The sequence below is a fragment of the Stenotrophomonas sp. VV52 genome (genome assembly GCF_002893095.1).
Classification (GTDB): domain Bacteria; phylum Pseudomonadota; class Gammaproteobacteria; order Xanthomonadales; family Xanthomonadaceae; genus Stenotrophomonas; species Stenotrophomonas aracearum.
In genome coordinates, this window is record NZ_PKQQ01000009.1 from 1 (window position 1) to 57,204 (window position 57,204).

General features: G+C 64.7%; 47 protein-coding genes, 1 pseudogene and 1 riboswitch. Of the genes and pseudogenes, 18 read left to right on the forward strand and 30 right to left on the reverse strand.

The genetic code is table 11. From position 1 onward, the window contains the following. The 6 genes and pseudogenes from C2U58_RS14490 to rfbB form a co-directional block, all read right to left on the reverse strand. Positions 1-613, reverse strand: a pseudogene (locus C2U58_RS14490) (glutamine--fructose-6-phosphate aminotransferase); the annotation flags it as partial. Positions 614-745: 132 nt separating this feature from the next. After that, a complete protein-coding gene (locus C2U58_RS14495) occupies positions 746-2,752 on the reverse strand; it encodes an acyltransferase family protein (protein ID WP_102946491.1) in 2,007 nt (668 codons plus the stop codon). Between the two features lie 180 nt (positions 2,753-2,932). Further along, entirely contained in the window at positions 2,933-3,862 is a 930-nt protein-coding gene (rfbD, locus tag C2U58_RS14500) for a dTDP-4-dehydrorhamnose reductase (protein ID WP_253256755.1), read from the reverse strand. A 5-nt stretch (positions 3,863-3,867) separates the two neighbouring features. After that, positions 3,868-4,425 (reverse strand): dTDP-4-dehydrorhamnose 3,5-epimerase, encoded by a 558-nt coding sequence (gene rfbC, locus C2U58_RS14505; protein WP_102946493.1) that lies wholly within the window; start codon positions 4,423-4,425, stop codon positions 3,868-3,870. After that, positions 4,422-5,309 (reverse strand): glucose-1-phosphate thymidylyltransferase RfbA, encoded by an 888-nt coding sequence (gene rfbA / locus C2U58_RS14510; RefSeq protein WP_102946494.1) that lies wholly within the window; start codon positions 5,307-5,309, stop codon positions 4,422-4,424. The genes rfbC and rfbA overlap by 4 nt, the downstream gene beginning before the upstream one ends. Positions 5,310-5,324: 15 nt before the next feature. After that, positions 5,325-6,380 carry a dTDP-glucose 4,6-dehydratase gene (rfbB, locus tag C2U58_RS14515; protein ID WP_102946495.1) on the reverse strand — a complete coding sequence of 352 codons (1,056 nt, stop codon included), beginning with the start codon at positions 6,378-6,380 and terminating at the stop codon, positions 5,325-5,327. Between the two features lie 255 nt (positions 6,381-6,635). On the opposite strand from rfbB, the gene C2U58_RS14520 reads away from it, so the two are divergent. From C2U58_RS14520 to C2U58_RS14555, 8 genes are all read left to right on the forward strand, one after another. Continuing rightward, entirely contained in the window at positions 6,636-7,382 is a 747-nt protein-coding gene (locus tag C2U58_RS14520; RefSeq protein WP_102946496.1) for an electron transfer flavoprotein subunit beta/FixA family protein, read from the forward strand. Next, positions 7,382-8,323, forward strand: coding sequence for an electron transfer flavoprotein subunit alpha/FixB family protein (locus C2U58_RS14525; protein WP_102946497.1), 942 nt, complete (start codon positions 7,382-7,384; stop codon positions 8,321-8,323). The genes C2U58_RS14520 and C2U58_RS14525 overlap by 1 nt, the downstream gene beginning before the upstream one ends. A gap of 79 nt (positions 8,324-8,402) precedes the next feature. Further along, complete coding sequence (locus tag C2U58_RS14530; RefSeq protein ID WP_102946498.1) at positions 8,403-8,795, forward strand: GtrA family protein; 393 nt, start codon at positions 8,403-8,405, stop codon at positions 8,793-8,795. A gap of 5 nt (positions 8,796-8,800) precedes the next feature. After that, on the forward strand, positions 8,801-9,490 hold the full coding sequence (locus C2U58_RS14535) for a glycosyltransferase family 2 protein (RefSeq protein ID WP_102946499.1): 690 nt from the start codon (positions 8,801-8,803) through the stop codon (positions 9,488-9,490). After that, positions 9,490-9,852: a DUF2304 domain-containing protein gene (locus tag C2U58_RS14540; RefSeq protein ID WP_102946500.1), complete on the forward strand. Its 363-nt coding sequence runs from the start codon at positions 9,490-9,492 to the stop codon at positions 9,850-9,852. Before C2U58_RS14535 ends, C2U58_RS14540 begins: the two co-directional genes overlap by 1 nt. Before the next feature lie 48 nt (positions 9,853-9,900). Further along, positions 9,901-10,911, forward strand: a complete 1,011-nt coding sequence (gene galE, locus C2U58_RS14545; RefSeq protein ID WP_102946501.1) for a UDP-glucose 4-epimerase GalE — start codon at positions 9,901-9,903, stop codon at positions 10,909-10,911. 35 nt (positions 10,912-10,946) lie between these two features. Next, positions 10,947-13,124: a hypothetical protein gene (locus C2U58_RS14550; RefSeq protein ID WP_102946502.1), complete on the forward strand. Its 2,178-nt coding sequence runs from the start codon at positions 10,947-10,949 to the stop codon at positions 13,122-13,124. Further along, positions 13,121-15,307: a hypothetical protein gene (locus C2U58_RS14555; protein ID WP_146033474.1), complete on the forward strand. Its 2,187-nt coding sequence runs from the start codon at positions 13,121-13,123 to the stop codon at positions 15,305-15,307. Before C2U58_RS14550 ends, C2U58_RS14555 begins: the two co-directional genes overlap by 4 nt. On the opposite strand, the gene C2U58_RS14560 is transcribed toward C2U58_RS14555, so the two are convergent. The 11 genes from C2U58_RS14560 to C2U58_RS14610 all read right to left on the reverse strand — a co-directional run bounded on the left by C2U58_RS14560 (position 15,274) and on the right by C2U58_RS14610 (position 29,151). Further along, on the reverse strand, positions 15,274-16,266 hold the full coding sequence (locus tag C2U58_RS14560) for a glycosyltransferase family 2 protein (protein WP_102946504.1): 993 nt from the start codon (positions 16,264-16,266) through the stop codon (positions 15,274-15,276). The genes C2U58_RS14555 and C2U58_RS14560 overlap by 34 nt on opposite strands. 34 nt (positions 16,267-16,300) lie before the next feature. Then, the gene (locus C2U58_RS14565) at positions 16,301-18,286 is read right to left on the reverse strand and encodes a glycosyltransferase family 2 protein (RefSeq protein WP_172448150.1); all 1,986 of its coding nucleotides are present in this window, start codon (positions 18,284-18,286) and stop codon (positions 16,301-16,303) included. A gap of 142 nt (positions 18,287-18,428) precedes the next feature. Continuing rightward, entirely contained in the window at positions 18,429-20,606 is a 2,178-nt protein-coding gene (locus C2U58_RS14570) for a glycosyltransferase (RefSeq protein ID WP_102946506.1), read from the reverse strand. Next, the gene (locus C2U58_RS14575) at positions 20,607-22,706 is read right to left on the reverse strand and encodes a methyltransferase domain-containing protein (RefSeq protein ID WP_172448151.1); all 2,100 of its coding nucleotides are present in this window, start codon (positions 22,704-22,706) and stop codon (positions 20,607-20,609) included. A 117-nt stretch (positions 22,707-22,823) separates the two neighbouring features. Next, complete coding sequence (locus C2U58_RS14580) at positions 22,824-23,549, reverse strand: ABC transporter ATP-binding protein (RefSeq protein ID WP_102946508.1); 726 nt, start codon at positions 23,547-23,549, stop codon at positions 22,824-22,826. A 1-nt stretch (position 23,550) separates the two neighbouring features. Then, positions 23,551-24,408, reverse strand: a complete 858-nt coding sequence (locus C2U58_RS14585; RefSeq protein WP_102946509.1) for an ABC transporter permease — start codon at positions 24,406-24,408, stop codon at positions 23,551-23,553. Then, entirely contained in the window at positions 24,405-25,586 is a 1,182-nt protein-coding gene (locus tag C2U58_RS14590) for a cystathionine gamma-synthase (RefSeq protein WP_102946510.1), read from the reverse strand. Before C2U58_RS14590 ends, C2U58_RS14585 begins: the two co-directional genes overlap by 4 nt. Before the next feature lie 131 nt (positions 25,587-25,717). After that, a complete protein-coding gene (locus tag C2U58_RS14595) occupies positions 25,718-27,088 on the reverse strand; it encodes a pyridoxal-phosphate dependent enzyme (RefSeq protein WP_102946511.1) in 1,371 nt (456 codons plus the stop codon). 219 nt (positions 27,089-27,307) lie between these two features. Further along, positions 27,308-27,532: a YdcH family protein gene (locus tag C2U58_RS14600; protein ID WP_070207049.1), complete on the reverse strand. Its 225-nt coding sequence runs from the start codon at positions 27,530-27,532 to the stop codon at positions 27,308-27,310. 342 nt (positions 27,533-27,874) lie between these two features. Next, positions 27,875-28,768 carry a hypothetical protein gene (locus tag C2U58_RS14605; RefSeq protein ID WP_102946512.1) on the reverse strand — a complete coding sequence of 298 codons (894 nt, stop codon included), beginning with the start codon at positions 28,766-28,768 and terminating at the stop codon, positions 27,875-27,877. Beyond that, positions 28,765-29,151 (reverse strand): DUF4398 domain-containing protein, encoded by a 387-nt coding sequence (locus tag C2U58_RS14610; protein WP_102946513.1) that lies wholly within the window; start codon positions 29,149-29,151, stop codon positions 28,765-28,767. Before C2U58_RS14610 ends, C2U58_RS14605 begins: the two co-directional genes overlap by 4 nt. A 98-nt stretch (positions 29,152-29,249) precedes the next feature. Between C2U58_RS14610 and C2U58_RS14615 the strand changes: the two genes are divergently transcribed. Beyond that, complete coding sequence (locus tag C2U58_RS14615; RefSeq protein WP_102946514.1) at positions 29,250-30,377, forward strand: PilT/PilU family type 4a pilus ATPase; 1,128 nt, start codon at positions 29,250-29,252, stop codon at positions 30,375-30,377. Positions 30,378-30,382: 5 nt separating this feature from the next. Here C2U58_RS14615 and maiA read toward each other — a convergent pair whose 3' ends face one another. Both maiA and C2U58_RS14625 read right to left on the reverse strand, forming a co-directional pair. Then, positions 30,383-31,051 (reverse strand): maleylacetoacetate isomerase, encoded by a 669-nt coding sequence (maiA, locus tag C2U58_RS14620; protein ID WP_102946515.1) that lies wholly within the window; start codon positions 31,049-31,051, stop codon positions 30,383-30,385. Continuing rightward, complete coding sequence (locus C2U58_RS14625; protein ID WP_102946516.1) at positions 31,048-32,037, reverse strand: fumarylacetoacetate hydrolase family protein; 990 nt, start codon at positions 32,035-32,037, stop codon at positions 31,048-31,050. The genes maiA and C2U58_RS14625 overlap by 4 nt, the downstream gene beginning before the upstream one ends. A 407-nt stretch (positions 32,038-32,444) precedes the next feature. Here C2U58_RS14625 and C2U58_RS14630 point away from each other — a divergent pair, with 407 nt between their 5' ends. Further along, positions 32,445-33,854 carry a DEAD/DEAH box helicase gene (locus tag C2U58_RS14630; RefSeq protein WP_102946517.1) on the forward strand — a complete coding sequence of 470 codons (1,410 nt, stop codon included), beginning with the start codon at positions 32,445-32,447 and terminating at the stop codon, positions 33,852-33,854. Positions 33,855-33,980: 126 nt separating this feature from the next. Here C2U58_RS14630 and C2U58_RS14635 read toward each other — a convergent pair whose 3' ends face one another. The 5 genes from C2U58_RS14635 to C2U58_RS14655 form a co-directional block, all read right to left on the reverse strand. Then, positions 33,981-36,284: a TonB-dependent hemoglobin/transferrin/lactoferrin family receptor gene (locus C2U58_RS14635; protein ID WP_102946518.1), complete on the reverse strand. Its 2,304-nt coding sequence runs from the start codon at positions 36,282-36,284 to the stop codon at positions 33,981-33,983. A 336-nt stretch (positions 36,285-36,620) separates the two neighbouring features. Next, positions 36,621-37,484 carry an EF-hand domain-containing protein gene (locus C2U58_RS14640; protein WP_102946519.1) on the reverse strand — a complete coding sequence of 288 codons (864 nt, stop codon included), beginning with the start codon at positions 37,482-37,484 and terminating at the stop codon, positions 36,621-36,623. A 25-nt stretch (positions 37,485-37,509) separates the two neighbouring features. Next, entirely contained in the window at positions 37,510-38,304 is a 795-nt protein-coding gene (locus C2U58_RS14645; protein WP_102946520.1) for a DUF4198 domain-containing protein, read from the reverse strand. Positions 38,305-38,398: 94 nt separating this feature from the next. Then, positions 38,399-40,963 carry a M14 family zinc carboxypeptidase gene (locus C2U58_RS14650; protein ID WP_253256743.1) on the reverse strand — a complete coding sequence of 855 codons (2,565 nt, stop codon included), beginning with the start codon at positions 40,961-40,963 and terminating at the stop codon, positions 38,399-38,401. A gap of 30 nt (positions 40,964-40,993) precedes the next feature. Then, positions 40,994-43,636 carry a TonB-dependent receptor gene (locus tag C2U58_RS14655; protein ID WP_102946522.1) on the reverse strand — a complete coding sequence of 881 codons (2,643 nt, stop codon included), beginning with the start codon at positions 43,634-43,636 and terminating at the stop codon, positions 40,994-40,996. 152 nt (positions 43,637-43,788) lie between these two features. On the opposite strand from C2U58_RS14655, the gene queD reads away from it, so the two are divergent. Continuing rightward, a complete protein-coding gene (gene queD / locus C2U58_RS14660; RefSeq protein ID WP_070207058.1) occupies positions 43,789-44,142 on the forward strand; it encodes a 6-carboxytetrahydropterin synthase QueD in 354 nt (117 codons plus the stop codon). A 187-nt stretch (positions 44,143-44,329) separates the two neighbouring features. On the opposite strand, the gene C2U58_RS14665 is transcribed toward queD, so the two are convergent. From C2U58_RS14665 to C2U58_RS14675, 3 genes are all read right to left on the reverse strand, one after another. Further along, the gene (locus C2U58_RS14665; protein ID WP_102946523.1) at positions 44,330-45,433 is read right to left on the reverse strand and encodes an alpha/beta hydrolase; all 1,104 of its coding nucleotides are present in this window, start codon (positions 45,431-45,433) and stop codon (positions 44,330-44,332) included. 150 nt (positions 45,434-45,583) lie between these two features. Further along, positions 45,584-47,053, reverse strand: coding sequence for a HAMP domain-containing sensor histidine kinase (locus C2U58_RS14670; RefSeq protein ID WP_102946524.1), 1,470 nt, complete (start codon positions 47,051-47,053; stop codon positions 45,584-45,586). Next, the gene (locus tag C2U58_RS14675) at positions 47,050-47,772 is read right to left on the reverse strand and encodes a response regulator transcription factor (RefSeq protein ID WP_102946525.1); all 723 of its coding nucleotides are present in this window, start codon (positions 47,770-47,772) and stop codon (positions 47,050-47,052) included. Before C2U58_RS14675 ends, C2U58_RS14670 begins: the two co-directional genes overlap by 4 nt. A 147-nt stretch (positions 47,773-47,919) precedes the next feature. Between C2U58_RS14675 and msrB the strand changes: the two genes are divergently transcribed. The 3 genes from msrB (at position 47,920) to msrA (ending at position 51,065) form a co-directional block, all read left to right on the forward strand. Beyond that, positions 47,920-48,459 (forward strand): peptide-methionine (R)-S-oxide reductase MsrB, encoded by a 540-nt coding sequence (gene msrB / locus C2U58_RS14680; protein WP_102946526.1) that lies wholly within the window; start codon positions 47,920-47,922, stop codon positions 48,457-48,459. A 75-nt stretch (positions 48,460-48,534) separates the two neighbouring features. Then, entirely contained in the window at positions 48,535-50,313 is a 1,779-nt protein-coding gene (locus tag C2U58_RS14685) for a cytochrome c biogenesis protein DipZ (RefSeq protein ID WP_102946527.1), read from the forward strand. Positions 50,314-50,327: 14 nt separating this feature from the next. After that, entirely contained in the window at positions 50,328-51,065 is a 738-nt protein-coding gene (msrA, locus tag C2U58_RS14690; protein WP_102946528.1) for a peptide-methionine (S)-S-oxide reductase MsrA, read from the forward strand. Positions 51,066-51,072: 7 nt separating this feature from the next. Here the strand turns inward: msrA and bioD are convergent, their stop codons facing one another. Continuing rightward, the gene (gene bioD, locus C2U58_RS14695; RefSeq protein ID WP_102946529.1) at positions 51,073-51,756 is read right to left on the reverse strand and encodes a dethiobiotin synthase; all 684 of its coding nucleotides are present in this window, start codon (positions 51,754-51,756) and stop codon (positions 51,073-51,075) included. Between the two features lie 96 nt (positions 51,757-51,852). Here bioD and C2U58_RS14700 point away from each other — a divergent pair, with 96 nt between their 5' ends. Together C2U58_RS14700 and C2U58_RS14705 are read left to right on the forward strand one after the other, a co-directional pair. Continuing rightward, positions 51,853-52,335, forward strand: a complete 483-nt coding sequence (locus C2U58_RS14700; protein WP_102946530.1) for a GAF domain-containing protein — start codon at positions 51,853-51,855, stop codon at positions 52,333-52,335. After that, complete coding sequence (locus tag C2U58_RS14705) at positions 52,332-52,697, forward strand: TfoX/Sxy family protein (RefSeq protein WP_102946531.1); 366 nt, start codon at positions 52,332-52,334, stop codon at positions 52,695-52,697. The genes C2U58_RS14700 and C2U58_RS14705 overlap by 4 nt, the downstream gene beginning before the upstream one ends. A 28-nt stretch (positions 52,698-52,725) precedes the next feature. Here C2U58_RS14705 and C2U58_RS14710 read toward each other — a convergent pair whose 3' ends face one another. Beyond that, positions 52,726-53,304, reverse strand: a complete 579-nt coding sequence (locus C2U58_RS14710) for a histidine phosphatase family protein (protein ID WP_102946532.1) — start codon at positions 53,302-53,304, stop codon at positions 52,726-52,728. 82 nt (positions 53,305-53,386) lie between these two features. Continuing rightward, positions 53,387-53,612: riboswitch (cobalamin riboswitch) on the forward strand. A 119-nt stretch (positions 53,613-53,731) separates the two neighbouring features. Between C2U58_RS14710 and btuB the strand changes: the two genes are divergently transcribed. Beyond that, the gene (btuB, locus tag C2U58_RS14715; protein WP_102946533.1) at positions 53,732-55,573 is read left to right on the forward strand and encodes a TonB-dependent vitamin B12 receptor; all 1,842 of its coding nucleotides are present in this window, start codon (positions 53,732-53,734) and stop codon (positions 55,571-55,573) included. A 69-nt stretch (positions 55,574-55,642) separates the two neighbouring features. Here btuB and gph read toward each other — a convergent pair whose 3' ends face one another. Then, positions 55,643-56,293 (reverse strand): phosphoglycolate phosphatase, encoded by a 651-nt coding sequence (gene gph, locus C2U58_RS14720; RefSeq protein ID WP_102946534.1) that lies wholly within the window; start codon positions 56,291-56,293, stop codon positions 55,643-55,645. Positions 56,294-56,422: 129 nt separating this feature from the next. Between gph and C2U58_RS14725 the strand changes: the two genes are divergently transcribed. Continuing rightward, the gene (locus C2U58_RS14725) at positions 56,423-57,061 is read left to right on the forward strand and encodes an NAD(P)H-binding protein (protein ID WP_102946535.1); all 639 of its coding nucleotides are present in this window, start codon (positions 56,423-56,425) and stop codon (positions 57,059-57,061) included. Positions 57,062-57,204: the final 143 nt, after the last annotated feature.

A 57,204-nucleotide genomic window follows, 5' to 3' on the forward strand; every position in this document is an offset into this window, starting at 1 on the left:
GGGTGGCCGAGATCACCGCCGACACGTCGGATGCCACGAAGTTCTCGCCCTCGCCCAGACCGACCAGCAGCGGGCAGCCCATGCGCGCGCAGACGAAGTGGTCCGGTTCGGCACGGCTCATCACCGCCAGCGCGTACGCGCCGGTCAGTTCCTTCACCGTGCGCTGCAATGCCGAGAGCAGGCTGTCGCCGCTCTTCAGGTTGTAATGCATGAGGTGGGCGATGACTTCGGTGTCGGTCTGCGACTCGAACACATAGCCCAGTCCACGCAGGCGCTCGCGCTGCTCTTCGTGGTTCTCGATGATGCCGTTGTGCACCAGCGCCACGCCATCGCTAATGTGCGGATGCGCATTGGCTTCGGTGACCCCACCATGGGTCGCCCAGCGGGTGTGGCCGATGCCCAGGGTGGCGTCGAAGCCTTCAGCCAGGGCGGCCTTCTCCATCTCCGCCACGCGGCCGGTGCGGCGCACGCGGCGCACGTCCGGCTCCGCATGGGTCCGGTCGAGCACGGCAATACCGGAGGAGTCGTAACCCCGGTATTCCAACCGCTTCAGTCCTTCGATGAGTACCGGTACCACGTCGCGATCGGCGATCGCCCCAACTATTCCACACATTCCAGCGTGCCCGTAAAGATCCAATCGTCCATGATACAACTGATCAACGTCGCAATCAGCGGTCAGAGGACAACGGAATCCCCGAGGCCTCCGACCTATTCAGCAATTTGCGTTCAGGAACCCTGCGCCCCGTCACTCTGCCGATCGTGGGACCATACTATCTACAGCAGCGGGTCCATGCCTTGAAAGGTGGTTCCGACTGATGAACGATGGCGTTGCGCCGAGCGAGAGGGCCTTGTAGCCCAACGCCTGTGATCCAGCCATGCTCAGATGACCTGCATCATAGTAAACCGGCCTTCCCTCGGACATGGCCCTGCAGGATTGCTGATCGCACAACAAGGGGTGGAGGTCCAACAAAGTTACATTCTGGTACTTTCCTGCCAGTTCCGTCAGGTATCTGTTGACGTCATTCTCAAGGCCCTGAGAAAGGGGCCGCTCAGTCTTGCAGTGAAGCCCCGGGAACATCAACGACTTTCTCTCGCATTCACGGTCATAGTCCGGGAACAGTGGGACCGAAAGCGCAATCACGACATGTGGGACCTTCGCACTGAGTGTTGCGATGGTGCGGGCAATATCCTCCCTGGAATTGCCCCGGTCGAAACCGACCCACGCGCTCCCCACTACGACCGTAGAGTATTTTTCGACTTCCTGCTCCATGCGATCGTTGAACTTGGAACACGAATCTACGATTGATGGATGAGCATAGGCCGCCGAAGTCTTGAAGATCGGCATGCAGCCCGACATCGAAACATTTCTAACTGCGAGTCTATGATGCTCCGCCATGACCTTTATATAACCGACGTGGTGCGCCGCGTGGGAATCGCCCCAGAGCAGTATCCCGGCAGGCTTAGACGTATCGCCGAGCAGGCATCTAGGATCACTGAAGACCGCCTCATCGAAACCACCAACCTGACAGTTGTAAGGGTATTCACTGGCCGGCTTCGTCTCGCCATCCAGTTTGGCCAGATTGCTTGCATATGCGGTCGGCTTGAACACCGACACGGCTCCACCCGAGGCGAGGACAAAGTACCCCAAGCCCGCGATCATCATGCTCGCAGCAGGGTAGCCAAGAACGGCAAGCTTGCTCGACTTCCCGGATCCAGTCCGGAACCTGCGCTCGACCGCGAAGTATGAGAACAGCGTCATTGCCATCATCACGGCAACGCACACGACATAACCGCCGGTAGAAGGCGTTCCGTAGGCATACCTGTAGAATGCCATGACCGGCCAATGCCAGAGATAAAGCGAGAAGGAGACCCGCCCTATCCCTACCAGCGCGGGGAAGGCGAGCACCTTGGCAACCAGGGTGCGATCTACGCTACCCGTGTATAGCAGGATCGCCGTTCCCAGCGTAGGAAGAAGGGCTGCGTAACCGGGGAAGCCACTGGACTCGTCGAGGGAAACGATAGACAGCCCTACCAACGCGATACCGACCAGACTTGCGAGGAGCCCTAGCACCGAAGGAATCCTTCTGATGTCGGTAGTCAGCCAGTAGGCAATACCTCCGACCATCAACTCACCGGCACGCGTGGGCAACATGTAGTACGCAAACGACGGGTGCGAGTGGATCAGCACCTGTCCGAGCTGGAAGCTTCCAATCGCAAGTCCGCCAACAAGTATGTACCTCGCTGATTTAGGCAACCATCGGTACGCTGCTGCCAGCAACGGGGGCCAGAACAGGTAAAACTGCTCCTCAACGGCCAAAGACCACAGATGGAGTAGGGGCACAAGCTCCGACGATGTAGCAAAGTAGCCCGTATCCAAGGCTCGCCAGAAATATACATTGGCCGCCCAAATAGAACTTGCCGCTGCCGAGGCCCCAAGACTGGCTGCATCTTGTGGAAGCATCACTATGCTTGCCACAACTAGAGTAATTGCTATGCAGAAGATGGTGGCAGGCAGAATCCGCCGCGCCCGTGCCAAATAGAATCCTGAGTAGGAGAACGCCCCTGATTGCAATCCTCGGCTCAGAATGCCTGTAATAAGAAACCCAGAGATAACGAAGAAGACATCAACGCCGGTGAAGCCACCCGGTAGCCAGGTCTTGTTGAGATGAAACACAACAACTGCGAGCACCGCAATAGCGCGCAACCCATCGATATCCCGGCGATATCCCGGTCGATCCTGTGGCAATGACATCCCATTTATCCCTTAAGGTGCTGACACTCTATCCACTACGGACTGGCGTCGCTGCGCGCGCGACTGCAGCGCTCATCCGGCCAGTCGCGTTAAGGTTACCCACAGCTTGCCGAAAATGCCACGCAAATGTTCAAAGATCAGAGCTTCTGCAGTATGGCGTCTTTCCGGCGCACCCCTGCATCAGCGAAAATCTGGCCGAATTCTCGCCTCGCCTTGGACCATTTCATCGATGACATGGTTCAGGCCCTCCTCCCACTCGGGTAGCGCCATCCCCAGTTCCGTCTCCAGCTTGGAGGTATCCAGACGTGAGAATGATGGGCGCCTTACCCTCGTCGGGTACTGGTCCGAACTGATGGCGTTTACGAACGGCTGCCGGGAAATCAAGCCGGACGTTTCCGCTCTCGCAAAAATCGCACGGGCGAATCCGTACCAGGACGTTTCGCCTCGCGCGGTCAGGTGCCAAGTGCCCGTCAGTCCGTCCCCCCGCTTAATCAATTGGACGGTTACGTCAGCGATCAGCGCAGCCGAGGTAGGCGTGCCAACCTGGTCGGAGACAACATCCAGCGAATCGCGCGTGTCTGCAAGGCGCAGCATGGTGCGGAGGAAGTTTGAACCGTGCGAGGCGAACACCCAGGCGGTTCGAAGTATGAGGTGGGTACCTCCCGCGGCGCGCACCGCCATTTCTCCCGCTGCCTTGCTCCTCCCGTAAACACTCAGCGGCGAGGTTGCGTCTTCCTCTCGGTACGGCGTCGCTCCGTTTCCATCGAAGACATAGTCGGTCGAAAAGTGAACGAAAGGCACGCGCTTAGCCGCGCACCAGCGCGCGATTACACCGGGTGCCTCGGCATTGATCCGCCAAGCAGCATCGCCCTCGACTTCTGCAAGGTCCACGGCGGTGTATGCCGCCGCGTTAACCACCCAATCAGGGCGCAGGCGCTCCAACAGCGGAGTCAAGGACTCAGGAGCATTGAGATCGGCATTTTCGCACTTCCAACCGTCGGCAACGTGACCCGAACGGGTGGCCGCCACCACATCTGCCACCGGTTCGAGCGCACGCAGAAGCTCTCTTCCGACCTGGCCACTGGCGCCCAGCACAAGCACTCTGCCCAAGCTAGTCAAGGCCGGTATTCCGGCAGGCGTTCCTTGGAGATATCCCGCAGGAAGGGAGCCGATTCATCCTTCGCTGACAGGGTCGGAAGGTTGATCGGCCAGTCCACGCCGATCTTGGCATCATTCCATCTCACGCCGGCGTCGTGTTCCGCGCAGTACAGTTCGGTGCATAGGTAGCTGAACACTGCACGATCCGAAAGAACAGCGAAACCGTGCGCGAATCCCTCCGGAATCCAGAATTGCCTCCTGTTTTGCTCGGAAAGCACGACAGCTTCCCAGCAACCAAACGTCGGCGAGCCGCGCCGGACGTCCACGGCCACGTCATACACCTCCCCAGCCAGTACAGTCACCAGCTTGCCCTGTGGCCGAGGCCATTGGTAATGCAACCCACGCAGCACACCTTTCACGGAGGTAGAAACGTTGCTCTGAACGAAACGGCTTGGCAGGCCGTGGGCCGCGAATCGCTCGGCGTTCCATGTTTCGAAGAAGGATCCGCGGGCATCGCCGAACACGGCCGGCTCAATCACAACGCATCCAGGCAGCTCTGTCTCAATGATTTTCATGGGACCATTCCACGCAAAGCCAACTTCTGCAGATACTGACCGTAGTCATTCTTCAGCAAAGGCGCGGCCAATGCCTCCAGTTGCCCTACATCGATCCACCCTTGGCCGAAGGCGATCTCCTCGGGACAGCAGACTTGAAGCCCCTGGCGGGTCTGGATGGTTTCGATAAAATTGGACGCTTCAAGGAGCGATTGATGGGTGCCGGTGTCCAGCCAGGCAAACCCACGACCCAAAGGCTCCAGATTCAACTGACCATCGCGCAGATAATGATGGTTGAGATCGGTGATTTCGAGCTCACCTCGCGCGGAAGGCCGCAGTTCCGCCGCATACCTGCTTGCGTTTCCATCATAGAAATAGAGACCGGTGACGGCGTAGTTGGAGCGTGGTTCTGCCGGCTTTTCAACCAGATCGACGACTTTCCCATCCTTGTCGAACTCGGCTACACCATAACGCTGAGGGTCGTTGACCCAGTAGCCAAACACCGTGGCGCCTTCGTCCCTCGCGTCTGCGTTGCGCAACACATCCCTCAACCCGTGACCATGGAAGATGTTGTCGCCCAGCACCAGACAGCTTGGCTTGTCATCAACGAATTCCTTTCCGATCAGGTAGGCCTGTGCAAGGCCTTCCGGACTTGGCTGAACGGCATATCCGATGTTCATGCCCCACTGCGAGCCATCACCCAACAGCTCCCGGAAAAGCACCTGCTCATGCGGGGTGTTGATGATCAGCACCTCACGGATACCCGCCAGCATCAGCACGCTGAGCGGGTAATAGATCATCGGCTTGTCGTACACCGGCAGCAGCTGCTTGCTGATGCCCTTGGTGATCGGATACAGCCGGGTACCCGAACCACCGGCGAGGATGATGCCTTTACGCTGGGTCATATGTGTTTTCCTGATTCAGGCCGTGGTGCCGATACGCTGCAGCCGGTAGCTGCCGTCGAGCACGCCGTTGACCCATTCCTGGTTGTCCAGGTACCAATCAACCGTGAAGCCGATGCCCTGCTCGAAGGTGTACTTGGGCTCCCAGCCCAGCTGGTCCTTCAACTTCGATGCGTCAATGGCATAACGACGGTCATGGCCCGGGCGGTCCGCCACGTAGGTGATCTGGCTGCTGCGCGGCTGGCCATCCTCACGCGGACGGCGGGCGTCGAGCAGCGCGCAGATGGCGTGCACCACCTCAATGTTCTCCTTCTCGGAGTTGCCTCCCACGTTGTAGGTCTCGCCGACCTGGCCCTTGGCCAACACGGTGCGGATCGCCTCGCAGTGGTCGGAGACGAACAACCAGTCGCGCACCTGCTTGCCGTCGCCGTAGACCGGCAGCGGCTCGCCGGCCAGCGCCTTGGCAATCACCAGCGGGATGAGCTTTTCCGGGAAGTGGTACGGGCCGTAGTTGTTCGAGCAGTTGGTGGTCAGCACCGGCAGCCCGTAGGTGTGGTGGAACGCGCGCACCAAGTGGTCGGAAGCTGCCTTGGACGCCGAGTACGGCGAGTTGGGCGCATAAGGGGTGGTTTCGCTGAACTTGCCGGTTTCACCCAAGGTGCCGTACACCTCGTCGGTGGAAACATGCAGAAAGCGGAATGCCGGACCCCGGTCGCCGCCCAGCGTCTTCCAGTAGTCGCGCACCGACTCCAGCAACCCCAGCGTGGCCACCACGTTGGTCTGGATGAAAGCGCCCGGACCATCAATGGAGCGGTCCACGTGGCTTTCCGCCGCAAAGTTCACCACGGCGTCAGGCTGGTACTGGTCCAGCAGCCGCCGAACCAGGACGGGGTCGCCGATGTCGCCCTTCACAAAGATATGGCTGGGGTTCCCGTCCAGCGAGGCCAGCGTGGCGAGGTTTCCGGCGTAGGTCAGGGCGTCCAGGTTGATGACGCGCACGCCCCGGACTGCGGCCTCCAGCACGAAATTACCGCCAATGAATCCGGCGCCGCCGGTGACAAGCCAAGTGGGCACTACCCGTACTCCTATTGAAAGCCGTGTGGGGCGGTTCACGGCCCCGGTTCAGCATCAAAGGATACAACCGAGGACCGCAAGTTAAGTCGCCCGCGGGTGAACGGTCGCCACGGCGTGTGGCAGCGCAGCACGCGGCAGGAGACCATACGCATTCGCATGGTAGTCCCAACCCAGTTAGAATCGCGATCCCACCCCCGAACCGGTTGCCGCGTCCTGCAGCCGGACGTTCCCCGTTATTGAAGGATCCCGCACCAGATGAAAATCCTCGTCGCGTACAAGCGCGTGGTGGACTACAACGTCCGCATTCAGGTCAAGCCGGACGGTTCCGGCGTGGTCACCGACGGCGTCAAGCTGTCCCCCAACCCCTTTGACGAAATCGCCCTGGAAGAAGCCCTGCGCCTGCGCGACAAGGGCATCGCCACCGAGGTCGTGGTCGCCACCATCGCACCGGCCGATGCCCAGGCCCACCTGCGCAACGGCTTGGCCATGGGTGCCAACCGCGCCATCCACGTGGTCACCGATCAGGCCATCCAGCCGCTGACCGCCGCCCGCACCCTGCTCAAACTGGTCGAGAAGGAACAGCCGGACCTGGTGATCCTGGGCAAGCAGGCGATCGACGACGACGCCAACCAGACCGGCCAGATGCTGGCCACTCTTTGGGGCCGCCCGCAGGCGACCTTCGCAAGCAAGCTGGAGATTGCCGACGGCAAGGCCACCGTGACCCGCGAGGTCGACGCCGGCCTGGAAACGCTGGAAGTGGACCTGCCGGCCGTGGTCACTACCGACCTGCGCCTGAACGAGCCGCGCTTCATCAAGCTGCCGGACATCATGAAGGCCAAGGCCAAGCCGCTGGAGAGCCTGCAGCTGGCCGACCTGGGCGTTGAAGCCGCCGACACCTTCAACACCACACACTACGCCGCGCCGTCCAAGCGCAGCAAGGGTGTGATGGTCAAGGACGCAGCCGAACTGGTTGCCGCACTCAAGCAGAAGGGGTTGCTCTAATGACCAAGATCCTCGTAGTTGCCGAACACCATGACGGCAAGCTCAACGCCGCCACCGCCAAGACCGTGAGCGCGGCCGCCGCCATCAGCGGCGCCAGCATCGACGTGCTGGTGCTGGCTGCCGATCCGGCCGCCGTGGCCACCCAGGCCTCCCAGCTGGCTGGCGTGGCCAAGGTGCTGACCGTTGCCAACGCCGCCAACGGCCAGGCCTTGGCCCAGGTGCTGGCCCCCCAGATCGCACAGCTGGCCAAGGGCTACACGCACGTGTTCGGCCCGTCGACCACCTTCGGCAAGGACCTGATGCCGTGCGTGGCCGCCCTGCTGGGCGTGAACCAGGTCTCCGACCTGATGAGCGTCGAAGGCAGCCACAGCTTCAAGCGTCCGATCTACGCGGGCAACGCCATCATCACCGTGGACGTGCCGTCCGACCAGATCGTGGTCGCCACGGTGCGCGCCGCCTCCTGGCCGGAAGCGGCCCAAAGCGGCAGCGCCCCGGTTGAAGCGGCCAACGTGGACGCGGCCCTGCCGACCCATACCCGCTTCATCGGCCTGGCCGCCGGCGCCAGCGACCGCCCGGACCTGCAGAGCGCCAAGCGCGTGGTGTCCGGTGGCCGTGGCGTCGGTTCGGAAGAGAACTTCAAGGTGATCTTCCAGCTGGCCGACAAGCTCGGTGCGGCCGTGGGCGCCTCGCGCGCGGCGGTGGATGCCGGCTACGTGCCCAGCGACCTGCAGGTCGGCCAGACCGGCAAGATCATTGCCCCGGAGCTGTATGTGGCCGTGGGCATCAGCGGTGCCATCCAGCACCTGACCGGGATCAAGGACGCCGGCACCATCGTGGCGATCAACAAGGACCCGGACTCGCCGATCTTCGAGATTGCCGATATCGGGCTGGTGGGGGATCTGTTTACCCTGCTGCCGGAGCTGGAATCCGCCTTGGGCTGATGCCCGCCGGATTGCAGGCTGAAGAAAGGGGCGCTCAGGGTGCCCCTTTCGTTCTTTTCATTCCACACCGTGGTGGTCCATGTCAGCAAGACTCTTTCGCTTTCTTGTCTCGGGAGGCTCCGCCGCAGCGGTAGAGTACGCTGCATTCGTAGCGTTACACTGGCTGCTGGGCGCTGCTTGGTTGTTCGCAAGTCAATCACTGAGCTTTTTCTGCGGATTCGTGGTCAGCTTCCTTCTCAACCGAGGCTGGGTGTTCCAAAGCAGCGGCGCATTTTCCGGGGAGCTGCTAAAGTACGGAGTGGTCGCAGCCGTAAATCTGGTTGCCGGCAATCTTGCTATTGGACTGCTGGTGGGGCCGCTTCAGGTGAATCACTACGTCGCCAAACTGGTGGTGATGGTGGTCATTGCCGCCTGGAACTACCTGATTTTCTCCAAGCTCGTATTCAGGCAACGGATCGACAAGAACACATGAGTCCCATGGCGCAACACTATTCAAACGTAGCAATCGTCATTCCTGCCTACAACGAGGGCAGCGCCATTCTGGGGACCATCAAAGGCATACCCGAGGACTTCCCGCACATCATCGTCGTCGACGATGGCAGCCGCGATGACACCCGCGAGCAGGTTGCCGCCACTCGTGCGGCGCTGGTGAAGCACCCGATCAACCTCGGTCAAGGCGCAGCCCTGCAGACCGGCATTGACATGGCGCTGCTGGATCCCGGCATTGATTATGTAGTTACGTTCGATGCTGACGGCCAACATCGTATTGAAGACGTTCGCGCCATGATCGACTACGCCGAACGACACAACGTGCAGGTAGTGCTGGGCTCCCGATTCCTGGGCAAAGCGATCAACATGCCCGGCATGAAGCGGGTCATCCTGAAAGCGGCCGTCTGGTTCTCCAACATCACCTCCGGGGTGCGCCTCACTGACACCCACAATGGGCTCAGGGTCATCCATCGTTCCGCTGCCGAACGCCTGAAGCTCGAGCTGCCAGACTTCTCCCATGCCTCCGAGATCGTCGAGAGGATCGGGCAACAGCGCCTCAGCTACGCGGAAGTACCGGTGACCATCATTTACAGTGAGTATTCGCGCAGCAAGGGACAGTCAATGATCAACGCAGTCAACATCGCTTTTGACGCACTTCTGCGCAAGGTGATCAAATAATGATCATCAGAGTTCTACTCATCGTCTCGACCGTCTGGATTGCGTGGTATTTCCTTTCTTCACGCGGCACCAGCAGGTCGAACGCTTTCAAGAAGGTTCTGCTGGTTGGGTTTGTGGTCGCTGCAGTGGTGGCCGTGCTCATTCCCGACAGCCTGACTGCCTTGGCAAACCTTGTGGGCGTGGGACGCGGCACCGACCTGCTGGTCTACGCCTTGGTGCAGGTGGTTGCATTCCAGCTTTTCAACACGTACGCCAAGGATAAGCAGATCCAGAAGCAGATCGTCCATCTGGCACGTCGCATCGCGATTCTTGAAGCAACGTCAGGCAAGCCGCCCACGGATGGCGAAGCGCCCCGCGGCTGAACTGCAGCAGCGCTGGCAACACCCACTGAAAGGAATTGGAGGAAAACGTTGAACAACAGGATTCTAGTGACAGGCGGGGCCGGCTACATTGGCTCGCATACCACTATCGCACTGCTGCAGGCAGGCTACGACGTCGTGATCGCCGACAACTTCAGCAATAGCGAGCGCTGGATTCCTGACCGGATTTCGACGTTGTCCGGACATGTCGTGCAGTGCCATGAGCTGGACCTGCGGAACCACGCTGCAACTTTGGAGTGCCTGCATCAGGTCCGACCCGACGGTGTGATTCATTTCGGTGCGCTTAAATCGGTAGGCGAGAGCATCGCCAACCCGTTGCACTACTATCAGAACAACGTCACCGGCACGCTGAACCTGCTGGATGCCATGCAGCACATTGGCTGCAATAACTTGGTGTTCAGCTCCTCGGCCACCGTCTACGGCTACCCGGACCGTTGCCCCATCAGCGAAGACGCTGCCCTTCACGCGATCAACCCGTACGGGCGCACCAAGTTGATGATGGAGCAGGCGATCGAGGACATCGGCACCTCCAGCCCCGGGTTCCATGCCGCGGTTCTGCGCTACTTTAACCCCGCCGGTGCGCACGACAGTGGCCAGCTTGGCGAGCTCCCACGTGGCGCCCCCAACAACCTTGTACCATTCGTGGCTCAGGTAGCCGCCGGGCTCCGTCCGGAAGTCAAGGTGTTTGGCGGAGACTACAAAACACCCGATGGCACCGGAATCCGGGATTACATCCACGTGATGGATCTTGCCCAGGCCCATGTCCACGCACTGGAGTACCTGCGCGATCGCAAGCAGGGACTTGTGGTCAACCTCGGCACCGGCAGCGGGTACTCGGTGATCGAAATCATCGATGCCTTCAGCCGGGCAAGCGGCCGCCAGATTGCCTACCAGATCACCGACCGGCGCCCGGGTGACGCCGACGCCTGCTATGCCGATCCATCGCTGGCTGAGAAGCTGCTGGGGTGGCGGGCTTCGCGGGGGTTGGACACTATCTGCGCCGACGCATGGCGCTGGCAGATACACCTGCAGCAGAACTGATCACTCCATCCGACCGCCCGCCGTTGGACCTTTCAATGAACACGACTTCGTGGGGCTCGCACAGCAAGCCCTGGCCGGCCGCTAGCCTCGCGGCCCTGCTGGCTGTCTGCGGCGCCTTTTCAATCCTGTCGCGCGTACCTGGCGCGGAATTCCTCGATGTGCCCCAGGCGCTGGTGCCAGTGCTGTTCTGCGCCGCAGTCCTGTGGTTCATCCTGCTGCCGGCATCGCGCAGGCTGCTGGAACGGGCCTGCACCTTGTCCACGCGCATCTGCGTGATCGCAATCGCCTGCGCACTGGTCACGGGCACGATCCTGCTCTTCGCACTGCCGATCAAGCCCGCGCCGATCAGCGTTGCGGACGTCTCGGTAAGCGTATTGGACGGAAAGTCGGCGAGCTCACAAGGTCGGGAAGTATGGCTGCGGGTGGAACGTGACGGGAAGGATGTCCCCTTCAGTGAACTCAGGCAAACGGGCGAATGGGTGGACAAGGCGCCCTTCCTGGTTGCAGTGGCTCCTTCCGTACCGACGTCGATCGCATGGCGAGGCTCGTACGAGGACAGCCTGCGGTTGATCTTCGTTGCCCATGGCTGGTCAGGGCGTGCGCGCGTGACCTGGAATGGCATGCAGCGCGACCTGGACCTTTACCGTTCGGAAGGGGGCAGCTTGACCCTCGATCTCGGAGGAATTGAGGTCACCCAGAATCGGCTTGCCATTCCCGTCCGCAGCGCGCGCCAGTGGGCAACTGCCACCGCAGACATCATCCTGATGGGCGCCCTTGGACTGTGGCTGTTTGGCTGGCTTACTACCCGGCCCTATCCATCGACCGAGGTAGCCAATCCCGGCCCAGCGTGGCGGGAAGCGCTGTTGTTCTCCATCCCGCTGTTGGCATCCAGTGTCGCGTGCCTGATCATCTTCTACCCCGGGATGATGACGTCCGACTCCCTGGATCAATGGCGACAGGCTGGGTCGCTGTCCTTCAACGACGCCCATCCATTGCTTTACGGCCTGATGATGGTCGCGGCCCGGTGGTTCTGGGATAGCCCCGCGGCCGTTGCGACGGTCCAGTTGGTCCTATTCTCGGCCAGCAGCGGTTGGCTGGTGGCCTCGGTGCGCCGCACTACCGGCGCTCCCACCTTGATCGCGTGGTTCTCCGCGTGTCTGCTGGCGACTTTCCCCTTGCTTCCACTGACCGCGGTCACCCTGTGGAAGGATGTACCCTACTCTGCGGCTGTCATCGCACTGACCGCGTTCGTAGTGGCGCGCGCGCCTCGTACGGTGAGCCATGGGATGAGTGTTGGTGCCACCATCGCGTTCTCCATGTTGATGTTCTGTGCAATGGCGCTACGTCACAACGGGCCGCCTGTCGCCATTGCAGCCGCACTGGTGCTGTTCTTCATTGCCCGGCATGCGCGTCTCCGCGTCGCACTGGCCACCGTGACTGCGATCATCTTGATGGTGCTGCTGAAAGGGCCGATCTCTGACGCGGCGGGTATTGAGCGTAAGCCAGTCAGTTACGTGCTGTACTCCCACCACATCGCCGCACACTTAGCCGCCGGTAATCTTCCGGTAGCCGCTGCAGACCAAGCGCTGTTGCGGCGGATCAATTCAAAGGATGCAGACTGGGCCTACAACTGTGCTACGGTGAATCCCGTCGTCTTCAACCCCCAATTTGACGCCCGCCTGGCCATGGCGCACGACAGTGACCTTTTGCGAATCCTGCTGGAGCAGGCCCGTAAACAACCTGATGTCGAGTTCCAGCACGGCATGTGCTCCAGCGGCCTGATCTGGCGGATCAAGGATTTCGAAAACGACCCGCTGTATCTCTCAAGCGTGGGCCTGTGGGCACCCTACGGCAAGGTCAAGTGGATCACGGGCGAGCGAGGGGACCCCGTCCAAGATTCCATATCTCCTGCGCTGGCCGAGTTTGTTGGCAAAATGTCCCTTCTTCCGATAATGGAAGCTGTGTTCCGTCCGGCCGCCTACATGTACCTGCTCATCTTCGCCTGCGGCGTCGCAGTTTCACGGCGGCGTGACAATCGCATCTGGTTGCTGCTGGTACTGCCCGCTGTGCACACCGCGTTCTTGGCAATTTCCATCGTTGCGCAGGATGCAAGGTACCAGCTTCCCCTGTATGTAATTACCTTCGCCGCCGTACCGCTCCTCGTGTCAGCCCATCGCCGCCTGCCGCAGTCCAGTTCGCAGGCTGGATCATGACGTTGAGGCGCCCCACAGCGCGAATACTGGTCATCGTCATATCCGCAGGACTGATGCTGGCAGCGGCGTCCCTTTGTCCACGGACGGCGTTTGCACAATTATCAGCGCTGCTCCGCATCACGCTGCTGATCGCAGCGGCTGGCGTGGCTGCGGCAGCCTCATTTCTGGTTCTGGAGTGTACAAGGCCGCAATGGAGCGTGATTCCAGTGCGTTCCCGCATCGCGTGGCTGGGCGGCGCCGTAGTGGCCGGGTGGTTGCTGACGTGGATGATTCCGCTGGATCCTGCGCCTGCCCCCGGCAAGCCATTTTCGGTCGAAATCAGTTCGCTGGGCACGCATTCCAAGGCGTCCCAAGGCGCGGAGGTGTGGGCCAAGCTGGTCGTCGACGGCAGGTCAGTTGAACTCGGCGAAACGGATGCGGGTCCGACTTGGATTGCCGAACACGGCTATCTGATCACGCCAATCAACAGCCCTCCTGACCGGATCGAATGGAACGGCCATTATCGCCGCAGCGTGCAGCTGCAGCTGTATACGCATCCGTGGTCTGGACAAGCGCGCGTACGTTGGCCAGGTAACGAGCGCACGTTGGACCTGTACAGCCCCGCTGGCGGTAACGTCGATCTTGCTCTCGCACATGGTTTCAATGCGACGTCGACGCAGTTCCTGTTGTTTCCATCGCGAACGCCGCTGCAGTACCTGGTGCAGGCCTGCCAAGCAGTCTCGCTGGGGTTGTTGATCCTCGCTGGTCTTGCATTCTTTTCGCGCTGGCCCTTACCCGCTGCCGCCGCAACATCGGCAGCGGAACGAAGCTTGGCGTGCGAGATACTGATCGCGGCCCTGCCCCTGCTCGTAGTGGGCAGCGTAGTGCTGGTGATCTTCTCGCCCGCGATCCTGACCACGGACTCACTTGGCCAGTGGAACCAGGCCAGCACCGGGCGTTACTCGGACGCGCATCCCGTGATGTACGCGTTCTACCTATGGGGGATCCAGCGGCTCAACGGCGGCCCGGCCCTCGCTGCCTGGCTGCAGATGGCCGCGATGGCGCTGGCCGGCGGCTGGCTGGCCGTCACGGTCCGACGCGCCTGCAACGCTCCCCGATGGAGCTCACTGGCCGGCGGCATGCTGGTAGCTGCATATCCGTTGACCGCACTAACGTCGATCACTCTCTGGAAAGATGTACCCTACGCCAGCAGTGTGACTGCCCTCACCGCATTCGTAATCGGCAACGTGTTCCTTGGCACTCCAGACCTCCGGCGCTTCCGCAATGGACTTGGCTTGGCAGTGCTGGCGGCGGCATGCATCGGCCTTCGCCACAACGGCCCACCGGTGGCCGCTGCTGCGTTCCTGATCCTGCTGCTGCGTCCCGGTGCCCGGCTGCACACGGTGGCTTACCTAATTGTGGCGTTTGCGCTGGCTTGGGGCGTAAAGGGGCCGTTGGCCAATGCGGTTGGCACCGAGCGCACCAGTGCCGCCTACATGGCCTACACGCACCATCTGTCTGCGCACCTTGCATCCGGCCAACAGCCGACGTCGGCAGCGGACACTGCGATTCTCGACGCCATCGACAAGGGTGCCGATGACTGGCGCTATCGCTGCTCAATGGTCAATACGACCATCTTCGACAACGCGTATGACATCCCCACAGCGGTGAAATACCAGGACGACCTGTTCCGGATATGGCTGCGGATGGCGCTGGACCGTCCTGACGTAGAGTTCGACCACATGCTGTGCGCAAGCAGCATGGTCTGGCGTTACCGTATCGCTGACAATGGCCCCCTGTACCTGTACACATTCGGATTTCTCGACAAGGGTGAGGGCGGCCTGCAATGGGTTGAGCCAGGCTTGAGCGGTTTCGTCGAGACGTCGCCCTTCCCCGACGTTGCTGCCTGGATCGGACGCGCGGTGCTGGACGTCCGCCTGACCCGATTCTGGCGTCCCGCAGCGTTCCTTTGCGCGCTGACGCTGCTGACCGTGCTGGCATGGCGCCGCACCGGGGATCGACGGGTACTGTTGATACCCGTACTGGTACTGGTGCACACCATGGTGCTGATGGTGGCCATCATCGCGCAGGACGCTCGATACCAGCTCCCGATCTACATCATCCTGTTGGCCGTTGCCCCCGCACTGGCGCTCTCCCGGCGCGCCGGCGTTCAGGCAACCGGGGGCAGCGCCCCAGAGGGATAACGCGTCAGCAGAGGGTGCAAGGCATGGCGTGGCATTGCCGAGGTTTCATGCGATAGGAACGCCAGCAGCAGTTGCAGGCCGAGCATCATCGGCAGCGCAGCCAGCATGATGGTCCCAAGTGGCGTGAACAACCCTTCTTCGGCGGCGTGCAGCCAGTGGAAGAAGCCAAACAGCGCGCCAAATACAAGCATGGGCAGACCCACCAGCAGCTCGATCGAGGCCATGTTCAGGTCGCGCAGGTAGTAGTTGTAGATTACCCGCTTGCAGGCGTTGCGCATGTGCTTGGCTAGAAACTCCCCGATGATCTTCGACACCTTAAGACCGCTGACCTCATCGGCGTAGCGTGAATCCATGGGAATGTCCACCACCTTGGCCCGCATGACGTTCAAGCGGAACAGGATGTCGCTTTCGAAAAAGTAGCGCTTACTGATGGCCTCCAGCGGAAGCCGACGCGCGATCGCGGCGTGGATGGCAGTGTAACCATTGGTAGGGTCGAACACGTCCCAGTACCCCGTCGACGCCTTTGCCATGAAGGACAGGCCCAGGTTGCCAATCCGTCGCAGCAATGGCATCGCGCTGATCCCGCGCAGGTCGAAGAAGCGATTGCCCTTGGTGTAGTCAGCGTCTCCTGCCAGGATCGGCGCGACAAAAACATCGATCAGCGATGGATCCATTTGACCGTCGCCATCCAGCTTGACCATGACGGTTGCACCGTCGGCGATCGCGCGCTCATAGCCGTGCATGACTGCCCCGCCGACTCCTAGGTTTACTGCATTGCGCACAACGACCACCCTCGGATCGCCGCAGGCGCGCTCAACCAGGTCACCGCTGCCGTCCGGGCAACAGTCATCCACGCAATAGATCCTGTCTACTAGGGGACCGATGCACTCCAACAACGGCAGGATATGCTTGGTCACCTTATGACAGGGAATTACTACTGCGACGCCGCTACTCCACATGAATGGGCCTCTCCAAGCGTTTGTTGACGAATTTCTAGCTGCGCAGCGCAGCCAGTCGCCTGCGCAGCAGGCCAATGACTGCAGACAAGCGGTAGGCGGTGCCGACGATCCGGCTCCTGCGCAGATTACGAATGTCCTGCAGTGTTGCCCCGACGTCCGCGAGCAAAAGTCCGTGCAGGGCATCGCCATCCACGCCGAGTGGAGCACACACCACCTGCAGCGATTGACGCGCGACCTTGATGCGCTTGCGCGAGAGCAATCCCCTTCCGCTCATTTCCGCCATCAACTGCGCATGGCGGCTGCGCATTTCAGGCGCGTGAATCATCGAGTCCGGGCGACGACGATACAGGAAGTTGACATCGGACGTCACAAGAAAACGGCTGCCCCGGTCCAATGCACGCTGGTAGAACTCCCAATCTTCATAGGCGCGAAGACTTTCGTCGTAGCAGAGCTCACGCATTATCCCGAGTCGCCCCAAGCACGTAGCCGTGGAGTAGCGGTTCGCGAACATGCCTGACTGCCAGGCTTCGCCGACCAGGGGAATGCATTGCTGGAAGGCCACTTCCTTGAACTCACTCACTTGGTGGGCGTCGTCAAAGTAGGCGGCCTGGGGCACAACAAAGTCGAAGTCAGCCAATCGCTCAAGCGCGGAGACGGCTTCGCCGACGAATTGGGGGGCAATCAGGTCATCCGCATCCAGGGTCAGGACATACTTCCCCCGCGCAGCACTCAGCCCGGCGTTGCGCGCCGCGGCCAGGCCTTGGTTGAATGGCAGGCGCAGCACGCTCACAGATGAGTCGGAGGCTGCTGCCAGCCCCTCGATCAGATTGATTGACGACGGGTCCGTGGAGCCGTCATCGATCACTATGATTTCCAACGACGTGTAGGAGCATTCACGCAGGTTAGCCAGCGTCGTCGGCAGATAGGCGCCAAGATTGAAGTGCGGCACCAACACGCTGACCAGGGGCTGTTCCACGCGGGGAGATGCGACCGGCTCTCGAGCTCGAACAGCAGACAGCTGGCGCCCCGCCGACCATTCCAGCATCAACTGCGACTGCGGCCTCCACTCGGCCGCCTTTGCCAGCACCCGCACGAGCGATGCGGCAGTCCCATCGTAGCGAAGTACATTGCGGCCATCATCCCATCCGGCACCCGCCGGATACGCAGGGTTTCGCGCATCCACGATCACCTGCCGTCCCTGCCCGAGCGCAGCCCTCGCCAGATCTGCGCTGGCACTCCAGCTATCAGCGAAGACCACCGCTCCAGGCGCGTCCACGCCCGCAAGCTGATCCCGGGAAATGAGCTCGAAACGGTTACGCCATGCTGGTGGAACTGCGGCCAAGCCGTCCGTGGAGACCCTGCCGACAAGATGGAGCTTGATGCAGGCTGTGGCACCCGCAGTGCTTCCGATGAAGCCGATTGAGGCCCGCACGAATTGACGCAGCGCGGCGGGTTCCGAAATGACACCTGCGATGTGCGCAGATGATGGGCCGGGCCGCGCGGCCAATGGCTCCTCTGAGTAAGTCGGCAGCGCCAGTCGGTCCTTCCAGCTACCTCCATCGATTCCCGATGCCGCGATGATGGACGCAGCCACCTCGACCTTCTCGCACCGGAGCTCATCGCAGTCTGTAAGGCACCGCCGTTCCATGTCCGCCGTGAGTAGATCGGACGTTGAGAGTGCACGCCCCTCTCTGGCGGCTTCCAGAACCGTGAGACCCGTCAAACGGACCGAGACTGTAGTGGCCGCAAACGCTTGATGTACAAATCGTTCCTGAAGCAGCCAGAAACCGGAAGCTCCAAGGCAGGGAAGCGAAACATGCGCGACCGACCCGCGTTCGGACTCGATCTGTTTGAGGCAGTACAGCACCTGTCGTGCGGCCCAGTCTTCCTTCAGGCCTGATATGCCAGGCGCGGCCGGCCAACGCCGGTCAGCCTCCGTTGGGGTCCGAGCGTAGTCATTCCCCAAGGCAATGCACTGGGTTCCATCCGGAATGAAACCGCTCCAGTCAGCCGGGTCCATGTCGGCTCCGAGGATTACGGCGATGGCGTCGCTGCCACCTCCTCGAAGCAATTGGCAGACCGCTCGACCGTCCGTGTCTAACGTGGACAAGGACGACGCGTAACCAACGACCACGTGCATACTACACTCCGGAATGAGTGGCTCAGCGGAAACGGCGATACAGGGGAAGCAAGCGTTCAATGAGTCGTTTGCCCATCCGGAGCACCCACGGAGCTCGACGCTGCAGCAGGTTCGCAAGGGCCAAGGTGTACCTGACGGTCTCGCTGTCCAGAAGCTCCTGCAGACGATAGGAAGACTCATCCAGACTGAGCAATGTCACTGCACCGCCGCTGCCTTGAATTGCCGCTACGTACGCGGGAACTTTGATCGATCCGAGCTGCGCTCGCTTGCCGTGAAGCAGACGTCGCTGCGCTTCCAGCACGGCACCACTCACGTCGCCGTGCATCTTAGATACCAGGGGGTACGCGGGGCGGGACGTGATGTCAATGGAGGACGAGGCAATGAAGCGCACCTCCTGTTGACACGCCCGCAGCAGCATTTCCCAGGTTTCATTGGCTGGGACTGCCTCATCGAAACCAAGCGCGCGCGCGCGGTCGGTTCGAATGACGAAGCTGTCCGGACCGAGACGGTTCTCATAGAGACCTGCGAGTCGAGCCTCACCGTAGTGCACATGACACACATCGAAGCTCGGCGCAGGATCGCCAACTGCCGGCAAGGCCGTCGCCACTCCATGGTGGGAAACAACAACGTCGAAGTCGGAATGGCGGGAGAGACCCCTTACCGCCGCGCCGAGATAATGGGGGGCAAGCTGCTCACCGGCACGAAGGAACACCACGTAATCGCAACTGACGGCCTCGAGTCCCGCGTTTCGCGCGGCAGCAGCACCAGACCGCACCGGGAACCGAACAACGCGAACGCGCGGATCGATAACTTCCAGACGATTCAGCACCTCGCGGCTGATGGGGTCGGGGGAGGCGTCATCGACAATGATGATTTCCTCGATCAGGCAAGCGGACGCAAGCAGGCTGTCGATGCTGGGCATCAGCGCTCGACCCTCTCCCTGATTGATCACCACCGCGCCAAGCCGGGGCTGCGCGGATTCGGCCCACTCGGTACTTTCGGCCCCGAGGGCCCATGGAGCGGCAGTCGACGCCTGGGTCACAGGCAGCAGCTCCCCGGTGCTGCCTGAGAACAACGCAGTCAACGCCTTTGCCAGATCAGCCGGCACGCCATTGAACTTGATGCAGTTGATGCCATCCTGCCAAGGCGTGTCGTCACCGAATGCAGGATTGCGATCATTGAGTACGCATATTGCGCCGGACAATGATGCCTCGTAGGCCGCCAGGCAGAATGACTCCCATGGCGACGGGAAGATGCAGACGGATTCAGCAATCATTTTTTCGCGCGGCGCGCCATTCACCCCCTTGGCGAACACAACCCGGCCCACCAGGTCTGCCGGAATCATGTCGACGATGGTCTGCTGGTAGGCGGCATCGAAGGAGTGGGCAAGGAAGACCACGTTGCCTTGGTATGCAGGGTTGTCGCGCATGAACTGCACGCAGCCGCGGATGAAAACGTCCGGTCGCTTGATATCCTGCAGCTTCGATGTAAACAGCAGCGGGGTATCCGGGCCAATATCGACGGACCTGCTTGCGAACGGAAGCGAGTCCAGCAACACTGGAGGCGAATGAACGCAGCTTCGAGCCGCCCAGTCATGGTCTTCGAAACCGTAGAACGCCCTGAAAGCTTCGGACACCGGCGCGAGCTGTGCGACGATCAGGTCGCAGTCGGCCAGTGCCTTGCGCTCCAGGTCATACAGGCTCAGGCCGTGGATGCTCTGCGCACGCGGCTCGAAGTCCGCAAGAATACTGTCGGTCGTGTGCAGGCGCACCGCCAACGTCGTCTGGAGGAAGTCGTTGCCGAGCAGCTTCTCCTGGGTTGCGGCGAACGCGGCTGCCCCCCAGTCGACAAACTCGACGTAACCCAGCGCGCCTTCGCTCTCCTGTAGCGCCCGAAGCCCCTGCAGAATGAGGACGGACTCCCAATGCAGCACAGTGTTGTTGAAGGAGCCGTACGCGGGGTAGCGTCGACCACGGGCATCAACGGTCTGGTACGTACCCATATGGGAGACGTGAAGACGAACGCCGGGATAGACCGCCGCGAAGGCGCTGGGGTCAAGACCGTCGCCAACGTAGAGAATTGCGGTGTTATCGCGCTCCTGCTGCGTGGAAGTGGCCAGAATGTTTGCAACGACGCGACCGATGCCGCCGGCGGTGAAGGGGTACAGCTCGCGCGTTACGAATACTCTCAAAGCGGTCATCTACAGCTCCATGAATTCAATATACCGGGCGCTCGACAGCTCGATGAGTTGGCGTGAATAAGAGGCCATCATCTGCTCCAGTTCCATGTCAGGCGTGCTCAGTACGCGTGAAATCGTACGAGCTATGTCCCTAACGTTCAATGCATCACCAACCTGCGTAAGGCCCACGTACTCGTGGTCCTCCAACGCATCCATTCCCAACCTGCCGCGTACGCTTGGCGTTCCAACAGCCAACGCTTCCAACTCTACCATCGGATGGCAATCCACCACCGATGCATTCAGCACCACGTCCGCCAGCGACATGGTGTCCATGATCTGAGCCTGGTCGAGCTTGGGCAGAACCTCGATCTTCTTCTCGGTCGGGTATGGAAGCTGGAAATCGTTCGCAAGCACCCAGATCGTATCGACCTGGTCGCTGGCCACTGCACCTGCCACGTTGCTGGCAAGGTTCTTGTGCACCAGATTCCACGACGGCGAGAACGCGATGGCCCCCTCGTGCCGACGCTGATGCCGGGGCATGCCCTGCGGGTAATTGGGCGGCATGTTGTAAATCTGCTGCGGCCAACCCAGCGGGCCAATCGCCGCATGGCTGCCACCGCGCATGCCCTGGATGCGTTTGATATAGCCCTGCCTGGCCAGGTCGAGCGCGAGAGCGAAGAATCGCCGCTCATCGTGGTGCACCCACATGACAGGAGCACCATGCCACACCAGGTAAATGTGCTCGAATCCTGCCCCGGCGAAACCCTTGATCCAAGCTGCCATTGCCGTTGAGAAGCCGTGGATGGCAATTCGGTCAACACCGGCCAGTCTGAACAGCTTGGCGACGGCCTCGATATCGAGAGCAGATGGCCGATCCGATGCGGATACCGCCAGCTTGTGCCCCGGCAGCGCGCCTGCTGCTGCCCGGATTCCAAACCACTCCTGATGCATTACGTGGCAGACCCGCTCATGCCCACTCAACTGTTGGGCAAACCGTGTATCGCGAGCTGCGTCGAACTGGAACAGCTGCGACGCCAAGACCGGAATGTTCGGTTCCGCGCCACGGTGGTCAGCGTTCGCATACGAAGGCTCCTCGTGATCCGTCGACATCAATGCGCTCAAACGCTCCCGCAGTCCAAGCTGCCATTGATAGCGTTCGACCTGCTCGGCGTGATCTGCCCTGATGCGGATTTCATCCTGCGCCACCGCATTGCGGTGCTCAGCCAGGCGATGCTCGAACTCGTTGCGAAGCTGCTCGGCCTGCACCCGATTGGCCAAGTCGCTCTCACGCAACTGCGCTGCTAGCGCCGGAACCAGCTCGAGCACATCGATCAGGTGACCGGGACCGACTTTCTCGCGCAGGGCAGCGGGAAGACCATCGGCAACGCCAGTGAACGCCTTGGTTGCATGCTCCTCCGCCCGCTTGTACAGCTCCACTGCATCCCGAAGCTCTGCCAACTGGCTGCCACCGACATTGATTTCATTCTCTAGGCCCCTCACCGCTGCGACGGTGTTCTCGTGCGAGCGAACCAGGTAGCCGGGGCGATCAATGATCTCAAAGCCATTGCTTCCCGGTACGCGCACGCTGCGAGGTGCGCCGGGCCGTGGCTCCCGGAGGAAATAGATACCATGGTCGGCGAGAATGCCGTCATCGACATCCACGTCCATGTCGCTCGCGGTCGTGTTGGCGAAGTCATGGCTCCAGCAACCGGCATGCCACAGATTGCCCAGCATGCTTATCCCAACCTGGCGGTTCTCGATCAGGCATATACAACCGCCGGGCGCAAGAACCGCGCGCATTCCTTCGATCACCTCACGAGCCTGCTCGGGGGAGTTGTGGATCATCACCGACACGGTGAAGATCACGTCGAACTGCCTGGAGCCTGCCAAGCCGGGGAGATCAGACCCGACCATGATGCGATCGCGGATATCCGAGGCGTATCTGGAAGGCGGTGCAGAAAACAGCGGCTCGACCATCGGTGCCGAGATATCGAATCCGTAGTAGTCAACGAAATCATGGTCAGCCAGGAGCCGGGTCATGCGGCCGAAGCCAACCCCGTAGTCCAGAACCCTGACCGGCGCCCCACGCTCCGCCGCTGCCGTGCGCAGAAATTCAACCAACCACGACTCCTGGAGTCCGTAGTTGGAGTTACCTGCGTCACGCCGAACCTTCTGTTGGTCAGCGTAAAGTCCACCGTCCCTAGACAGCCAGTAATCCCGGTTCTCTGTGCTCATGGCTCAGGCCACCCCGCCGCACGCTTCGTCGCTGATCACCCTGCCATGCTCCAGATGCATGATTCGATTGCAGTTGGCCGCAATGATGTCCTTGTTGTGGCTGGCCAGAACAAGGATGCTCGCCTTCTGGACGATTTCTGAAAGCCGCTGCTGCGCTCTCGCGTTGAAATCCGCGTCGCCCACGCCCAGCCATTCGTCCATCAACAGGATATCTGCATCAAAGCTGGTGGCGATGGAGAAAGCAAGGCGGACGAGCATGCCGCTTGAGTAGACACGCACGGGCATGTCAACGTAAGGACCCAGTCCGGAAAATTCGCAGATCGACGGCATTTTTGCTGCAATCTCCGCGCGAGAGAGGCCATGCAGCAAACCCTTGAGGCGGATGTTTTCCACGCCGGTGGCCTCGAAGTCCATTCCCATGGTGACATCAAGGAGGTTCGCGATCCGCCCGCGGCTGCGCACGTAACCGGACGTTGGCTCATACACTCCGGCCAACGTCTTCAGCAAGGTGGTCTTCCCCGCCCCGTTGTGTCCGACCAGACCAAGCTTATCGCCTTCGCGCAGCTCGAATGAAACGTCCTGGAGCGAGTCGACCACAGTTACGTTTCGGCTGGACGGCGCTACACGACCGCCAGTCACGGCAGACATGATGGCGCCCTTCATGGAGCGGTTGTTGGTTCCGTAAACAGGCAACTGCACGCTGCAGTTGACGACACTGATGTTCGTCATGTCACACCCAGAAGGAAATTTTGTGGCGACTGCGCGCCAACACCGGAATGGCAACGAGATATGCCAGCAGGATGAAAGTGCCCACGACCCAGTAAGAGTGATCGGGCGGCACGTTTCCCATCAAGGGATCCCGAACGAGCTGGATGAAATGATAGAGGGGATTGAAATCAGCCACCCACCGATGCGGCCCCAGCATGTCGGCCTTCCAGATGATCGGCGTCATGAAGAAGCCGAGCTGCATGAAGTTCGCAATGGCAGGCTGCAGGTCGCGGAATCGTGCTGCCATCACACCGAAGAGTGCCGTGATTGGAATGGTGGCCAGCAGAATCGCGAAAATGCCCGGGATGGCCAGGAACCACACCAGCTCCGGCTGGATCTTCAGATAGATCGCGAACGGAATGTAGGCCACTGCGCCGTGCAGGAACACGATGAAAGTACGTGTAACCAGCCGCATGACGTGCAGTGTTGCCGGCAGTCGCATTGACCGGATCAGGTTCTCGGACGCCGTAAAGGTCGTGCACCCTTCCTGGACGGTCGTGGAAATGTAGATCCAGACGATGTCGCCCAACGCGATGTACGGCAGGTAGTCGCGCAGATTCATCTTGAACAGTTGACTGTACAGAAGGCCGATACCCAGGATCAGCACGAACATGCTGATGGTGATCCAGAACGGCCCCAGCACCGAGCGCCGGTACTTGTGCTTGGTATCCATCATTGCCAGGGCGAGCCACGCCCGCCAAGAGCGCATGCCGTCGGCGACGTCGGAGAAGAGCGCACGCAGCGGCGTCAGCTCGGTATCGCGAAGGTGGCGCCGATCAATCGGCGCCGACGCGAGTCGCGGCGAGACTTCAACGGTCATTGCAACGCCCTCTCAAGATCCACAATCAGGTCCCCCAGCTCTTCGACCCCCACACTCAACCGCACCAGCGCATCGCTGATACCGAGCTGATCGCGACGCTCCACCGGAATTGATGCATGGGTCATCACCGCCGGATGGTTCACCAGGCTTTCCACCCCACCCAGTGACTCGGCCAGGGTAAACAGTTCGGTCTTCTCGCAGAAGCGCTTGGCCGCCTCGAACCCGCCCTTGAGCACGATCGAGACAATACCGCCGTAGCCGTTCATCTGGCGCGTGGCCAGCTTATGCTGCGGGTGCGAGGTCAGCCCCGGGTAGATCACCTTTTCCACCGCCGGGTGCTTTTCCAGCCACTCGGCCAGCGCCAGCGCATTGGCGCAGTGCGCCTTCATGCGCAGCGGCAGGGTCTTCAGGCCACGCAGGGCCAGGAAGCTGTCGAACGGCCCCTGTACGCCACCAATGGAGTTCTGCAGGAAGGCCATCTGTTCGGCCAGCTCGGCGTTGTCGCCGACCACGACCATGCCGCCGACCATGTCCGAGTGGCCATTGAGGTACTTGGTGGCCGAGTGCAGCACCAGGTCCGCACCCAGCTCCAGCGGACGCTGCAGCATCGGCGAGGCAAACGTGTTGTCCACCACCACGATCAGGCCATGGCGCTTGGCGATGGCGGCGACCGCGGCAATGTCCACGATCTTCAGCATCGGGTTGGTCGGGGTTTCGATCCAGACCATCTTCGTCTGCGGGGTGATCGCCGCTTCGAACGCGGCCAGGTCGGTCAGGTCGACGAAGCCGAACTGCAGGCCGGCCGTGCGCTTGCGCACGCGTTCGAACAGGCGGAAGGTGCCGCCATAGATGTCATCCATCGCCACCACGTGGCTGCCGGCATCCAGCAGCTCCATCACGGTGGAGGTGGCCGCCATGCCGGAGGCGAACGCGTAACCGCGGGTGCCGCCTTCCAGCGAGGCCACGCAGCGCTCGTAGGCGAAGCGGGTCGGGTTGTGGGTACGCGAGTACTCGAAGCCCTGGTGCTCGCCCGGGCTGGACTGGGCGTAGGTGGAGGTCGCATAGATCGGCGGCATCACCGCGCCGGTGCTCGGGTCGGGCGACTGCCCGCCGTGGATGGCCAGAGTGGCCAGAGCGAGCGAGCGAGTGCTGTGCCCGGAGGATGCAGGGTCGGACATGAAAGTTCCCAAGGCGCGGAAGCCCCCAGTGGGGCTCCCATCAAGAAGGAGCGGAAGTCTATCAGCGCCGGCTTAACAACCTTTGACGCGGACAAATACGTATTCAGCGGAGAACGTCGACCAAATTGTCGTTATTGCACCCGCCGACGCAGATAATTCAGCAGGTCGATCCGGGTAATCAGGCCCAGGAAGGTGCCGCCATCCATGATGATGGCCACCTGGCCCCGGTCGAACACCGGCAGCAGGGCCTCGATCGGCGACTTCACGTCCAGCCGGTCCAGCTTGCTGACCATGGCGGTGGCGACCTTGTCGCGGAAGCGCGATTCATCGCCATACACATGCAGCAGCACGTCGCTTTCATCCACGATGCCCACCAGCTGGTCGCCGTCCATCACCGGCAGCTGCGAGACGTCGTACAGCTTCATGCGCTGGTAAGCGGTGGTCAGCAGGTCGTTCGGGCCGATCACCACGGTGTCGCGCTGGCCGTACGGGCGCAGGATCAGGTCGCGCAGGTCGCCGGTCTGCGGGCGCTCCAGGAAGCCGTTGTCCAGCATCCAGTAGTCGTTGTACATCTTGGAGAGGTACTTGTTACCGGTGTCGGGCACCAGCACCAGCACCTTCTTCGGGGTGGTCTGCTCTTTGCAGTACTTCAATGCGGCCGCCAGCAGGGTGCCGGTGGAGGAACCGCCGAGCACGCCTTCCTTGCCCAGCAGCTCGCGCGCGGTGTGGAAGCTTTCGGCGTCGGTGATGGCGTAGGCCTTGGTGACCCGGGTGAAGTCGGCGATCGAGGGCAGGAAGTCCTCGCCGATGCCTTCCACCAGCCAGCTGCCCGACTTGTCGTTCAGATTGCCGTCGTTGATGTACTCGGCCAGGATCGAGCCGACCGGGTCGGCCAGGACCAGCTCGGTCTTCGGCGAGAGCTTGGCGAAGGCGCGGGAGAGGCCGGTCATGGTGCCGGAGCTGCCGCAGCCGAACACGATGGCGTCCAGGTCGCCGTCCATCTGCGCCAGGATCTCCGGGCCGGTGGCGAACTCGTGCGCGGCCGGGTTGTCCGGGTTGCCGAACTGGTTGATGAAGTACGCGCCGGGGGTTTCCTCGGCCACGCGCTGGGCCATGTCCTGGTAGTACTCGGGGTGGCCCTTGGCTACGTCCGAACGGGTCAGGCGCACTTCGGCGCCCATCGCCTTGAGGTTGAAGATCTTCTCGCGGCTCATCTTGTCCGGCACCACCAGGATGAGCTTGTAGCCCTTCTGCTGGGCGACCAAGGCCAGGCCGAGGCCGGTGTTGCCGGCGGTGCCCTCCACCAGCGTCGCACCCGGCTTGAGATCGCCGCGCTTTTCAGCGGCCTCGATCATGGACAGGCCGATGCGGTCCTTGATGGATCCTCCGGGATTGGCGCTTTCGAGCTTCAGGTACAGCTCGCAGACACCGGTATCCAGGCGCTGGGCCTTGACGATCGGGGTCTTGCCAATGAGTTCGAGCACGGAGGAGTGGATTGCCATCGGGTCACATCGATTCGCGCCGCAGGGCGGCCGGACCCCCGATTATCCGATAGAAGGTAAAGACACGCCATGCGTGTTTGTTCACCCCCGAAAGAGCGACGCGGACGGTGCCCGTCGACGAGGAGACGGACACCGCCCGCGGCGGTTGGGTGTCAGGTGCCGGCCGTGGGCCGACCGGCCACCTGGTGGCGCCGACCCGGGGTCGGCGCGGGGGAAACATCAATGCACAGGGGAGGAAGACTCGTACATTCGAAGCAGTTGTTGCTTGGCCAGCAGCTTCTCACGCTTCATCTGTCCCAGGGTGACATCGTCGACCCCAAGTACGCCCAACGAGGCATCCATACACTTCTTGTTCAACTTTCGATGCTGGTCGTAGAGCTTCTTGAACTGCGGGTCCGCACTGAGGCGGGCGTCGATTTCACTCTGGGGCTGATCTTCAAACATGATGAACCTCCTATCGCGTCTACAGCACAAACAAGAACGCCCCGGCCGGTGAGGCACGGGGCGTGTCTTCGGGAGGAGCACCGGCGTCAACCGCGACCGCAGGCGAACCCATGCGCCCAGCCCGGCCATTCCGGACTGCAGACTGCTCTGGTTCGTGCCCTCGGTACATCGGCCCGGCCCTCCAATCGTCCGGGTCGCGGAAGGCCACCCGGACAATCGACCCTACGCCTGCCCAAGGGTGGGTTCAAGGGTTTCGTTTGAAATCGCTGGCGGTGCCCAGTCGGGGTTCAGGCTGAACACGCGGATCAACGAAAAAGTAACGAAAACAACGGGTTGAAACCGTCAGGGGGCTATGATGACCTCGGCCGAGCGGGCCTTGGTTGACGCGGCCTTCTTGCCCGCCACCTGGAAGCGGCTGGCGCTGACGCCCGCCGCGACCAGTGCGTCGCGCAGGGCTTCGGCGCGCTGCTGCCCTACCCCGGCGGCAGCGTCATAGGCCTCGATCCGGACCCGGCCCTTCTTGCCGATGTTCAGGTACTCGGCCAGCGCCTGCGCCTGGCCCTTGGCGCCCCCGGACAGCGCGCCCTTGCCGCTTGCGAAGGCGTCGCCCGGGAAGGTGAACACTTCGCCGCGGCTGTCGAACTTCGAGCCCGGCAGCTTGTTGCCCGAGACCAGCTCGGCTTCCTCGCGGGCCAGCTTGGCCGCGTTCTGCTGGGCGGCGCTGAGGCGGGCGGTCTGCTTGCCGGCCACGCTGGTCAGCGCGGTTTCGGCATCCTGGCGGGCCAGCGCTTCGGATTCGGCAGCCAGGCGCAGGCGTTCGGACTCCTCGGCCTGGATCTGGGCCTGCACGCGCAGGCGTTCGCTTTCCTGGCGGGCGCGCTGGGCGTCGCGGCGGCTGGCTTCGATCAGCAGGTCGCTGCGGGTGCGCTCGAGCTGGGCCAGTTCGCGCTTGGCCAGGGCGGCACGCACGCTGGTTTCGGCGATGTCGACCCGGCGATCAGCCAGGTAGCGGGCCTGGTCGAGGTCACGGCGCTTGGCGTTGGCCAGCGTGGCAATGGCCTGCTGGGCCTGCAGGCGCTCGAAGGCGGCCAGCTCGTTGGTGTCCGGGTTGGCCTGGATCGCCATCAGGCGCTGGGTCAGCTGGGCCACGGCCGGGTCTTCGGCGGCGAAGGCCCGCGGCGACAGGGCCAGGCCGGCGGCGAGCAGCAGGGGCGAAAGGCGCAGGGCGGTCTTCATCGGCGGCCCTCCCCGTCGGCGAGCTGGCGTTCGAGCTGGGTGACCTCGTTGCGGCGCAGCTGCAGCTGGGCGGTGGCGGTGGCTTCTTCGCTGCGGGCGCGGGCCAGGTCGGCGTCGGCGGTGGCACGCACGGCCATGGCCGGGGCGTTCTTGCGCTCGCGGCGGTCGCTGGCGGCGGCCTGGGCCTGCTCCAGGCCCTGGCGGGCCATGGCGATCAGGTCCGGGGCGTACTGGTCGGCATCGGCCTGGGTGGCCTTGTCCACGGCCTGCCGGGCCTGCATCAGTTCCAGGGCGCCATCCTGCGCCTGGGCGGCACCAGAGAGCGCGAATGCGCACGCCATCACATACAGAGTACGTCGTAATTGTGCGAAGCTAGGATTCATTGGGGGTGCCGTTCGCCTGAAGTAGGTGCGCGGCCATTGTCGGAAGCCTGCGGCGTGCCTGCAAGGGCACGCGGCTGATTGTTGGGGAAACATTTCGCATGGATATCGGCTATTTCCTGAAGCTGATGACCGAAAAGAACGCTTCGGACATGTTCTTGACCACCGGAGCGCCGGTGTACATCAAGATCGAAGGCAAGCTGTACCCGCTGGGGAACACCGGGTTGCCGCCGGGCATGGTCAAGAAAATCGCCTATTCGCTGATGGACGAGGGCCAGGTGCCGCAGTTCGAGCGCGACCTGGAGCTCAACATGGCCATCGCCCTGCCCGACGCGGGGCGCTTCCGCGTCAACGTGTTCAAGCAGCGCGGTGAGGTGGGCATGGTGATCCGTGCCATCCGCAGCAAGATTCCGAGCATCGAAGAGCTCAACCTGCCGCAGGTCCTGAAGGACGTCATCATGACCCCGCGCGGGCTGGTGCTGGTGGTGGGTTCGACCGGTTCGGGCAAGTCGACCTCGCTGGCCTCGATGATCGACCACCGCAACAGCACCACGACCGGGCACATCCTCACCATCGAGGACCCGATCGAGTACCTGCACAAGCACAAGATGTCGATCGTCAACCAGCGCGAGGTGGGGCTGGACACGCATGCCTTCCACAACGCGCTGAAGAACGCGATGCGTGAAGCGCCGGACGTGATCCTGATCGGCGAAATCCTGGATGCAGAGACCATGGAGGCGGCCATTGCGTTCGCCGAAACCGGTCACCTGTGCCTGGCCACGCTGCACTCCAACAACGCCGACCAGACCATCGAGCGCATCCTCAACTTCTTCCCCGAGAGCGCGCACCGCAACGTGCTGATGAACCTCTCGCTGAACCTGCGCGCGGTGATTTCCCAGCGCCTGGTCAAGGGCCAGGACGGGCGCCGCCTGCCGGCGACGGAAGTGTTGATCAACACGCCGATGATCCGCGACCTGCTGCGCCGCGGCCAGGTGCACGAGATCAAGGCGGCGATGGAAGCCTCGCTGGAAGAAGGCATGGAAAGCTTCGACCAGTGCCTGTTCCGGATGGCCAAGAACGGCATCATCGAGCAGGAAGAGGCGCTGCGCGCAGCCGATTCACGCGATGGCCTGGCGTTGAAGTTCCGCCTGTCCGAAGGCGGCGCGGAGCATGATCCGTACGCGGATTATTCGGCGGCGACGCCGGCGGCGATCACGCACGGGTTCTAGGACGGTTATGTTGCCGCGTCGGCCTGATTCTCGGGCCGCGCGGCATCGAATGCTTCCAGCCTCAGGCACGCCTCTTCGATCCGCACCAGCGTCGGATACGAAGTCAGGTCCACGTTGAACCGCCGCGCGTTGAACAGCTGCGGCACCAGGCAGCAGTCGGCCAGGGTCGGGGTGTCGCCGTGGCAGAAGCGCCCGGTTTCCACCGACTCGACCAGCATGCGCTCCATCGCGTCGAACCCCACCTGCATCCAGTGCCTGGTCCAGTCGTCGCGCTCGGGCTGCGGCACGTGCCAGGTGTCGCTGAAGAACTGCATCACCCGCAGGTTGTTGAGCGGGTGGATGTCGCACGCCACCAGTTGGGCCAGCGCGCGCACCCGGGCGCGGCCCAGTGCGTCGTCCGGCAGCAGTGACGGGTCCGGGAACACCTCGTCGAGGTACTCCAGGATCGCCATCGACTGCCGCACCACGCACTCGCCATGCACCAGGGTCGGCACCAGTTCCTGCGGGTTGAGCGCGGCGTAGCCCTCGCTGTGCTGCTGGCCGCCGTCGCGGACCAGGTGCACCGGCGTGATCTGGTGCGCCAGGCCCTTCAGGTTCAGGCCGATGCGCACGCGGTAGGCCGCACTGGAGCGCCAGTAGCTGAACAGCTCGATGCGGTCGGCGGGGATGTTCAGGGCCGTGTCGCCTGTTCGATGCGCTGCTCGATGGCACCGAAGATGCTCTCGCCGGCGGCGTCGAACATTTCGATGCGGACCACGTCGCCGAACGACATGAAGGGGGTGCTCGGCTTGCCGTCGCGCAGGGTTTCCACGGTGCGCTGTTCGGCGAAGCAGGAGGCGCCCTTGCTGGTGTCTTCATTGGCGATGGTGCCCGAGCCGACAATGGCGCCGGCGCCCAGCGGACGGGTCTTGGCCGCATGCGCGACCAGCTGGGCGAAGTTGAACTGCATGTCCACGCCGGCTTCCGGCGCGCCGAACCAAGCGCCGTTGATGTGGGTCACCAGCGGCAGGTGGACCTTGCTGTCCTGCCAGGCCTCGCCCAGTTCGTCGGGGGTGACGAACACCGGCGACAGCGCCGAACGCGGCTTGGACTGCAGGAAGCCGAATCCCTTGGCCAGTTCGCCCGGAATCAGGTTGCGCAGCGAGACGTCATTGACCAGGCCGACCAGCTGGATGTGCCCGGCCGCCTGTTCGGGGGTGACCGCCATCGGCACGTCGTCGGTGATGACCACCAGCTCGGCTTCCAGGTCGATGCCGTACTCCTCGCTGACGACCTTCACCGCGTCGCGCGGGCCGTAAAAGCCGGCGCTGGTGGCCTGGTACATCAGCGGGTCGGTGTAGAAGCTCTCCGGGACCTCGGCGCCACGGGCGCGGCGGACGCGCTCCACGTGCGGCAGGTAGGCGCTGCCGTCGACGAATTCATAGGAACGCGGCAGCGGCGCGGCCAGCGCCTGCAGGTCGATGTCGAACACGCCGTCGGCGCTGCCGTCGTTGAGCGACTCGTACAGGGCGTTCAGGCGCGGCGCCAGGTGGCTCCAGTCTTCCAGCGCCTGCTGCAGGGTGGCGGCGATCCCGGTGGCGCGCACGCCCTGGCGCAGGTCGCGCGAAACCACGATCAGGGTGCCGTCGCGGCCGCCTTCCTTCAAAGAACCAAGCTTCATGGGTGGGTATCCGGGAATCGCAGAAATAAGGTTTCGAGTGTAACCAAATGCGCGGTGGTGCCAAGACGCATTGCGTCAAATGACGATAAACCATCCGGGTGAGACGGGGGCGTGGGTGCCCAACCTGAACGGGGCATTTGGTATGGCCGTCCCAGTTCCATTACAATTGGTGGGTCTGCAGCGGCCGTCCGTTTCCCTTCGGGATCGCCGGCGATCCGGATCCTTGATCCCTCGCCCGCCCCCACTCCGACGCCATTCGTCATGCATTCCAGTCTGCGCACCGCGCCGGCTGAACACAATTCTCGCAGCGCGGTTCACGGGAACGCTCCGAGTAAGCCGATCAACTCGATCTGCCTTGCGCTTGGCCATTCGGCCTGGCGTTACTTTGTCTTTGGAGCTTCCACCCGATGTCTTTTGAAAACCTGGGCCTTGCCCCGTTCCTGCTGCGCGCGTTGTCCGAGCAGGGCTATGAAAACCCGACCCCGATCCAGGAGCAGGCGATCCCGCTGGCCCTGGAAGGGCGCGACCTGCTGGCCGGCGCACAGACCGGTACCGGCAAGACCGCTGCCTTCGGCCTGCCGCTGCTGCAGCACCTGGGCACCAATCCGCAGGCCGTGAACGGCCCGCGCAAGCCGCGTGCGCTGGTGCTGGCCCCGACCCGCGAGCTGGCCACCCAGGTGCATGACAGCCTGCGCAGCTACAGCAAGTACCTGCGCATTCCGAGCGCCTGCATCTACGGTGGCGTCGGCATGGGCAACCAGTTCGACGTGCTGCGCCGTGGCGTGGACCTGCTGGTGGCCTGCCCGGGCCGCCTGATCGACCACCTGGAGCGTCGCAGCGTCGACCTCTCCGGCATCGAGATCCTGGTGCTGGACGAAGCCGACCGCATGCTGGACATGGGCTTCCTGCCGTCGATCAAGAAGATCCTGGCCAAGCTGCCGCGCCAGAACCGCCAGACCCTGCTGTTCTCGGCGACCTTCGAAGAGAGCATCAAGCAGCTGGCACTGGAATTCATGCGCGACCCGGCGCAGATCCAGGTGACCCCGAAGAACACCGTGGCTGAAACCATCACCCACCGCGTGCACCCGGTCGATGGCGCGCGCAAGCGCGAGCTGCTGCTGCACCTGCTGGCGCAGGACAGCCGCGAGCAGACCCTGGTGTTCGGCCGTACCAAGCACGGCTGCGACAAGCTGGCGATGTTCCTGGACAAGGCCGGCATCAAGACCGCCGCCATCCACGGCAACAAGAGCCAGGGCCAGCGCCTGCGTGCGCTGGGCGACTTCAAGGCCGGCCGCGTGACCGTGCTGGTGGCCACCGACATCGCCGCGCGCGGTATCGACATCAACGAGCTGCCGAAGGTCATCAACTACGACCTGCCGATGGTGCCGGAAGACTACGTGCACCGCATCGGCCGTACCGGCCGCAATGGTTCGACCGGCCAGGCGATTTCGCTGGTGGCGCAGGACGAAGCCAAGCTGCTGCGCCAGATCGTGCGCCTGCTCGACAAGGACATGGACATCCGCGACGTGCCGGGCTTCGAGCCGCAGACCCCGATCCGCTGGGGCAACAGCGCGCCGGGCAAGGCCGAAGTGCCGGGTGGCGATCGTTCGCCGCGCAAGCACGCACGTCGTCCGCACGGTGAAGCGCCGCGCCATGCGCATGCCGGTGCGAAGAGCGGCGGTGGGCAGCGTGACGGTGCCGGGCGCGGTGCAAGCCGTGGCGCCGGTAACGGTGCGCCGCGTGGCGGTGCGCCGTCGGGCCAGCGCCGTGGCGGTGGCGGGCGCGGGCCGGGCGGTGGTGGTCATCGCGCTGGTTGATCCTTGCCGGTAGCGAACAAGAAAAAGGGCGACGCATTGCGTCGCCCTTTTTCGTAGTGCCGGCCGCTGGCCGGATCCGCACGATGCCGGCAGGACGAGGAGCCGGCCGGCGGCCGGCACTACGGGTTACCAATTAAACGCTACGGTGATGCGCGCGTTCCGCCCGGGCTCGCTGTACCGACCAATACCTTCATCGTTGACGTATCCGTACAAGGTATTGCTGCCCTGGTACACGCCGCGCACGCGCTGCCACAGGTAATACTCGCGGTTGGTCAGGTTGTAGATGCCCGCGCTGATCTTCCACTGGTCGCTGATGTTCCAGCTGCCAAACAGGTCCAGTACGGTGTAGCCATCGGCCTTGTCCAGCCACGCCGGGGTGCTGACCGTGCCGTTGGCGGCGGTGGTATAGGCATCGTCGGCGTGCTTGGCCGCTGCATGGGTCACCGCTGCGGTCACGTTCCACACCGCCGACGGCGCATAGCGCACGCCCAGCACCGCGCTGGCCGGCACGATGCTTTCCAGCGGGTCGCCGTTCTGCTTTTTGCCTTCGCTGTACGAGGCCGCCAACCGCGCGGACCACGCATCGTTGAACTGCACGCGCCCTTCCAGCTCCACGCCCTTCACCGTCACCTGCCCTGCGTTGGTGGGCATGGTGTAGGCGCGCTCATACAGGATCGGACCGCGCGCGGTGGTGCGGAAGCCGCCGGGGATCTGCTGGGTGAGCGTGCTGTACTCGATGAAGTTGTCGTAGCGGTCGCGGAATACCGAGAGGCCGAACTGCGCAGCGTCGGTGCTCCAGCGGTAGCCCAGCTCGACGTTCAGGCTCTTCTCCGAGGACAGGTCCGGGTTGGACACGGTGTCGTTGAACACCAGCGGCTGCCCGGTCTGCGCGTTGATCAGGGTGGTGGTGCTGCTCGGCGAGTACATGTCGGCCACAGACGGAGCACGGAAGCCACGGCCCACCTGCGCCCACAGCGAATGCGCGGGGAGGAAGCGGAACTCGGCGCCGACCTGCCAGCTGGGCGACGCGAACGAGACATCGCGCACGGTGCCGGTGCGGTCGACGAAGGTGCTGTCCACCTGCGGCGAGTAGTCGTAGCGGTCGTAACGCGCCCCGGCGCTGAGGGTCAGGCGCTCGTCGAACAGGCGCACGCTGTCGCGCAGGTACACGTTCCAGTTGTCCACGTCGGTCTTCGGCACCTGGCGCGGGTCCACGTCCACCGAGGCCACATCGCCGGCGGCGTTCCAGCGCGTGTCCACCGCGGTGAAGTCCACGTCGCGCTGCTGCCACGCCATGCCGTACACCAGGTCGTGCTGCGCGCCGCCGGTGCTGAAGGCCTTGGTGAAGTCCAATGCGGCGCGGTCCAGGGTCTGCTCGGTGGAGCGGTTCTCGCTGCGCAGGCACGGGATGGCGCCGCCCGGGCAGCCACTGCCGGCGGTGATGGTGGTGATGCCCCGGCTTTCGGTGACCTGGCGGTCCAGCTGCGCTTCGAGGGTGTCGAACACGGCGTTTTCGGCCAGCCACTGGTAGTGCGCGCCGTACCGGTCGCGGTCATTGGTGTCGTGGCCCTCGCGGGTCAGGTAGCCCGGGGCGTACACGCGCGAGAGGTTGTCCACGTCATTGGTGGCACGGCCGCGCTCGTACATGAAACCGAGGGTGTTGGCTTCGTTCAACTGCAGGTCGAGCTTGCCGAGCAGGTTGTCGCGGGTGCTGTCGACCGGGTCGGGGGTGCGGCGGCCAACGCCGGTGCGGTCATTCGTGGTGTCGTAGTACGACTCGGTTTCGTGGCCTTCGCGGCGGGTGTAGACCAGCATCGATTCGACGATGCCGGTGCGGTTGGCGAAGGTCAGCGTGCCCATGGTTTCGTCGTTGGCCCCGGAGTAGCCCGCCTTGAAGCCGATGTGGGTGTCGTTGCCTGCCGGGTTGAGATAGTCGGCCGGGTCCTTGGTGGTGAACACCACCGCGCCGCCGAGCGCACCGCTGCCGGCGCTGATCGAGTCGGCGCCCTTCACCACCGCCAAACTCTTGAGCGTGTCGATGTCCACGTCGCCGCGGCCGCCGCGGAAGAATTCGTAGGAGCGCGCGGTTTCCACCGACTCACCGAGGCTCAGGCCATCCACCGTGATCGCGACGCGGTCGCTTTCCAGGCCGCGGATGTTGAAGCCGTTGTCGCCGAAGCGGCCCATGTCGACGATGCTGACACCGGGGATGTAGCGGATCGCTTCTTCCATGGTGTTCGCCATCTCGGCGTCGAGGTCGGCGGCGGTGAGGACGGTGACATTCTGGTTGGCGGACTTGGCACGCTGGGCGCGTTCGGCTTCAACGCGCACGGTGTCCAGGGTGCTGGCGTCGGCCGGGGCCTCGGCGTGGGCAGGGGCGGCCAGGCACGCGACTACCGCCAGCGTGAGCAGGGAAAGGGACAGCTTCATTTGGGAAAACTCCGCAGGAAAGAAGGGAAAGGCGGTGTTGGCCGTTCCTGGCTGCGGCAGTCCAAAGACCGTGCGGGGCTTGGAGGCGGGAGATGCGTGTGCTGCTTGTGGTAGCGCCGGCCGTTGGCCGGCCCAAGCGGTGCGTGGGTCGGCCAGCGGCCGACGCTACCGGTGTGCGTCAGGCGGTGCGTGGAGCCGGCCAGCGGCCGGCACTACCGGGTCTACGGTTGCGATGAACAATGCCTGGGCCGGCCAACGGCCGGCGCTACCGGTGTGGCGACAGGCGATGGGATGTAGTGCCGGCCGCTGGCCGGCTCCACGCACCGCCGGCAACGGTCAGCGGTTGCCGTTGGCCGAATGCGCGCCGGCCTTCGGCTCTGGATCGCGCGCATCCACCACGCCGTCACCGTTGCTGTCGGCACGGGTGAACATGCGCTTGCCCGAGGCTTGGTACTCGGCGAAGGTCATGCGGCCGTCCTTGTCGGTGTCCAGCGCGGCGAAGCGTACGCGGGCCTGGCGCTCGGCGTCGGCGCGCACGCGGGTGCGCTGCTGGTCGAGGCGACCTTCGAATTCGGTGGTGTATTCGGCCAAGCTCAGCGACCCGTTGCGGTCGGCATCGGTGGCGGTGAAGGTGGCCGCGCGCGCCGTGTCGAACTCGGCACGGTCGACCACGCCGTCCTTGTTGGCGTCGTACAGCTCCAGCATGCCGTTGGCAGTGTGCGAGGTGGGCATCTTCAGCGGGTCGCGCGTGGTGGCGGCAGCGCTTTCACTCGTGGCGTCCTGCGATTTCTGGTACCCGGCCCAGGTGCGTTCACCGGCTGCGTCGTACTCGGCGCGGCTGATTGCGCCGTCCTTGTCGCGGTCCAGTGCCTTGAAGCGGGTGTCGGTCTGCTTCAGGTGGCCGGCGCGCGCGGTGGCCAGGCGCACGTCGAAGCGCTGCAGGTACTCGTCGACGTACTCCTGCTCGTCCACGCTGCCGTTGCTGTTGCTGTCGGTGGCGGCGTAGCGCGCCTTGCGGAAGGTTTCGAACTGCGCCCAGCTGACGCTGTCGCTGCCCTCGGTGGCGAACTGGCCCAGGAACGCGGCAGCCGTCGGCGAGGCGGTCGCCGGCGTGGGCGCGGTGGTGGTCTGGGTCTGCGCGTGCGCAGCCGGCGCCAGCACCCCGGCCAGCAGGGCCGCGGTGAGCAAGGTGGTCTTCATGGTGGTCCCCCTGGAAGGTAGGTGGTTACGGTTGGAGTACGCGGAAGCTGAGCGTGTAGTTGTTGCCGTACATCGGCGCAGCCGCGCCGGCAGGGGCCGGGCCGCGGTAGCGGATCAGCGCCAGGTAGCTGCCGGCCTGGGCCAGTGCGAAACGCGCCTTGCCCTGGGCGTCGGTGGTCAGCGTTTCCGGTGCGGGCTGCCGTGCGCCGTCGCCGAGTGCGCGGTGGATCTCCACCTTCTGGTTCGGCAGCGGCTTGCCGTCGTACTGCACGATGAAGTCGAAGTGCTCACCGCGATAGAGATCGCTCGGATGGGTGACCGGTACCAGTTCCAGGCCGGTGCCATACGGCTTGAGCGCAGCCGTGGTCGGGCCGCCGGCGGTGAGGTACACCTCCGACCGCGACAGGCTCTGGTAGTGGCTGGTGAGTTTTGCGCCGGCGGGCAGGGGCACGGCCGGGTCGCGGCTGGAGCCGGGCTTGCCGTTGAGGTCCCAGGTGCGGAACACCGCGCCGAGGCGGTTGCCCGTGCTGAAGCGGTAGGTGCCGGTCTGGCCGGGCAGCGTGGTTTCGATGACGGCGCGGGTTTTCAGGCGCTGCACGGTGTCCGGGGCGCGGGTAGTGCCGTCGGGGAGGGTGACCACGAACTCGCTGTTGTCGAAGACGACTTCGGGCACGAAGAAGGCTTCGGCGAACGAAGCGTCCAGGGTCACTACGCTGTCTGGGCGGACCTCGAAGCTGGCCGGGGCCAGGTACGGCGTATGGGCAGCGGCGGGCAACGCCAGCGCGGCCAGCAGGAAGGCGACAACAGGTCGGAAAGACATGGCGGATGCTCGCAGCGCCGGCGGGATGGCCGGCGGGCGACATCGTATGCGTATTGCGAATGATTCGCAATACGCATTCTTCACAGGGAGTGTGTCACCCCCGCGGCTTGGTCGGGTTCAACAGGTTCCCGAAAAACACCGCGTTCAACAGCAGACGCTCGGTGCCATGCCAATACTTGCGGTGCGCCGGGTCATCGGCGAACAGCACCACGTTGCCCTGCCCCTGCGGCGAGACCAGCAGCCAGGCGGCACCGGCCACGCGGGAGCGGTTGCTCTCCGAGAGATACCCGTTCACCCGAGGCGTCTCATCGATCCGCACCACCGTGGAAAAGGCATTGCGGCTCGGCTTGAAGCTGATGCCGTTTTCCTTGTTCACCGCCAGCTGGTTGCGCGGCAACCCGAAGCCCAACGGGTGGCTGGTATCCACATCGGCACTGAGGATGTTGCCACTGACCCGCTCGATCGCGGCGATGTCGCGCTGGTCGCCGAACGCACGGCGGGCGCTGTCGGGCTCCTTCTCTTCCGCACCCAGCAGTTCATCGCTGAGCTTCTGCTCGATGGCCCACTTGGACGCGCTGCCATAGGTGACCAGCGAACCGCCTGCGTTGATCCAGCGCTTGAGCGCGGCCACCGCAGCCGCGTCCACGCCGCCGTAGGTGCCCCCGGAAAGCACGATGGTGGTGTACCGGTCCAGGTTGACCTTGCCCAGCTGCGCCGGGTCCAGCTTGCTGGCCGGCAGCTGCACCTGCTGGTCGAGCAGGAACCACGCCGAGCCGATCTCGGTGGCGCTCACGCCCTCGCCCATCACCAGCGCCACCGCCGGCTTGCGCAGCGCCTTGACGCTGTCGCTGCCGAGGTCGATGCCGCTGCGGCTCTGCCCGCTGGCCAGCGCATGTACCTGCACGCCGCTGCTGCGCGCCACTTCGTCCACCACTGCCAGCAATGCGTCACCGGCCAGCGTCTGCCCCGCCACGGGAATCACCACGCTGCCCCGCGCGAAGGCCTGCTCGCCGCCTGCGGTGGCGGCAGTGAACGGCTGGAACGCGGCGCGGGTCACCACGCCCTTGGCCTGCAGCGCGTACAGCGCGCGGCTGGCGTTGTAGTCGCGCCAGTCGAACACGTAGGCGTAGCCCGCCTGGCCGCCGCTCACGCCACCGCGTTCGGCCGGCAGAGCACGGATGCGTTCGCCCGCATCCACGCGGCTGCGGCTGCCGGCGAAGGCCAGTCCGTAGGCCGGCGCGATGGCATACGAGGTGCTGCCGTAGAACACGTCGCCCTTGATCGGCGGGGTTTCGGCGAAGATCGAATGGACCAGGCGGAACTGCGGCTGGGCGGTCGGCACCACGTACGCACTGCCCGGTTCGAAGCGCTGACCGTCGACGGTCACTGAAGCGGTCAATGCCTGCACGGTGATCTGGTGCTGCAGCAGCAGGTCGAGCAGGCGCCGGGTCAGGCCCGGGTCGTTGGCGTCGCCGAACACGAACGCCTTCACCGGCTGCTGGTTGGCCTGCTTCAACGCGGACTGGAAGAACTCCTTCTGCAGCTTCAGCAGTCCATCGCGCTCGGTGACCGCGCCGCGCACGGTGCCCAGCCCGGTGGCGACCTGGTTGCGGATGGTGAAGGGGAAGGTCAGCAGGCCGTTGACCGACTCCTGCACGCGGCCGCGCGAGCTGGCCTGTTCCACGGTCACACCTACCGCGCCGTGGAAGTCCGGATAGGTCGAGCCATACACCGGCGAGAAGTTGTCGAAGTTTTCCCCGGTGTAGTACAGCGAACCCAGCGCATCCAGCGACTGCGCGTGATACTTCGCCAGGGTCTTGTTCCACTCATACGACGAGGCCGGCAACAGCGGGCTGTGCATGCTCGCCGGCGACGGTTCGAAGTAGTAGGTGCTGTCCTTGCCCATCTCGTGGAAGTCGATCTGGACGTTGGGGTACCACTGGTGGAAGTACGCGATCTTCGGACGCGTGTCCTGCTGGGTCAGCGCCAGCCAGTCGCGGTTGAGGTCGGTGAAGTAGTGGTTGGTGCGTCCCTGCGGGAACGGCTCCACGTGCTCCTTGTCGGCCGGATCGGACGAGGCCGGCGAGGACGCATAGGCGTTGTGCCAGCTCGCCGCGCGGTCGCGCCCGTCCGGGTTCTGCGCCGGGTCGAACAGCACCACCGCGCGGTCCAGCCACTGCGCGGTTTCGGCGCTGCGGCTGGCCACCAGGTAGTAGGCGGTGAGCAGTGCGGCTTCGCCGCTGGAGGTCTCATTGCCGTGCACGCTGTAGCCCAGCCACACCACCACCGGGCTGTTGCCCGCCGCCGACAGCGGCTGCGCCGGGTCGGCCAGGGTCACGTGCTGGCGGCGCAGGGTCTCCAGCTGCTGCTGGTTCTGCGCCGAGGTCACCGTGGCGATCAGCAGCGGCCGCCCTTCGTAGCTGCTGCCGATGCGCTCGACCTTGATCTTGTCCGAGTGTTTGGCCAGCTCGTCGAAGTAGGCCACCAGCTGGTCATGCCGCGTGTAACGGCTGCCGATCTCATAGCCCAGGAACTGCTGCGGGGTGGGAATGGCCGGATCGAAATCGCCGGCCTTCGGGAAGAAATAGGCGCTTTGCGCGAACGCCGGCGCCGCCAGCAACCACAACGAACCCAGCAGCCAGGCGATGGGACGCGACACACCACGGTACAAGGACACAGCAACCCCCAATCAGAAGCGGTAATCGAAACCAACAGTGAAGTAGCGACCGCGCAGGTCGTACTGGCTGAAGTCGTACGGCGCACGGATGCCCGGGAACGAGGCGTCGTACGGCGGTTCCTCGTCGGCCAGGTTCTGGATCTTCGCGTACAGGGTCAGCTTCTCCAGCCCGGTGTAGGCCAGGTACAGGTCGAACTGGCTGTACGCGTCGACGCGGTCCTGCACCGAGGTGGCCGCAGCGCTCGCCTTCTGGTCATAGCCGCTGGTGTAGTACCAGGTCAGCGCGGTGCGGAAGTCGCGGTAGTTCCAATCCAGCGAGGTGGTGGCCTTGTTGGCGGGAAGCGTGGCGCCGAGATTGCTGCCGGCGTAGTCCACCAGCGGGCCACCGACCACGGTCGGGCGGCGGTAGTCGCGCACGTGGGTGAACGCGGTGGAGAGGGTGAAGTCACCGGCGCGCTCGGTCGGGAAGCGCTGGCGCAGTTCCACGTCGAAACCGGAGGTCTTCAGCTCGCTCAGGTTCTGGTAGCGGTTGAACACCGCCAGCAGCTTGCCGCGCTCGTCGCGGGTCACCGCACCCGGCACGTCGTTGGTGACCAGGGTCTGGGTGTTGTTGGTGCCGACCAGGTTTTCCAGTTCGATGCGGTAGTAGTCCACGCTCAGGCTGGTGTTGCTCCACGGCGACAGCACCACGCCCAGGTTGTAGCTCTTGGTGCGCTCGGGCTTGAGGTCGCTGTTGCCGACGGTGAAGAAGGTCGGGTTCTGCCGCGAGCCGGGCACGTCCGGGTCGCGCGGGTCGATCACGCTGCCGTAGGCAATACTGGTGCTGTTGGAGTTCTCCGACAGCGACGGTGCGCGGAAGCCCTTGGACGCCGCCGCACGCACCAGCAGGATGTCCCACGGCTGCCAGCGCAGGCTCAGCTTGGGCGAGAACGCATCGCCAAAGTCGCTGTAATGGTCGGCGCGCGCGGCGGCCTGCAGTTCCAGGCGCTCGGCCAGCGGCACGTTGACTTCGGCATACGCCGCGGTGACCTTGCGTTCGCCATGCACTTCGGCAATCGCCGGGCGGATCTGCAGGCCGGCGTCGATCTGCCACGGGTTTTCCGAGTCCAGCTTCTCGCGGCGCCATTCCAGGCCGGCGGCAAACCCGATCGGGCCGGCCCAGGTGCTGCCCAGGCCACCGGAGATCTTGGCGTCCACGCCCTGCAGCACCGACTCGGCCGGACGCAGCGTGCTCAGATTGATGCTGTCGATCACCGCCTGCGGCGTGGCCGAGGGGTTGAGCAGGTTGTAGCTGCCGGCGGCCAGTGCATCGGCGAGGGTCCAGCGGTTGGCGAAGCCGCCGGAGACGGTTTCGCGCTCGCTGCTGCGCGCGCCGAACGCGCCCACTTCCCAGTCCCAGTCCTGCAGGCTGCCGCGCAACCCGACCACGCCGCGGTAGGCGGTGGAGCGGTTGGTCTTGAAGCTGGGGCCGAGGTTGAAGAAGGTGTACTCGATCGGGATGGCGCGCCCGTACGGGTTGAACGGGCTGCTCGCCGGCAGGTTGGACGAGACCGGCTCGGCCAGCCCGGTGTCGGCGTTGAGCGCGAAGCGGCCGCTTTCGAGGGTGAAGAACGGGCTGCTGCCGAACCAGGACACTCCCTTGATTTCGCTGTAGATCACTTCGCCGAAGGCTTCGACGTTGTCGTTCACCTTGAAGGTGCCGTTGACGTAGGCCTGGTAGCGCTTGGTCGAGGGAATCAGCGTGGTGTACGGCGCCAGGTTGTAGCCGCAGGTATTGCCCGCCAGGCCGTCGATCGGCGCGCTGGCAACCAGCGTGGTGTTTTCCGGGCACTGGCCGTTGGCGTCGAGCATCGGCACCGAGGTGCCGTTGACCAGGAAGCGCGCGCCCTTGGCCGACCAGCCGTTCCAGCGGCCGCCGGGCTTGTCGGTGTAGATGCCGGATTTGGTGAGGTCGCGCTGGTCCTGGTCCAGGCGTTCGCGGTTGTAACCTTCCAGGCTGACCAGGATGTTGTAGCCATCCGCTTCAAGGTCGCCGATGCCGCCGATGAACTTGAGGTTCTGTTCGTCCAGCCCGCCCTGGTCGGCGGTGCCGACGCTGCCGCCGAGCTCGGCGCCTTCGAAATTCTGCCGGGTGATGATGTTGACCACGCCGGCCACGGCGTCGGAGCCGTACACGGCCGAGGCGCCGTCCTTGAGCACCTCAATGCGCTCCACCGCGACCATCGGCAGTGCGTTGAGGTTGACGAAGGTGTCGGACAGGCCGCCGGCCGGGAAGCCGTAGTTGGCCAGGCGGCGGCCGTTGAGCAGCACCAGGGTGTTCTTCTGCGAGAGCCCGCGCAGGCCGATGCCCGCCGAGCCCGAGGCCCAGCCGTTGTTGGTGGTTTCGTTGGCGGCGTTGCCGGTGTTGGCGCTGATCGAGCGCAGCAGATCGGCCACGGTGGCCTTGCCGGTGGCTTCGATCTCCTGGCGGCCGATCACCTGCACCGGGTTGGCCGTTTCGGTGTCGGTGCGCTTGATGTTGGAGCCGGTAACGCGAACGGCGGCGAGGGTTTTGCTGTCGTTGGCGGCGTCAGCGGCGGCGTCTACGGCAACTGCAGGCAAAGGCGTAGCCAGAGCGGCGGAAAGCGCCGCTACAAGTAGGGTGTGCTTGGGCATGAACTCGGTGGGGGTGGTGGACGACGAGTTCCGCAGTAGTCCATGCCAAGGGCTTAACGGGCCAATAACATCGCTTCATGCGGATATAACGAAAAGTAACATCTCTTCATCCGGATGGATATGTTTTTGTTGGATGGCCGTACAATGGCGGCATGGAAATCTTCAAAGTCTTTACCCTCGAAGCGGCCCACCGCCTGCCCAACGTGCCGCCGGGCCACAAGTGCGCGCGCCTGCACGGCCATTCGTTCCGGGTGGAACTGAAGGTCGAAGGCGAGCCGGGCGAACACACCGGCTGGATCATGGATTTCGGCGACGTCAAAGCGGCCTTCAAGCCGATCTACGACCGCCTGGACCACCACTACCTCAACGACATCCCCGGCCTGGAGAACCCGACCAGCGAAGTGCTGGCGCGGTGGATCTGGAACGAGCTCAAGCCCAGCCTGCCGGCGCTGAGCGAGGTGACCGTGCATGAGACCTGCACCTCCGGCTGCCGTTACCGCGGCTGAGCGCCAACCCCTTGTTCCTGAACGGATTAGTTGGAACACCGGCCGGTTCAGAAATTAGTTGTTGCAATGCACCAAGATCGGCGTATGATGCATTGCATCAAACGGAATTTGCGTGGGTCCCTCCCCCCACGCAATCCAGGACCCGACAGAACCCTCCCTCTGTCGGGTCTTTTTTTTGCACCGGGCATCAACGGGGCGATGCGTCCAACGCCAGCGGTCGCACCACCTGCACCAATGTCATCAAGGTCTTGCCCGGCTCTTCCCACGGCATCATGTGCGCCGAATGCTCGAACCACACGCCCTGCTTGAAGGGGGCCTGCACGTTCTTCAACCAGCGGTCGGTGGGCGCGGACGGCGTCGTGTAATCGTGGCGGCCCATGAACATCACCACCGGGATCGGGAAGCGGGTGACCGGGTTGAAGTCCACCTTCAGCATCTGCGGCAGCAACGGTCCCAGTGACAGCACGCTGCCCTTGTCGATGTTGCAGCGATCGGCGTCGGTGTAGTCGGGTGACAGCTTCGCGGCACCGAAGAAGTACTTCGAATCATCGCGGTAGGCGGTGAGCCCGCCGTAGTACTGCGGCCAGGTGCGCGCGGTGATGATGCGCTCGCGCGTGATCGGGGTGTTGCCCGGATACGGCGCGATGGCTTCCAGCTCCGCCACGGCCTTGCTGTTTCCGTGTGCTTTCGCCTGTGCCAATCCGTAGTCGAAGCTTATCTTCTCGTTCTCCACCTGGTTGATGATCTGGCCGATGCCCACGTAGGCATGGAACAGGTCCGGCCGCTTCATGGCCGCCTGCATTGCGACGATGGTCCCCCAGCTGTGCGCCATCAGGATCACCTTGCGCTGGCCGAGGTGGGTGCGCAGGTGTTCAGCCACTTCGATGGCGTCATCGACGTAACGTTCGATGGTCAGGGTCGGTGCGACCTGCTCCGGCGGCGCTTCGGCATAGGTTTTACCCGCACCGCGCTGGTCCCAGTCGACCACCGTGAAGTACTCCTCCAACGGCCGCTGGAACTGCCACATGCTCGGCGTGACCGGGCTGGCGGGTCCACCGTGCACGAACAGGATGACCGGGTTGGCGCGGTCGTCACCGCGGATGGTGAGCCATTGGCGAACGCCGCCAATGGGCGTGGCGTAATGCTCCTGGATGCCGTTGGGCGTGGTGATCCGCTGCAGGTCGCGCACCACCGCGCGTGCGGGTTCGAGGGCGGCGGTGTCGGGGCAGGATTGGGCGTGGACAGATGCAGCGAGGGACAGCAGCAGGGTCAGGCAGACGAGTGTGCGCATGTAACCTCCGGATGTGCCGGCATCTTGCCACGCGCGACGTAGTGCCGGCCGCCGGCCGGCTCTGCATGGACCCGGCAGCATGAGGAGCCGGCCAGCGGCCGGCACAACCGGCGGGCGTAGTGCGCCCGCCGGAATCCCGTGGTCAATCGATCAACGCGCGGCAGCAGGCAGCGTGAACACGAACAACGCGCCTTCCCTGCTCTCCATCAACCGTATCTCGCCGCCGTGCAGCTGCAAAATGCGGTGCACGATCAGCAACCCCAGCCCGCCGCTGTCCGGGCGGTCGCTGCCCAGTGCCGGCGGGGTGTGGAACAGGTCGTCGCGACGCACCGCCGGAATGCCCGGGCCGGTGTCGGCCACGCTGACCTGGACCTCGCCCTGCACCGCCTGCAGCGTGACCGTAATGCGCCCTCCTTCAGGGGTATGCCGGATCGCGTTGTCGAGCAGGTTGGTGAGCACCCGTTCGATCAGGCCCAGGTCGGCGTCCACCGCCGGCAGCCCGGGTGGGATCTCCGCCACCAACGCCTGCCGCCGGGCCTCTGCGGCCAGCTCGAACTTCTGGAACACGTCCTGCACCAGATCCGGCAGCGAGAACGCCTGGCGGTCCAGCACCACCCCGCCGTGCTCCAGCCGCGCCAGCTCGAACAGCGCCTGCGCCAGGCGGCCGACCTTGTGGCTCTGCGACAGGGCGATGGCCAGGTACCGTTGCCGTTCCTCGGCGCTAAGCGTGGCGTCCTTCAACGCCAGCGTTTCCAGGTAACCGTGCAGCGACGACAGCGGCGTGCGCAGGTCGTGCGAGATGTTGGCGACCAGCTCGCGCCGCTGCAGGTCCTGCTGGCGCAGCTGCTGCCACTGGTCGTTGAGCCGCTGGCCCATGTGCCCGAAGCTGTGCTGCAGGATCGCCAGCTCGTCGCGCTCACCGGCGCGCAGCGGGGTGGGCGGTACCGGTTGTGCCGGCGCCGCCGCGTCCACGTCGAAGGACTGCACGCGCCGGGTCAGCAGGCGCAGCGGGCGGGTGACCCACCGGAACGCCACCGCGCCGGCCAGCAGCCCGATCACCGCCACGATCGCCAGCGACCACAGCGTGGTACGCAGGCTCGCATTGGCCGCGATGTTGGCCGCCAGCGCCTCGCGCTGCTCGCCCACCAGCACCACGTAGATGTAACCGGCCTGGCGCCCCTGCACGAACAGCGGTGCGGCGTTGAACACCTTGCGGCCGGTTTCACTGCGTGGGTCGTCGCCGAGGATGGGTAGCGGCTCGTCACGCAGCAGCGCCTGCACCGGTGCCAGGTCCACGCGGTCGCGCTTGAGGTGGCCGCTGGGCGCGTCGTGGCCGAGGATGCGGCCCTGGTCGTCGAGCAGGTACACCTCCACGCTGGGGTTCACCGCCATCAGCTTGCCGAACAGCGCGCGCACTTCGCCGCTGCGCATGCCGCCGCCGTCCATCAGTTCGCCGCTGCGTGCGATGTGTTCGGCCAGCCCGCGCGAGAGCCGCTGCACGGTTTCCTGCTCGTGCACGCGGGTGCTGCGCATCTGGATCGCCATCAACGCGCCGCAGCACACCAGCAGCAGCGCGAAGAACGCCACCGACAGGCGCTGGGAAAGACTCAGGCGGATCATGCCGACGCCGCCTCGTTGCCGTCGACCAGCTTGTAACCGCGACCCCACACCGTCTGGATGCGCTGCGGCGAGGCCGGGTCGCGTTCGATCTTGTTGCGCAGCCGGTTGATGTGGGTGTTCACGGTGTGCTCGTAGCCGTCGTGCTGGTAGCCCCAGACCTGGTTGAGCAGGTCCATGCGCGAAAACACCTGCCCGGGATGGCGGGCGAAGAAGTACAGCAGGTCGAATTCGCGCGGGGTCAGCTCCAGCGCGCGTCCTTCCACCTGCGCGGTGCGCGCAACCGGGTCGATGCGCAGCCCGGCCACCGCCAGTTCACCGGCGTCGATGCGCGCGTTCTGCGCCATCGCCTCGACCCGGCGCAGCAGCGCCTTCACCCGCGCCACCAGCTCCAGCATCGAGAACGGCTTGGCCAGGTAGTCGTCCGCGCCCAGCTCCAGGCCGAGGATGCGGTGCACTTCGCTGGCGCGGGCGCTGGTGATGATGATCGGGGTGTAGCGGGCCATGCCGCGTGCGCGCCGGCAGATCTCCAGCCCGTCCACGCCGGGCAGCATCAGGTCCAGCACCAGCGCGCTCCACGGCTGCGCTTCGAGCAGGGCCAGGCCCTCGTCGCCGGTGGCGGCGTGGGTGACCTCATAGCCCTCGTCGCGCAGGTGCATGCGCAGCAGGTTGGCGATGTGGACATCGTCCTCGACGATCAGGACCTGTTTTGCACTGCTCATCGGCACGCGGGGGAGTGGCGGGAAGGTAGCCGCATTGTGGTCGGATCCGGACCTGAATGTGTCACGGAAAATTTAACCCTGCGTGAGGATTCGTTGATCGGCCGGGGCGCAGCATGGCCCCATCGTATCCAGAGCTGGAGATCGGCCATGCAGTTCACCCGCCGCAAAGTGCTTGGCGTGGGCGCCCTGGGCGCCGCCGCCGGGCTGTTCGGGCTCACCGCCTGCAGCGCCAGCGCCCCGGCCGCTCCGGTGGCCTCGCGCCGCTTTGAAGTGATGCGCACCGACGCGCAATGGCGCGAGCAGCTCACGCCTGCGCAGTATTCGGTGCTGCGCCGGCAGAGCACCGAGCGCCCCTTCAGCAGCCCGCTCAACAAGGAACACCGGCTCGGTACGTTCGCCTGTGCCGGATGCGGGCTGGCGCTGTTCTCCTCCTCCACCAAGTTCGACAGCGGCACCGGCTGGCCGAGCTTCTGGGCGCCGCTGCACAACGCGGTGGCCGAGGACCGCGACACCACGCTGGGCATGGTCCGGGTGGAGGCGCACTGCCGGCGCTGTGGTGGGCACCTGGGCCATGTATTCGACGACGGCCCGCGCCCGACCGGCCTGCGCTACTGCATGAACGGGGTGGCGATGAACTTCGTCGCCGCTGACGACGAGACACGGGTGCGGATTTCCAACCGCACGTAGCGCCGGCGAAGCAGCCGGGCAGAGCCCGGCTCTACCTCGGGGATTCGCGATCCATCCGTTTATAAGGACTCACTGATGTTTCTGCTTGTTCTTGCCTATCTTGGCGGCGTACTGACCATCCTCAGCCCGTGCATCCTGCCGGTGCTGCCGTTCGTGTTCGCGCGCTCGGACCGCCCGTTCCTGCGCAGCGGGCTGCCGCTGCTGGTCGGCATGGCGCTGATGTTCGCGGTGGTGGCCAGCCTGGCGGCCGTGGGCAGCCAGTGGGTGGCGCAGGCCAACCAGGTCGGGCGCTGGATCGCGCTGGTGGTGATGGCGCTGTTCGCGCTGGCGCTGCTGTGGCCCACCCTGGCCGACCGCATGCTCTCCCCGTTCCAGCGGCTGGGCGCGCGCCTGAGTGCGTCGGCCGACAAGGCCAGCGACGCCGGTCGTGGCGGGGTGGGCACCTCCCTGCTGATCGGCGTGGCCACCGGGCTGCTGTGGGCGCCGTGCGCCGGGCCCATCCTAGGCCTGATCCTGACCGGCGCGGCGCTGCAGGGCGCCAGCGTGGGCACCAGCGGCCTACTGCTGGCCTACGCGCTGGGCGCGGCGACCTCGCTGGCGCTGGCGATCTGGATCGGTGGGCGGGTGTTCACCGCGCTCAAGCAGCGCCTGGGCGCCGGTGAGTGGATCCGCCGCGGTCTGGGCGTGGCCGCGTTGCTGGCGGTGGTCGCCATCGCGATGGGCTGGGATACCGGCGTGTTGACCCGTCTTTCCACGGTCAGCACTGCAAAGCTGGAGCAGGGCCTGCTCGACACCCTGCCCGGCCAGACCCCGCAGGCCGGCCCGGCGATGATGATGCGTGCTGCCGATGCATCAGACGGTGCACCGCTGCCGGTGGAAGGCACGCTGCCCTCGCTGGCCGGTGCCACCGGCTGGCTCAACAGCCCGCCGCTGAGCGCCGAAGGTCTGCGTGGCAAGGTGGTGCTGGTCGATTTCTGGACCTATTCCTGCATCAACTGCCTGCGCGCCCTGCCCTACGTGCGCGAATGGGAACAGCGCTACCGCGACCAGGGCCTGGTGGTGATCGGCGTGCACGCGCCGGAGTTCGCCTTCGAACGCAACCTGCGCAACGTGATGGGCGCGGTGGACGAGTTGAAGATCACCTACCCGGTAGCGATCGACAACGACTTTGCGATCTGGCGCGGTTTCAACAACCGCTACTGGCCGGCGCATTACTTCATCGACGGCAAGGGCCAGGTCCGCGCGCACCATTTCGGCGAAGGCAACTACAAACAGTCCGAGCAGATCATCCGCCAGCTGCTGCGCGAGAACGGCGCCACCCTGCCCGACGAACCGGCGCAGGCCATGGCCATGGCGGCCGCAGCCCCGCGTGAAGGCGTGGAGCGGCAGGCCGACATGCGCAACCTGAAGTCGCCGGAAACTTACCTGGGCCATGCGCGTGCGGAGAACTTCGCTTCGCCGGGCGGCCAGCGCAATGACCAGGCCGCGGATTACACGGTGCCGCCGTCGCTGGCCCTGAACCAGTGGGCGCTGGCCGGGAACTGGACGGTGGGCGACGAGGATGCGCAGCTGCAGCGCGCCGGCGGGCGCATCGCATTCCGCTTCCACGCGCGTGACCTGCACCTGGTGCTGGCGCCCGGCGAGGACGGCAAGCCGGTGCGCTACCGGGTGCGCGTGGATGGCCAGGCGCCGGGGGCGGCCGCCGGTGGCGACGTCGATGCCGATGGCGGCGGCGTGGTGAAGGAACACCGTCTGTACCAGTTGATCCGCCAGGACGGCGATGTCGGCGAACGCACCTTCGAGATCGAGTTCCTTGACCCCGGCGTGCACGCCTACGCCTTTACCTTTGGTTGAACCGGGAGAGACCCATGCGACTTTCCGTAGACAAACTGGTGGCCGGTGGCATCGCCGCCGTGATCGCCACGCTTACTGTCACCGCCGTGGTGAGCCTGGATCGTCCTGCGTATGCCGCGGGCGCCGAAAAGGTGGTGGCGGTGCCGGCGCCGAGCGGCGCAGCGGATCTGAAGCTGCCGGGCAAACGTGCCCAGGTGGTGTTCGCCGGCGGCTGCTTCTGGGGCGTGCAGGGCGTGTTCCAGCACATCAAGGGCGTGGACAATGCGGTCTCCGGCTACATCGGCGGCAGTCGCGCCGACGCCAACTATGCGCGGGTCAGCGGCGGCGGTACCGGTCATGCCGAGGCGGTGCAGGTGACCTACGACCCCAGCCAGGTGAGCTACGGCCAGTTGATGCAGGTGTTCTTCTCGGTGGTGCACGACCCCACCCAGCTCAACCGCCAGGGCCCGGACCGTGGCACCCAGTACCGCTCGGCGGTGTACGCCGACGATGCCGCGCAGCGCGATGCCACCAAGGCGTATATCGCGCAACTGCAGCAGGCGCGTGCGTATGCGGCGCCGGTGGTGACCACGGTCGATGGCGGCAAGCCGTTCCAGGCCGCCGAGGGCTACCACCAGAACTACCTCACCCTGCACCCGGAATCCCTGTACATCCGCATCAACGACCAGCCCAAGGTGGCGGCATTGCAGCGCATGTACCCGCAGCTGTACCGCGAGAAGCCGCGGCTGGCGTCGACGCTGTCGGTGCGCTGAAAGCGGCTCAGCTGGCCAGCAGGTGGCTCGCCAGCTGCGCCGGGTCCGCGCCCGGCGCGTACGGCAGGCGGCCCCAGAACGGCAGCGGCAGGCGCGCGCGCAGCAGGCCTACGTTGTCGTCGATGCGCTCCATCTGCGGATCCACCTCGTTGGCAATCCATCCGATGCAGGTGGCGCCGCTGGCGGCAATCGCCTGCGCGGTCAGCCGCGCGTGGTTCAGGCAGCCCAGGCGCAGGCCCACCACCATCACCACCGGCAGCTGCAGCGCGTGTACCAGGTGCGACTGGTCCAGCGTGGTCGACAGCGGCGCCAGCCAGCCGCCCACGCCTTCCACCACCACCGTGTCGGCCTGGGCGCGCAGCCGCGCGAAGGCGGCCTCGATCGGCGCCAGCGACAGGGTGACCCCGGCCGCGGCGGCGGCCAGCTCGGGGGCCAGGGGCAGCGGCAGTGCGTAGGGATTGAGGTCGGCGTAGGCCGGGGTCGGCAGGCTGGCGGCGAGCAGTGCGGTGGCGTCTTCGTTGCGCAGGCCTTCAGCGGTGTCTTCACAGCCACTGGCGACCGGCTTCATGCCCATCGCGCGATGCCCGCGCTGGCGCAGGGCGTGCAGCAGGGCGCAGCTGCTGAAGGTCTTGCCGATGCCGGTGTCGGTGCCGGTGACGTAAAAGGCAGGCGGGAGCGCGGACGGGGACATGGCCAGGCCGATGAACAGGGGCCTGCATTATCACCGGCACCGCAGCGTTCCGCGCCCGGCGGCCCGGTCCCGGGCCCCGCTTGCTAGACTGCGGGCATGTTCGATACCACCACGCTCACCGGCAGCAAGCCGGAACAGTACGGCCAGCTGCTGGCCCAGGCCCGCGCCTTGGTGCACGGGGAACGCGACCGCATTGCCAATGCCGCCAACCTGTCGGCGCTGGTCTATCACGCCCTGCCGCAGCTGAACTGGGTGGGCTTCTACTTCTACGACGGCACCGAGCTGGTGGTTGGCCCGTTCCAGGGCCTGCCGGCCTGCGTGCGCATTCCGCTCAGCAAGGGCGTGTGCGGGGCGGCGGCGACGCAGCGGGTGACCCAGCGCATAGAGGACGTGGATGCGTTCCCGGGCCACATCGCCTGCGATTCGGCATCGCGCTCGGAACTGGTGGTGCCGCTGTTCACGGGCGACACACTGGTCGGCGTGTTCGACCTGGACAGCCCGGTGCTGTCGCGCTTCGACGCGGACGACCAGGCAGGGCTGGAAGCGATTGCCGCGGTGTTCGTCGAGGCGCTGGGATGAGCGCGAAGCTGCGCAACATCGGCCCCAAGAGCGCCGCCTGGCTGCGCCAGGTCGGTCTGCGCACGGCCGAGGACCTGGCCGCCAGCGGTGCGGTGGGCGCGTTCGTGAAGGTTCGTCGCGCGGGGTTCAAGCCCAGCCTCAACCTGTTGTATTCGCTGGAAGGGGCGTTGCAGGACTGCCATTGGCAGGAGTTGCCGGAAGCGCGGCGTACTGCGCTGGTGGCGGAGTATGAGGCGATCATTGCCGACAATCCGTTGAAGAAGGCGCCGCCGGCATCCGGGCCGGTGTATGAGCGGACCGTGGTCAGTGATGACGATGGGGATGATGCGTCGTTTGCTTCAGAGGACGACGAACGGGGTTGATGTTGCGTGGGACACGCGTGGCGTGTCGCTACGGTTGTTGCAGCTCGAGTAGTTCGCCCCAGAGGTCGTCGCCGTCGCGTTCGATGCGCAGCCGCACGCGGGTGCCGTGGTCGATGCGCAAGGCCCAGCACATCGCCATCGGCAGGCCGCAGACCTGCGAGAGCACCATGCGCAGCGGGCCGCCATGGCTGACCACCACGGTCGGCACGGCATCGGGTTCGTCCAGCAGGCGGTGCAGCGCACGCGCGATGCGGCGCTCGAAATGCCCCCAGCTCTCGCCATGCGGCGGCGGGTTGGCATGCGGGTCCAGGTGGAACGCCGACAGCGCCTGCATCGGCAGCGCATCCAGCGCCTGGCCGTCCCAGTCGCCGAAATCCAGTTCTTCCCATTCCTCGTCTGGCTCCACGTCCAGGCCACGCGGCCCTGCCAGCGCCTCGGCGGTGCCCACGGCGCGCTGGCGCGGCGAGCACAGCACCCGCTCCCACACGAGGTCGGCATAGCGCTCGCACAGCGCCCCGGTGCTGCCGGCTTCCAGCGCTGGATCTGTGCGTCCGTCCAGGTGGTCGTCGCGACCGGTGGCGGCGTGCCGGATCAGGTCCAGGATCATTGGTGCGGCACCCCCTGCAAAAAGCGAGGCGCATTCTAACCGGTCGCGCCGCTGCACTGGGCCGGGCGCAAAGGTTTGCTCTACACTGCGCGCACTTTCAGGTGACCTGCGGCGCATGCCGGCAGGTTGAAACGGGAAGCCGGTGACGCAACAGGTCCAGCCTGCCGCCACTCCGGCGCTGCCCCCGCAACGGTAAGCGTGGAACACCAGGCAATACGCCACTGTGCTCGTGCATGGGAAGGCGCCTGGTGCGATGGTCCGCCATCGGCCCGCGAGCCCGGAGACCGGCCTGGAAGACGACTGGTTGCGATGCGGCGGGCATGGCGGCGGCAAGCAGTGCCGTGCGCGCTGCCCACCGTCGCGCGTCTTCCGTTGACCACCACCCCCAATCTTGCCGCGCGGGCGTGCGCGGTGCATGGAGTCAACGATGAAGCTGCAGATCCAAACGCTTTCCCTTGCCGTACTGACGGCGCTGCCGCTGCTGGCGGCCGCCCAGGACGATGCCGCCGCACTGGACCCGATCCTGGTCACCGCTACGCGTACCCCGATCGCCCTGCACGACAGCATCTCGCCGGCGCAGGTGATCGACCGCGCCGAGATCGAGCGCAGCCAGGCGCCGTCGCTGCAGGACCTGCTGCGCGGCCGTGCCGGCATCAACATCAACAACAGCGGCGGGCTCGGCAAGCAGAGCTCGCTGTTCCTGCGCGGCACCAACTCGGCCCACACCCTGGTGCTGGTCGACGGCGTACGCATCAACACCGGCGACCTTGGCCTGGCCATGCTGCAGGACCTGCCGCTGGCCCAGATCGAACGCGTGGAGATCGTGCGCGGCCCGCAGTCCAGCCTGTACGGCGCCGACGCCATCGGTGGCGTGATCCAGATCTTCACCCGCCGCAATGCCGGCGACTTTGCGCCGCACCTGCAGCTGGGCGGTGGCAGCAACGGCCTGCGTGAAGCCAGCGGCGGCTTCGGCGGCACCGGCGCGCGCGGCTGGTTCGGCACCGACATCGCCTACCAGCACACCGACGGCATCAATGCCTGCCGTGGCGATGCAGCCACCTTCGCCGGCTGTGGTGCCGACGAGCCCGACCGCGACGGCTACCGCAACCTGTCGATGAGCCTGCGCGGTGGTTATTCTCTGACCGACACGCTGCAGGTGGAAGGCACCGCGCTGCGCGCCGAAGGCGAGAACCATTACGACGGCTACTACAACTACTCTGAAACGCTGCAGCAGGTGCTGGGCGGCAAGGTCCGCTACACGCCCAGCGAGCGCTTCACCCTGACCGCCAACGTCGGCCGCGCCGACAACGAGTCGGACAACTACAACGACAGCACTTGGCTGGGCGCGGCACAGACCCACCGCGACAGTGCTTCGGTGCAGGCCGATGTGGGCATCGCCGAGGGCCAGCTGCTCAGCGCCGGCGTGGATTGGAGCCAGGACAACCTGGACGGCAGCAGCGCGGGGTATCTGGTCGACAGCCGCGACAACACCGGCGTGTTCGTGCAGTACCAGGGCCGTTTCGGTGCGCACCAGCTGCAGGCCAGCCTGCGCAACGACGACAACGAGCAGTTCGGCAACCACACCACCGGCAGCCTGGGCTGGGGCATGGACCTGGCGCGCGGCTTCCGTTTGAACGCAAGCTACGGTACCGCGTTCAAGGCGCCGACCTTCAGCGACCTGTACGACCCGTGGAGCGGTGTGCCGGGGCTGGACCCGGAGAAGTCGAAGAGCGCCAACCTCGGCGTTGCGCAGCAGGGCGATGGCTGGCGTTGGGGGTTGGATGTGTATGAAACCCGCATCGACGACCTGATCACCTATGACGCCACCACCTTCATGATGTCGCAGGTGGAGAAGGCGCGTATTCGGGGTGCCGAGCTGACGGGCTTCATCACGTTGGCCGGGTTCGATTTCAATGCGCAGCTGAGCCATACCGACCCGCGCAACCGCACCGACGGCAGCGCGCAGTTCGACAACTGGCTGGCGCGCCGCGCGCAGGATACGGCGCGGTTGGATATCGACCGCCGCTTCGGCGACTTCCGCGCCGGTGTCACCGCGACCGGTTCGGGCAAGCGGTATGACAATGCCGACAACACGGTGCGGCTGGCGGGCTATGGCACGGTGGACCTGCGCCTGGAGTATGCGATCAACCGCGACTGGTCGGTGCTGGGTCGGGTGAGCAGTCTGTTCGACCGCGAGTACGAGACCGTGGCGTGGTTCAATCAGCCGGGGCGTGAGTACCGGTTGAGCGTGCGGTACCAGCCGAAGTAAGGCTATTCGGGCTGGCCGGCATCGAGAGGTGCCGGCCAGAGGTTGCGGGTTGCCGGCCAGCGGCCGGCACTACAGATCCAGCAGTTCCTGCAGGTTGTCCATCACCGCTACTGCTTCTACATTTTCCAGGTCCAGGCCACGCGGATAGCCGTATCGCACAAGCGCGACGGGCATGCGTGCGTCGACGGCGGCGCGGTAATCGGTGATCGAGTCGCCGACCATCAGCGCCGCTTCGGGCGCGACATCGAACGCGGCCGCGATGTGCCGCAGCGGTTCGCCATTGGGCTTGCGTTCGGGCAGCGAGTCGCCGCCGAGCACCTTGGCGAAATAGTCCTGCACGCCCAGGTGCGCGAGCAGCGGGCCGACCATGGCCACCGGTTTGTTGGTGCAGATCGCCAGCGGAACGTTGCGTGCCTGCAGTGCCTGCAGCGCCGGCACCACCCCATCGAACAGGCGCGGGCTGCGCAGCAGGCAGGCCTCGTAGTGGCGCATGAAACCGGGCATCACCTTCGCAAGGTCGATGTCGCTGTGGGCGGCGGTGAAGGCCTGTTCCACCAGCCGGCGCACGCCGTCACCGATCCAGGTGAGCACCGTGGCTTCGGGCACGCGCGGCAGCTGCCAGTCTTCCAGGGTGCGGTTGAGCGCTTCGGCGATATCGGCGGCGCTGTCGACCAGCGTGCCGTCGAGGTCGAAGATGACCAGCGGATAGGGATAGGACACGGGGGAGCCTTGCGTGGGGAATCCCCATTGTAAGTGCGCACCCGTGCAACGAATCGGACCACTGCCGGTGGTGTTTCCCCGATTGCCGAGGCATAAGCTGGCCTTCCTCCCCGCTACGGACGTCGCCCCATGAAGATTGCCCTCGTTGGTGCCACCGGCAACATCGGCCGTGAAATCACCCGCCAGGCCCTGGCCCGCGGCCATCAGGTCACCACCATCGTGCGCCGTAAGACGGACCTCCCTGCCGAACTGGACGGCGCGCAGCTGGCCGTGGCCGCGCTGGACGACACCGACGCCCTGGCGGCCGCCATCGCTGGCCATGACGTGCTGGCCAGCGCGTTCGGCCCGCGGCCGGGCGACGACCCGTCCACCGTAACCACGGTGACCGCTCAACTGGTCAAGGCCGCCCGCCAGGCTGGCGTGCCGCGCTTCCTGATGGTCGGCGGCGCCGGCACCCTGGAAGTCGCCCCGGGCGTGCAGCTGGTGGACACCGAGGGCTTTCCGGACGCATACAAGCCGGTGGCGCTGGCCGCGCGTGAAGCGTTCAACCTGCTGCAGAAGGTGGACGACCTGGATTGGACGTTCTATTCGCCGGCCGCCGAAATCGGCCCGGGGCCGCAGAAGGGTGGGTTCCGTACGCAGGCGACGCAGTTCCTGGTCGGCGCCGATGGGCACAGCCGGATCAGTTACGCGGACTACGCCGATGCGTTCGTCAGCGAGATCGAGTCGCCGCAGTATGTGAAGCAGGTGGCGACCGTGGCGTATTGAGGTCGGTGGGGCGACGTGCAGACTCGATTGGGGGTCATGCCCTACCGCGCGTTGCCCTGCCATCGGCGGTCGACTGGGGTGCGACCCTACCGGCAGTTTTTCGCCTGCGCTGAGCGCGCGCGGTCGTTCGGACGCAGCGGGAT

Excerpts from the sequence above, each read along its gene's own strand:
- C2U58_RS14495 (WP_102946491.1), bottom strand. The coding sequence starts at position 2,752 with ATGTCATTGCCACAGGATCGACCGGGATATCGCCGGGATATCGATGGG.
- rfbC (WP_102946493.1), bottom strand. The coding sequence starts at position 4,425 with ATGAAAATCATTGAGACAGAGCTGCCTGGATGCGTTGTGATTGAGCCG.
- rfbA (WP_102946494.1), bottom strand. The coding sequence starts at position 5,309 with ATGACCCAGCGTAAAGGCATCATCCTCGCCGGTGGTTCGGGTACCCGG.
- C2U58_RS14520 (WP_102946496.1), top strand. The coding sequence starts at position 6,636 with ATGAAAATCCTCGTCGCGTACAAGCGCGTGGTGGACTACAACGTCCGC.
- C2U58_RS14525 (WP_102946497.1), top strand. The coding sequence starts at position 7,382 with ATGACCAAGATCCTCGTAGTTGCCGAACACCATGACGGCAAGCTCAAC.
- C2U58_RS14530 (WP_102946498.1), top strand. The coding sequence starts at position 8,403 with ATGTCAGCAAGACTCTTTCGCTTTCTTGTCTCGGGAGGCTCCGCCGCA.
- C2U58_RS14535 (WP_102946499.1), top strand. The coding sequence starts at position 8,801 with ATGGCGCAACACTATTCAAACGTAGCAATCGTCATTCCTGCCTACAAC.
- C2U58_RS14540 (WP_102946500.1), top strand. The coding sequence starts at position 9,490 with ATGATCATCAGAGTTCTACTCATCGTCTCGACCGTCTGGATTGCGTGG.
- C2U58_RS14550 (WP_102946502.1), top strand. The coding sequence starts at position 10,947 with ATGAACACGACTTCGTGGGGCTCGCACAGCAAGCCCTGGCCGGCCGCT.
- C2U58_RS14555 (WP_146033474.1), top strand. The coding sequence starts at position 13,121 with ATGACGTTGAGGCGCCCCACAGCGCGAATACTGGTCATCGTCATATCC.
- C2U58_RS14560 (WP_102946504.1), bottom strand. The coding sequence starts at position 16,266 with ATGTGGAGTAGCGGCGTCGCAGTAGTAATTCCCTGTCATAAGGTGACC.
- C2U58_RS14565 (WP_172448150.1), bottom strand. The coding sequence starts at position 18,286 with ATGGACCCGGCTGACTGGAGCGGTTTCATTCCGGATGGAACCCAGTGC.
- C2U58_RS14570 (WP_102946506.1), bottom strand. The coding sequence starts at position 20,606 with ATGACCGCTTTGAGAGTATTCGTAACGCGCGAGCTGTACCCCTTCACC.
- C2U58_RS14580 (WP_102946508.1), bottom strand. The coding sequence starts at position 23,549 with ATGACGAACATCAGTGTCGTCAACTGCAGCGTGCAGTTGCCTGTTTAC.
- C2U58_RS14585 (WP_102946509.1), bottom strand. The coding sequence starts at position 24,408 with ATGACCGTTGAAGTCTCGCCGCGACTCGCGTCGGCGCCGATTGATCGG.
- C2U58_RS14590 (WP_102946510.1), bottom strand. The coding sequence starts at position 25,586 with ATGTCCGACCCTGCATCCTCCGGGCACAGCACTCGCTCGCTCGCTCTG.
- C2U58_RS14595 (WP_102946511.1), bottom strand. The coding sequence starts at position 27,088 with ATGGCAATCCACTCCTCCGTGCTCGAACTCATTGGCAAGACCCCGATC.
- C2U58_RS14600 (WP_070207049.1), bottom strand. The coding sequence starts at position 27,532 with ATGTTTGAAGATCAGCCCCAGAGTGAAATCGACGCCCGCCTCAGTGCG.
- C2U58_RS14605 (WP_102946512.1), bottom strand. The coding sequence starts at position 28,768 with ATGAAGACCGCCCTGCGCCTTTCGCCCCTGCTGCTCGCCGCCGGCCTG.
- C2U58_RS14610 (WP_102946513.1), bottom strand. The coding sequence starts at position 29,151 with ATGAATCCTAGCTTCGCACAATTACGACGTACTCTGTATGTGATGGCG.
- C2U58_RS14615 (WP_102946514.1), top strand. The coding sequence starts at position 29,250 with ATGGATATCGGCTATTTCCTGAAGCTGATGACCGAAAAGAACGCTTCG.
- C2U58_RS14625 (WP_102946516.1), bottom strand. The coding sequence starts at position 32,037 with ATGAAGCTTGGTTCTTTGAAGGAAGGCGGCCGCGACGGCACCCTGATC.
- C2U58_RS14630 (WP_102946517.1), top strand. The coding sequence starts at position 32,445 with ATGTCTTTTGAAAACCTGGGCCTTGCCCCGTTCCTGCTGCGCGCGTTG.
- C2U58_RS14635 (WP_102946518.1), bottom strand. The coding sequence starts at position 36,284 with ATGAAGCTGTCCCTTTCCCTGCTCACGCTGGCGGTAGTCGCGTGCCTG.
- C2U58_RS14640 (WP_102946519.1), bottom strand. The coding sequence starts at position 37,484 with ATGAAGACCACCTTGCTCACCGCGGCCCTGCTGGCCGGGGTGCTGGCG.
- C2U58_RS14645 (WP_102946520.1), bottom strand. The coding sequence starts at position 38,304 with ATGTCTTTCCGACCTGTTGTCGCCTTCCTGCTGGCCGCGCTGGCGTTG.
- C2U58_RS14655 (WP_102946522.1), bottom strand. The coding sequence starts at position 43,636 with ATGCCCAAGCACACCCTACTTGTAGCGGCGCTTTCCGCCGCTCTGGCT.
- queD (WP_070207058.1), top strand. The coding sequence starts at position 43,789 with ATGGAAATCTTCAAAGTCTTTACCCTCGAAGCGGCCCACCGCCTGCCC.
- C2U58_RS14665 (WP_102946523.1), bottom strand. The coding sequence starts at position 45,433 with ATGCGCACACTCGTCTGCCTGACCCTGCTGCTGTCCCTCGCTGCATCT.
- C2U58_RS14670 (WP_102946524.1), bottom strand. The coding sequence starts at position 47,053 with ATGATCCGCCTGAGTCTTTCCCAGCGCCTGTCGGTGGCGTTCTTCGCG.
- C2U58_RS14675 (WP_102946525.1), bottom strand. The coding sequence starts at position 47,772 with ATGAGCAGTGCAAAACAGGTCCTGATCGTCGAGGACGATGTCCACATC.
- msrB (WP_102946526.1), top strand. The coding sequence starts at position 47,920 with ATGCAGTTCACCCGCCGCAAAGTGCTTGGCGTGGGCGCCCTGGGCGCC.
- C2U58_RS14685 (WP_102946527.1), top strand. The coding sequence starts at position 48,535 with ATGTTTCTGCTTGTTCTTGCCTATCTTGGCGGCGTACTGACCATCCTC.
- msrA (WP_102946528.1), top strand. The coding sequence starts at position 50,328 with ATGCGACTTTCCGTAGACAAACTGGTGGCCGGTGGCATCGCCGCCGTG.
- bioD (WP_102946529.1), bottom strand. The coding sequence starts at position 51,756 with ATGTCCCCGTCCGCGCTCCCGCCTGCCTTTTACGTCACCGGCACCGAC.
- C2U58_RS14700 (WP_102946530.1), top strand. The coding sequence starts at position 51,853 with ATGTTCGATACCACCACGCTCACCGGCAGCAAGCCGGAACAGTACGGC.
- C2U58_RS14705 (WP_102946531.1), top strand. The coding sequence starts at position 52,332 with ATGAGCGCGAAGCTGCGCAACATCGGCCCCAAGAGCGCCGCCTGGCTG.
- C2U58_RS14710 (WP_102946532.1), bottom strand. The coding sequence starts at position 53,304 with ATGATCCTGGACCTGATCCGGCACGCCGCCACCGGTCGCGACGACCAC.
- btuB (WP_102946533.1), top strand. The coding sequence starts at position 53,732 with ATGAAGCTGCAGATCCAAACGCTTTCCCTTGCCGTACTGACGGCGCTG.
- C2U58_RS14725 (WP_102946535.1), top strand. The coding sequence starts at position 56,423 with ATGAAGATTGCCCTCGTTGGTGCCACCGGCAACATCGGCCGTGAAATC.